Genomic DNA, 57,671 nt, shown 5'->3' on the forward strand with positions numbered 1-57,671 from the left:
AGTCGGCGAGCAGCTTGCCGAGGATCGCGCCGAGCGCGATGAGCACGCCGACGCCCGCGACGGTGGTGCCGAGTCCCTTCGTGAAGGACTCGATGGTCTTGTCGAGCGGGGCTCCGGCGAAGGCACCCAGCGCCAGTGAGCCGATCGTCAGGGACAGAAAGGCGTGGAGCTTGAACTTCGTGATGAGCACGACGATGACGGCGATGCCCGCGAGGACCGCGATGCCGAGCTGTGCGTTGCCTGCCGAGGTGATCGGTTCGGTGGCGTCCGCTGCCAGCATCCCGACGCTGAGACTGGTCACGCTGATTCCTTAGTTCTCGAGCCGGCGCAGTGCGGCGACGGCACGCTCGGTGATTTCTTCGGGGGAGCCGGAGACGTCGACGGGAACGCCCGGCTCGTCCTCCTGAAGCGGCTGCAGGGTGGCGAACTGGGAGTCGAGCAGCGTGGTGGGCATGAAGTGCCCCTTGCGCTCGGCCATCCGCTGTTCGATCAGCGCGCGGTCGCCGGTGAGGTGGAGGAAGACGGCATCCGGGGCGGCCGCCCGAAGCCGGTCGCGGTACTTCCGCTTGAGCGCGGAGCTGGAGACCACACCGCCGAGTCCTGCCCGGCCGTGTGCCCACTGCCCGATCGCGTCGAGCCAGGGCTCACGGTCCGCGTCGTCCAGCGGGACACCGGCGGTCATCTTGGCGATGTTGTCCGCGGGATGGAAGTCGTCGCCCTCGGCGTACGGGACGCCCATTGCCTCCGCGAGCAGGGGGCCGATCGTGGTCTTGCCGGTTCCTGCCACGCCCATCACGACAACCACGTGGGGGGTGCTCATTGGTGCCTCGCTGTCCTCATCGACATCGGTCCGACGCCGTCGACATCGGTGCGACGTCGAGCCGTCGCGATACTGAAACGCATTAGGTACGACGTATTCAAGAGGGTGAGACATAAACGTCATACTTTTTGTTCCCGAACCGTGCCCCGTAGTCTTGCTCCATGAGCACAGAGGGCCACGGGCTGCACACACACGTCCTCGACAGCCTCGGCCTGGCGATCACCGCGGGCGAGTACGCGCCTGGCAGCGTGCTCCGCACCGATGAGCTGGCCCAGCGCTTCGACGTCTCGCGCACCGTCGTGCGCGAGGTGGTCCGCGTCCTGGAGTCGATGCAACTCGTCGAGTCCCGCCGCCGCGTGGGCGTGACCGTGCGCCCGACCCCGGAGTGGAACGTCTACGACCCGCGCGTCATCCGCTGGCGACTGGCCGGCGCCGACCGCCCCCGCCAGCTGCGCTCCCTGACCGTGCTGCGCTCCGCGATCGAGCCCGTGGCCGCCGCGCTCGCCGCCCGCAACGCGACGCCCGAGCAGTGCGCCGGCCTCACGGAGTGCGCCCTCGGCATGGTCGCCACCTCCCGAGGCCACCAGCTGGAGGGCTATCTGAAGCACGACATCGCCTTCCACCGGATCGTGCTCAACGCCTCCGGCAACGAGATGTTCGCCCGGCTCGGCGATGTCGTCGCCGAGGTCCTCACCGGTCGTACGCACCACCAGGTGATGTTCGAGGACCCCGACCCGGCCGCCGTCACCCTCCATGTGCAGGTCGCCGAAGCCGTTCGCGAAGGCGACGCCGACCGGGCCGAGCAACTCACGAGGGAGATCGCCGTCGGCGCCCTCCAGGAGCTCGACGTCCTCGCGCCCTGAGGGCCGCATGCGCACACTCTGAGTAATCTTGTGGGCGCGTCCTCCCCGGCGTGATGAACAAGGGCGGCGTGCCCTACGGGGGCATCCTGCTCACCGCGGGCTCCGGTGTCGTCGGCGTGTTCCTGAACTGCGTCATGCCGGGCGACGCCTTCGAACTGGTGCCGAACTTCGCCTCCATCGGCATCATCGGCACCTGGGGCATGATCATGGTCTGCTCGCTGCTGTTCTGGCACCGCTCCCGGGACGGCCGCGTCACCCGGCCGGGCTACCGGCTGCCCTGGGCTCCGTACACCCAGATCGTCACGCCGGCCTTCCTCGCCTCCGTCCCGGTCCTGATGTGGATGGACGACGGCATCAGCCGCACCACCGTGTACTTCCTGCCGCTGATCGCGCTCGCGCTGGTCGGTGGCTGGTACCTGGTCCGCAAGCGGGTTCGGACGGCCGCCACGGAGCGCCAGGACGCCTGACGCCCACGCCGTGGTACGACGAGGCCCCCGCCGGACACGTCCGGCGGGGGCCTCGCCCATTGCGTCCGGTCGCGGCATCGTGGTGCCGTACACCTGTCCCGAGGAAGGGAAGCACTGCGATGGCGCAGCAGGTCCAGGGGGTCGTCGCCCCCGGCAGGAACGAGCCCGTCCAGGTCATGGAGATCACCGTCCCCGATCCCGGACCCGGCGAGGCCGTGGTCAAGATCCAGGCGTGCGGGGTCTGCCACACCGATCTCCACTACAAGCAGGGCGCAATCAACGACGACTTCCCCTTCCTCCTGGGCCATGAGGCGGCGGGCGTCGTGGAGTCGACCGGCCCCGACGTCACCGATGTCGCCCCCGGCGACTTCGTCGTCCTCAACTGGAGAGCGGTCTGCGGCCGCTGCCGGGCCTGTCTGCGCGGCAGGCCGTGGTACTGCTTCGACACCCACAACGCCCGTCAGAAGATGACGACGAGTGGGGCTACCTCCCTGGCCGGAGGCTCAGGGGGAGGCACGGAACTCTCCCCGGCCCTCGGCATCGGCGCCTTCGCCGAGAAGACCCTGGTCGCCGCCGGCCAGTGCACCAAGGTCGACCCGTCCGTCTCCCCGGCCGTGGCGGGCCTGCTGGGCTGCGGGGTCATGGCGGGTATCGGCGCCGCCCTCAACACCGGCAACGTCGGCCGCGGCGACTCCGTCGCCGTCATCGGCTGCGGCGGAGTCGGCGACGCGGCCATCGTCGGCTCCCGGCTCGCCGGAGCCGCCCGGGTCATCGCCGTCGACATCGACGACCGCAAGCTGGAGACCGCCCGCACCATGGGCGCCACGCACACCGTGAACTCCCGCACCACCGACCCCGTCGAGGCGATCCGCGATCTGACCGGCGGCTTCGGCGCGGACGTGGTCATCGAGGCCGTCGGCCGCCCCGAGACGTACAAGCAGGCGTTCTACGCCCGCGACCTGGCCGGCACCGTCGTGCTCGTCGGCGTCCCGACGCCCGAGATGAAGCTCGAGCTCCCGTTCCTCGATGTCTTCGGCCGCGGCGGAGCGCTGAAATCGTCCTGGTACGGCGACTGTCTGCCGTCCCGCGACTTCCCCATGCTCATCGACCTCCACCAGCAGGGCCGCATCGATCTCGGCGCCTTCGTCACCGAGACCATCGGCCTCGGCGACATCGAGAAGGCCTTCGCCCGCATGCACGAGGGCGACGTCCTGCGCTCGGTGGTGGTGTTCTGAGTCACCACGAGGAGAGCCGCAGGCGGCTCTCGAAGCGGCACTCCCGGCCGGTGAGCGGATCGGTGAACTCCATGACCCGCGCGAGCAGTTGCAGCGGCCGCTCGTAGTCCGCCGGCTCGTCCTCGCGGACCACGGGGTACACCGGATCGTCGAGGATCGGCAGCCCGAGGCCGTTCATGTGCACCCGCAGCTGATGGGTACGGCCGGTGGCCGGCAGCAGCCGGTACCGGCCGAGCCCGTCCCTGTGCTCCAGCAGCTCGATCCGGCTCTCGCTGTTCGGCTCACCCGGCACCTCGCGGGCCGCGAGCACACCGCGCTCCTTCTCGATCCGGCTGCGTACCGTCACGGGGAGCGAGACGTCCAGGTCGTACGGGGCCACCGCCTCGTACTCCTTGCGCACCCGCCGGTCCCGGAACAGCGTCTGGTACGCGCCCCGGTCCTGCGGCCGTACGACGAACAGGGCGAGCCCGGCGGTCAGCCGGTCGAGCCGGTGCGCGGGCTGCAGCTCCGGAAGTCCCAGCTCACGGCGCAGCCGGGCCATTGCGGTCTCGGTGATGTGCCCGCCGCGCGGAGTCGTGGCGAGGAAGTGCGGCTTGTCGGCGACGACCAGACGCTCGTCCCGGTGCACGATCCCGACCTCGAACGGCACACGCTCCTCGGCCGCGAAGTCCCGGTGGAACCAGAGACACCGCCCCGGTGCGTACGGTTCGTCCGCGGCCACGGGCCCGTCCGTCCCGACGAACCGGCCCTCCCCGAGCATCGCCTCCACCCGCTCCACCCCGACCGCCGCGCCGAACCGGTCGACGAGGTGGTCCCGTACGGTGCGCCAGGCCCCGCCCGGATCGGCGGGCAGCCGTACGCGTACGGGATCGATGCCATCACGTTGCGGCAGCGGCGCCACGGGGGCAGCCCGTCGTCTGCGTCCCACCGCTCCCGCACCTCCACGCACACATCGCACCGGCACCAGCCACACAATGCAAAAAACCCCAGCTCAGCTGGGGTTCTCTGGTGGTGTCCGAGGGGGGACTTGAACCCCCACGCCCGATAAAGGGCACTAGCACCTCAAGCTAGCGCGTCTGCCATTCCGCCACCCGGACCAGGTGTCTGTCTTCCGGCCCTGGGCCGTTCCGACGTGGAAAACCATAGCAAACATTCGGAGGTGCTCGATCACGCCCCTGTCCCGGCCTCGGCGACGGGTGTGACGGTGACGGGCATGTGTCGGGCGGCGGGCGCCCTTGGGATGCGGGCAGGGCGCGGGGGAGGATGTGGGGGACCACCAGAGCGCCAGTGGGAGGAAACAACGTGAGCCAGTCGGACACCGGCCGGACGATCTCCGGCGAGGACGAGGTCGTCGATCTGTGCCGTGATCTGATCAGGATCGACACCAGCAACTACGGCGACCACTCGGGGCCGGGGGAGCGGGCGGCCGCGGAGTACGTGGCGGAGAAGCTCGCCGAGGTCGGCCTGGAGCCGAAGATCATCGAGTCCCACAAGGGCCGGGCCTCCACCGTGGCGCGGATCGAGGGCGAGGACCCCTCCCGGCCGGCGCTGCTCATCCACGGCCACACCGACGTCGTTCCGGCCAATGCCGACGACTGGACCCACCACCCGTTCTCCGGGGAGATCGCCGACGGCTGCGTCTGGGGCCGGGGCGCGGTGGACATGAAGGACATGGACGCGATGACCCTCGCGGTCGTACGGGACCGGCTCCGCAGCGGCCGCAAGCCCCCGCGCGACGTCGTCCTGGCCTTTCTCGCGGACGAGGAGGCGGGCGGCACGTACGGGGCCCGGTATCTCGTCGACAAGCACCCGGACCTCTTCGAGGGCGTCACGGAGGCGATCGGCGAGGTGGGCGGCTTCTCCTTCACCGTGAACGAGAACCTCCGGCTGTACCTCGTCGAGACGGCCCAGAAGGGCATGCACTGGATGCGCCTCACGGTCGAGGGCACCGCGGGGCACGGCTCGATGACCAACAACGACAACGCGATCACCGAGCTGTGCGAGGCGGTCGGCCGGCTGGGACGGCACACCTGGCCGGTGCGGGTCACCAAGACCGTGCGGTCCTTCCTGGACGAGCTGTCGGACGCGCTCGGCACCCCGCTCGACCCGGAGGACATGGAGGCGACCCTCGCCAAGCTCGGCGGCATCGCCAAGATGGTCGGGGCGACGCTGCGGAACTCGGCCGCCCCGACGATGCTCGGCGCGGGCTACAAGGTGAACGTGATCCCGGGCCAGGCCACCGCCCATGTCGACGGCCGCTTCCTGCCGGGGTACGAGCAGGAGTTCCTGGCCGATCTCGACCGGATCCTCGGCCCTCGGGTGAAGCGCGAGGACGTGCACGCGGACAAGGCGCTGGAGACGAGCTTCGACGGCGGTCTCGTGGACGCGATGCAGTCGGCGCTGCGGGCCGAGGACCCGATCGCACGGGCCGTCCCGTACATGCTCTCCGGCGGCACCGACGCCAAGTCCTTCGACGATCTCGGCATCCGCTGCTTCGGCTTCGCGCCGCTGCAGCTGCCGCCGGAGCTGGACTTCGCCGGAATGTTCCACGGGGTCGACGAGCGGGTGCCGGTGGACGGACTGACGTTCGGTGTGCGGGTGCTGGACCGTTTCCTCGATGCGAGCTGAATCCGCGGCCGGACGAACCACTCGATCTGCTGAAACGAAACTCCAAGTAATCGCCCACGCGTGCGCATTCGACTGAAAAGAGTGAATGGGACCATACGCTAGTAGCTCCATTACTCCCTCCTCGTTACAGGGTGTGCGGTCCGCGGCTGGGGCCGCATTGCCTACTAGGAGGAATAATGATCAAGAAGGTCGTCGCTGCTGCGGCTGCCACCGGTGGTCTGGTTCTCGCGGGTGCGGGGATGGCCGTCGCCGACTCGGGTGCCCAGGGTGCCGCCGTGCACTCCCCCGGTGTGCTCTCGGGCAACGTCATCCAGGCGCCCGTCCACATTCCGGTGAACGTCTGCGGCAACACGGTCTCCGTGATCGGCCTGCTGAACCCCGCCTTCGGCAACTACTGCCAGAACGCGTGACGTTGTGCCTCAACCCATGAGGGGCTGAGTCCGGCGGCCCCGGAGTGCGCGCCATGCACTCCGGGGCCGCTGACATTCCGCTCCCGGGCGACGGCGCGCGGGAGCATTCCGGAAGTCAGAAGGCAGGAAACCAGCTATGCGACAGGTCACGCGAAAAGGCCTGATCATCGTGGCGGCCGCGAGCGGCATGCTCGCACTCGGCGGCGGCTACGCCCACGCGCACGGGGGTGCGGGTGCCCATGGCGGCGCCTCGAATTCCCCGGGCGTGCTCTCCGGGAACACGGTTCAGGTTCCGGTGCACGTGCCGGTCAACGTCTGCGGCAACACCGTGAACGTCGTCGGGGTGCTGAACCCCGCGTTCGGAAACGGCTGCGCGAACACGTCCACGCCGAACCAGGGCGGGGGCGCCCACGCCGAGGGCGGTACGGCGAAGTCTCCCGGGGTCGGCTCCGGAAACACGATCCAGGTGCCCGTCGACGTACCCGTGAACGTGTGCGGGAACAGTGTGACGATCGGAGGCCTGGGCAACGCCGCGGTCGGCAACGGCTGTGCCAACGGGCCGGACGGGAACAACCCGGGTGAACCCGGTGAGCCCGGTGAGCCCGGTGAGCCGGGTGAGCCGGGAGAGCCTGGGGAACCCGGTGAGCCTGGAGAGCCGGGAGAGCCTGGGGAACCCGGTGAGCCTGGAGAGCCCGGTGAGCCGGGAGAGCCTGGGGAACCCGGTGAGCCCGGTACGCCCGTGGAGCCGGGGACGCCGATCGAGCCGTCGGTCCCGAACACCCCGGACACCGACACCGTCACCCCGTCCGAGGGTACGGACGAACTCGCGCAGACCGGTGCCGGTCAGCTCGGGCTCGTGATCCCCGCGGCCGCCGGCCTGCTGCTCGGCGGTGCGGTCCTCTACCGCAGGGCCCGCGCCTCCGCGTGATCGTGCCGTGACGCAACGGAACGGGCCCGCAACAGCGGGCCCGTTCCGTCCTTCGTGCAGCAGGCACTCACCACGTGGCGCGAACCTGACGGATGATGCGTCGGCGCAGCCGGATCCTGCGGCTGCCGTCCCGGCGGAGACTCAGTCGGTCCAACTCCCAGTGTCCGTACTCGGCATGGTCGGTCAGCAGGCGGGTCGCCTCCCTGCGGGAGACGCCGCGTGGCACGTACACGTCGACAAATTCGTATTCCGGCATCGCATCTATTGTGCGGGCAGAGCCCCAGTACGGATAGCGTCTGCTCTATGTCTGATGCATCCGCTCCTGCGCAGCCCACAGCTGCCGAGGTTCGCGCCGCCGCCGAGGCGGTCAAAGCCGCGCTGGACCGTCACCTCGAAGCGGTCGAACGCCGCACGGGAGAGGACGACCCGGCGGTCTACGACGCCTTCAATGCTCTCGCCGCCGCGGCCGAGGCGTACGACGAGCGCCTCTACGACCGCTACGACGAGGTCACGCCCTTCGAGATCCCCGGAGCGGACGACTCTCTTCCGCCCTACGCCGGTCCCGACGAGCCGAACGCCCTGAGCGTCCTCATCCGCCGCGACTACGCCGTCGTCGAACCGCAGCGGCTGCTCGCCCAGGCCCAGCGCATCGCCGACGTGGACCGGGACGAGGCAGCGGACCGGACGTCGGCGGCAGTGGTCGGCACGAGCGTGCACGCAGCGCTGGGTGTGCTCTTCGGCGAGTACGAACCGGATGAAATCGCCTCCCGGCACAAGGAATTCGGCCTCGAGGAGGGCGACTCCACGCTCTGGGTGTCCGCGGCGGACGAACTCCCGGAGCCGGGGGAGTGGCTGAGCACCCCGTTCGACCAGGCCGACCCGGAACGGATCGTGTGCCGCTTCGACGTCAGCTCGGTCTTCGACGAGGACGACGTGGACGAGGACCTGGACGACCTCGACACCGCCGGTACGACAGGCCTTCCCGGGCGCTGACGCCCCGCGAGCCCCCCCGCCGCCGTCCCGGCCACCCGGCCCGTCCGGCGGCGGGGGCGCGTTTTCGAGCCCACCGGGCTGCCGGATCGTGTGACGGTGGGCGGCGCGTGGTGAGCCCACTCGGCGCCTGCGGGCGAAGGAACCCCGGGCCGCCCGGGGAGAGCATCGCGCACGACGCGGCGGCGCTCACCTCCCCGGGGCGGGCCGCCTACTCGCCCGGGGCGACCAGCAGTCCCTCCAGCAGCGTGCGCAGGCGCGTCGTCCGCTCCTGGGCGGGGACCTCTGCCACCGCCCGCGGCAGGGCCTGCTCCACGCCGTGGACGACGGACAGATGGCGCTCGCCGCGGCTGAAGGCGGTGTAGACCCAGGGGCGGCTCAGGCCCTGCGCCGCGTCGCCCGGCAGCACGACGACCACCGCGGGCCAGCGCATCCCGGCCGCCTGGTGCGCGGTGAGCGCCCAGCCGTGCCGGACCGTGGAGTCGACCCGCTCCTTCGGTACGACGACCTGCGTGCCGTCGCAGTCGAGCCGCAGGCCCTCCGCGGCGGCCGAGACCACTGTGCCGGACACGGTCCGCCCGGCCGACGGGACGTATGCGATCCGGTCGCCCGGGTCGAAACCGCCGAAACGGCCGGGGCCGTCGTTGAGCCGCTGCTTGAGCGCCGCGTTGAGCGCCCGGGTCCCGGCCGAGCCCCCGTGGCCGACCGTGATCACCTGGGTCTCGCCGGCCGGTACGCCGATCGCCCGCGGCACCGAGTCCGCGACCAGCTGGACCGTACGGTGCACGGCCTCGCCCGCGTCACGGACGGGGACGATCACGACCTCCTTGCCGGGCGCCGCCACGGCGCTCAGCTCGCCGACGCCGATGCCGGAGACCAGCTCCCCGATCGGCCCCGGGTCGGGCGTGCGGGACGCGATCTGCGGGCACACACGGGCCGCCAGCACATCGGCGAACACCCGCCCCGCACCCGCCGACCACAGCACCCCGGGGTCGCCGCTGAGCAGCAGCCTGCTGCCGTCGGGCATCGACTCCACGAGCATCGCGGCGGCCTCGACGTCCAGCTGCGGTGCGTCGAGGACCGCGAGCAGATCGAGGGCCAGCGTGCCGTCCTCGTCGCGGCCGGGGCCCTGGGTTCCGGAAAGCAGCCCGTGCACGGTGACCGCCTCGGCGCCGAGCCTGCGGCGGCCGTTCTCACTGTGGGTCGCGATCACCGCGCGCAGGCCGAGCGCACGGGCCGTCTCGACCACGGCTGCCGGCTCGGCCCGCGCCGCCTCGCCGCCTGTGTGCAGCACGAGCCCGTGGCCACCGACGGCCCGGACCAGTTCCGGCCCGTCCCAGCTCTCGTCGGGCCCCGTCTTCACGAGCCGGGCCAGACCGTCCGCGAGGCTCTCCTCCGCGAGTGCGTACCGGTCGAGCCCCAGCAGCACGGGCACGGCCGACTGCTCCTGCTCCTGTCCCTGTCCCTGCTCCTGCTTCTGTCCCTGCTCCGGCTCCTCGGTGCCCTCGCCCTCCTCCAGCCCGTCCTGGAACACCAGGACGGCGCCCTCGGAGATCGCGTGCTCGAGCGCCTCGTCCGGGTCGGGCACCGCACGCCCGTCGAGCGCCTTGCGCACGACCGACGACTCCAGGGCCGTGTGTCCCTGCAGCGCGGCCTGTTCCAGCAGCCAGGTCACCAGAGCTGCCGCCCGCCGCTCGTCGCCCGGTCCGCACCCCTCACCGAGCAGGGCCCTGGCGAACCCGTCGGCCTGCTCAGGCCGCACACCCGGCACACCCAGCAGCCGCCACGGGTCCTCGCGCAGCGCCTCCGCGGCCTGTTCGCCGAGCACACCTGCGACACGCGCCGCGAGCTCCCCGGGTGCCCCGCCCGCCACCAGGACCTCCAGCACGGCCGCAACGGCGTCCGGGTCGGCCTGCCGCGGGGCGGACTCCTGCTCCGGCACCCTCGACCGCGCCGGCGGCGGCACCGAGGACGCCGCGGGCCGCCGAGGCGCGGTGGGGGCTTCGAAGAACGTGCCCCCCGACTTCTCGCCGCTCTCCACGGCCCGCACGGCTGCCAGCAGATCGGCGGCCGTCCCGCTCAGCTTCGTGCCGGCCTCGATCGGACCGCTCTTCTCGGCCTTCCGCTGCTCGATCCGCGCCCGCAGCTCCCGCTGCGCCGCCAGCTCGGCCTCGGCCTCGGAGACGTCGCCGGCCTCGCCGCCGCTCTCCGACGCGCGGGTGCCGCCCTCGTCAGGACCGGGCTCCGCGACCGTCCCGGGATCACCGTCCGCGGCCGTCTCGGGCTCACCGTCCGCGGGCGCGGGCCCGGACGACGTGGCAGCGTCCTCCATGCCCTCCGCGGGGACGTCGGCCGGGGATCCGGGGGTCGCCCCGGGAAGCGCAGTCACAGCGTGCTCCAGTCCTGGTCGGGATAGCGGTGCACGGGCGCCGACACGTCGTCGAGCGCCTGGCAGATCTCGTCAGGAAGACTAAGGGTCTCCACCGACAACGCCGCCGTGAGCTGCTGTGCGGTGCGCGCGCCGACGACGGGGGCCACCACGCCCGGACGGTCGCGGACCCACGCCAGCGCGACCTCCAGCGGAGTCGTCGCGAGGCCGTCCGCCGCCGTCGCCACCGCATCCACGATGCGGCTCGCCGTCTCGTCCAGATACGGCTCCACGAAGGCGGCCATCAGCTCCGACGCCCCGCGCGAATCCCCCGGCGTCCCCGTCCGGTACTTGCCGGTGAGCACTCCGCGGCCCAGGGGCGAGGAAGGCAGCAGCCCCACACCGAGGTCGAGCGCCGCGGGCAGCACCTCCCGCTCCAGGCCGCGCTGCAGTAGTGAGTACTCCATCTGCGTGCTCGCCAGGCGTGTCCGTATACCCGGGGCGGCCAGCTGCCAGGTCGCCGCCTTCGCCAGCTGCCAGCCGCAGAAGTTCGACACCCCCGCGTACCGCGCGCGACCGCTGCTCACCGCGAGGTCCAGGGCCTGGAGCGTCTCCTCGAGCGGCGTCAGCGGGTCGAACGCGTGGATCTGCCAGAGGTCGACGTAGTCCGTCCCGAGCCGGTCCAGGGACGCGTCCAGCGCGGCGAGCAGGTGGGCGCGCGAGCCGTCGAAGCGGCGGTCCGCCTCGAGGACGCTGCCCGCCTTCGTCGCGATGACCAGATCGCGCCTCGGAACGAGCCGCTCCACGAGCCGCCCCAGCAGATACTCGGCCTCGCCGCCGCCGTACACATCAGCCGTGTCGACCAGCGTGCCGCCCGCCTCCCAGAAGACCTTCAACTGGTCGGCCGCGTCGTGCTCGTCGGTGTCCCGCCCCCACGTGAGGGTGCCGAGCCCGATCCGGGACACGCGCAGGCCGGTACGGCCGAGATGCCTCTGCTCCATGGCGCGAGATTACTGGCCACGGCCCCACCCGGAGCGACCCTGTGGACAACTCGCCCCTGACGGATCCCGGAGACGCGCGCTAGAGTCCCGCGACAAGGACGTTACTCACTGGTAAGGGGAGCGGTATGCGGCTCGGCATCAATCTCGGCTACTGGGGCGCGGGGATGGACAGCGACAATCTCGCCGTCGCCCAGGAGGCGGACCGCCTCGGCTACGACGTCTGCTGGGCCGCCGAGGCGTACGGCTCCGACGCCCCGACCGTGCTCGCCTGGGTCGCAGCCCAGACCGAGAGCATCGACGTCGGCTCCGCGATCCTCCAGATCCCCGCCCGCCAGCCCGCGATGACCGCGATGACCGCGGCCACCCTGGACTCGCTCTCCGGCGGACGCTTCCGGCTCGGCCTGGGCGTGTCGGGCCCGCAGGTCTCCGAGGGCTGGTACGGCGTCAAGTTCGACAAGCCCCTCTCCCGCACCCGTGAGTACGTCGAGATCGTCCGCAAGGCGATGACCCGCGAGCGCCTCTCGTACGAAGGCGAGCACTGGACCCTCCCGCTGCCCGGCGGCCCCGGCAAGCCGATCAAGCTCACCGTCCACCCCCAGCGCGAGCACATCCCGCTGTACATCGCCGCGATCGGCCCCAAGAACCTGGAGCAGACCGGCGAGATCGCCGACGGCGCCCTGCTGATCTTCCCCTCGGCGGACCACCTGGAGGACACCGCTGTCCGCCACATCCGCGCGGGCCGCGAGAAGGCCGGGAAGACCATGGAGGGCTTCGACGTCTGCCCGACCGTCCCGCTCGCCGTCGGTGACGACGTCAACGGACTGGCCGACATGTTCCGCCCGTACACCGCGCTGTACGTGGGCGGCATGGGCAGCCGTAAGCAGAACTTCTACAACCAGCTCGCCCAGCGCATGGGTTACGAGAAGGAAGCCGCGGAGATCCAGGACAAGTACCTGTCCGGGGACAAGGCCGGGGCCGCGGCGGCCGTGCCGCACTCGCTGATCGACTCGACGACGCTGCTCGGTTCCGTCGAGCGGATCGCCGAGAAGATGCAGGCGTACGCCGCTGCGGGGGTCACGACCCTCACGCTCGCGCCCGCCGGCTTCACGCTCGAGGAACGCCTCGCGGCGCTGCGGGCCGGCACGGACGCCCTGGAGCGCTCCGGACTCGTGTGAGCGAGCCTGCGGCCGTGGTGGGGGCTCGGGGTCATCCCCGCCACGGCCGTCACGACACCTAACGCGCCACGGCCCGCCGGGTCACGCCCCTTGCACGCACCGGGCGGGCTCTTCCCGAACCGGGGCGCAAGCCCTCAGCCCCCGATGACGTGACCGGTACCGTCCGGTGGGCCCGGGCGGCCGTGCTCGAGCGCCGGACGGGCTCGATGTGTGCCCGTACCGTCCGGTGGCCGGCGGTGGCGCCGGACGGGCTCGATGTGTGCCCGTACCGTCCGGTGGCCGGCGGTGTCCGTCCTCGAGGGATCCCCGTGCCCCACGCCCGGCCGGGCGTGGGGCACGGGGATCCGAGCCTCGCGCGGCGCCCCGCAGGCGGCCCGGAAGACGCGTGCCGCTCGCGCCGTCGCCGCTCGCGCGCTCCTTCTTTCGGTGGAGTTCGCCCGCGCACCTGTTGCCGGGACGGCTCGTCGGCATTTGACTCGTTCTTTGCGGACACCTGACCGGAGGTGGCAGTGATGCTCTCGGCCCGAAGCCTGTTCCAGGAAATCCTCGACCACGACGACTCCTACCAGCTGTTCTGTTCGATCGCGGCCAGCGGCGAGGCCCAGGGAGGCTGGGAGAACGGCCGGATCGCGGCCCTCGTGCCCGAGGCGATGCACGAGCTCGCCCCGAAGATCACCCGGCACGGCGCCGACGAGGACAAGCACGGCCGGATCTTCAACGCCCTGCTGAAGAAGCGCGGCCTCGAGCCGGTCGACGTACCGCCCGATACCGACTACACGATGCTGCTGGAGAAGCACGGCATCGGCCTCGCCCACGACAAGCTGCGCCGCGACGAGCGGCTCACCGAGAACGACATCGTCGTCTACCTCTCGCACAGCCGCGTCACCGAGCAGCGCGCCGCCGACCAGATGGACATGCTGGTCAAGTACTTCGGGGGACACCCGGAGGTCGGCAAGGCCATCAGGCAGATCTGCAACGACGAGGACAACCACCTGGCGTACTGCCACGAGGAGTTGCTCCGCCTCGCGTACGCGGGCCACGGCCGCACCATCCAGCGCACCCTCCGCGAGTGCGCCCTCACCGAGATCGCGGTCTACCGGGACGTCAGCCTCGCCGTGATGTTTCACATGGGCAGGCTCCTGAATTGGCCGAAGCCCAAGTCCGCGGCGCTCGCCGCCGGCATCCGGGCGATGTACGTGTACGAGCGCGCCGGCGGCTGGCGGCGCATGGTCAGCCTGACGATGCCCGAGCGGCGCGACGCCCTCGGCGGCCCGGCCACGGCGGCCCCCGCCTTCTGACCGCAGCCGAGGGCTCTCACAGCCAGCCCCGCCGCTTGAACAGCCGGAAGAGTCCGAATTCCAGGGCGACCATGAACAGGATGAGTACGGGATACCCCCAGACCCACCGCAGCTCGGGCATGAACTCGAAGTTCATTCCGTAGATCCCCGCCACCAACGTGGGCACCGCGGCCATCGCCGCCCACGAGGAGATCTTGCGCATGTCGTCGTTCTGCCGCACGCCCATCTGCGCGAGATGTGCGTACAGGATGTCCGAGAGCAGCCGGTCGAGCCCTTCCAGCTGCTCGCTGGCGCGCGTCAGATGGTCGCTGACGTCCCTGAAGAACGGCTGCGAGTGCTGGTGCACGAAGGGCACGGTCCCGCCCGCCAGCCGGGTCATCGGCGCCGCCAGCGGCGCGGTGGCCCGGCGGAACTCCAGCACCTGCCGCTTGAAGTTGTAGATCTTGGCCGCGGTGTGCCGGGACGTGTCCACCCGGATGGGCGTGAAGACCTCCGTCTCCATCTCTTCGAGGTCCACCTGGAGCTCGGCCGCGACCTCGATGTAGTGGTCGACGATGTAGTCGCACACCGCGTACAGCACCGCCGTCGGACCGTGCTTCAGGACGTGCGGATCGGCCTCCAGCCGCAGCCGTACGGCATGCAACGGCGCGCTCTCCCCGTGCCGGACGGTCACCACGAACGAGTCACCGACGAAGACCATCACCTCGTCGGTGGAGACGGTGTCGGTCTCGGCGTCGTACCTCACCGGCTTGAGGACCATGAACAGCGAGTCGTCGTACACTTCGAGCTTGGGACGCTGGTGGGCGGAGAGCGCGTCCTCGACGGCCAGCGGATGCAGCCCGAACTCGCTGCTGACGAGGTCGAACTCGTCCTTCGTCGGCTCGTACAGCCCGATCCACAGGAAGTCGTCCCCGGTCGCGCGCGCCTCGGTGAGCGCGTCGGAGAAGTCGTCGGGGCCCTTGGTGCGGCACCCGTTCCGGTAGAGGGCGTAATCGACGATCACGCGCGCATTCTTCCGCGCCAGGGGCGCCCTCGCACCTCCACGGCGGCGTACAGGCTCGCCGGGACACCGCTTAGGCTGGCCGTCATGGCCACGTTGATCCTCGTACGCCACGGACGCTCCACCGCCAACACCGCAGCGGTGCTCGCGGGCTGGACACCCGGTGTCGCCCTCGACGAGCGCGGCGCCGCGCAGGCCGCGGCGCTGCCCGGGCGGCTCGCAGGGGTGGAGCTCGCCGCGGTCGTCACCAGTCCCCTCCAGCGCTGTCTGGAGACCCTGCAGCCGCTGCTCGACGAGCGTCCCGGGCTGCCGCTGCACACCGACGAACGGATCGGTGAGTGCCACTACGGCGACTGGTCCGGCCGCAAGCTCGCCGAACTCGCCGACGAACCCCTGATGGAGGTCGTGCAGCGGCACCCCTCCGCGGCGGCCTTCCCCGGGGGCGAGTCGATGCGCGCGATGCAGGCGCGGGCCGTCGACGCCGTACGCGAGTGGAACGCGCGGATCGAGGAGGAGCACGGCGAGGACGCGGTCTACCTGATGTGCTCGCACGGCGACATCATCAAGTCCCTGGTGGCGGACGCGCTCGGGATGCATCTCGACCTCTTCCAGCGGATCCACGTCGAACCGTGTTCCGTGACGGCGGTCCGCTACACCCGGGTGCGGCCGTTCCTGCTGCGGCTCGGGGACACGGGGGACTTCGGGGTGCTCAAGCCGGTGCCGAAGCCGCAGGAGGAGGGCGCCGACGGGTCCGCCGTGATCGGGGGCGGTGCGGGCGCACCGTGATCGGATCGCGCAGTAGGGTGGACGGGCCGAAAGCCCGCTGAATCTCGAGTCTCAAGGGAGACAGGACGTGTCCCGTCAGGTGTTCCTCTACGACCCACCGGAGCGCTTCGTGGCCGGTACGGTCGGGCTGCCTGGACGTCGTACGTTCTTCCTCCAGGCTTCCGCAGGGGGGCGCGTGACGAGCGTCGCCCTGGAGAAGACCCAGGTCGCCGCGCTCGCCGAGCGCATCGACGAGCTGCTGGACGAGGTGGTGCGGCGCACCGGGGGCAATGCCCCGGTGCCGGCCGTGGCACCGACGGACGTCGCCGACACCGCGCCGCTCGACGCGCCGGTGGAGGAGGAGTTCCGGGTCGGGACGATGGCGCTGGCCTGGGACGGCGAGGAACAGCGCATGATCGTGGAGGCGCAGGCGCTCGTCGAGCTGGACGTCGACTCCGAGGAGGACCTCGCGGAGGCCGAGGAACGGCTGCTGCAGGACGAGGAGAACGGTCCGCCGATGCTGCGCGTCCGGCTGAGCGGGGCGCAGGCGAGGGCCTTCGCCAAGCGCGCCCTGGACGTCGTGAACGCGGGGCGGCCGCCGTGCCCGCTGTGCAGCCTGCCGCTCGACCCGGAGGGACATGTATGTCCGCGCCAGAACGGATACCGTCGCGGAGCGTGACGATCAACGCGAACATGCACGCGACGGCTCTCGAGCTGCTCACCAAGGGTGAGCTGACGGTGAGGGGGCGGATCCGTGAGGCGTCCAACGCGGTGCTGTACTGCTCCGTCTCGTACGACGGCGAGGAGGCGCACTGCGTCTACAAGCCGATCGCGGGCGAGCGCCCGCTCTGGGACTTCCCGGACGGCAATCTGGCGCAGCGCGAAGTGGCGGCGTACGAGCTCTCCGAGGCGACCGGATGGGGGCTCGTCCCGCCGACTGTGCTGCGCGACGGGCCGTACGGCGAGGGCATGGTCCAGCTCTGGATAGAGGGGGACGCGTCCGCCGGGCTGCTCGCCCTCGTCGAGGACGAGGAGCCGGGAGACGGCTGGAAGGCGGTCGGTTTCGCGGACGTGGGGGAGGGGCGGACGGCGCTCCTCGTACACGCCGACGATCAGCGGCTGCGGAGGCTGGCCGTCCTGGACGCGGTGATCAACAACGGGGACCGCAAGGGCGGGCATCTGCTGCCGACGCCGGACGGACGGCTGTACGCGATCGACCACGGCGTCACCTTCAACGTCGACGACAAGCTCCGCACCCTGCTCTGGGGCTGGGCGGGCGAGCCCCTCACGACGGAGGCGGTCGAGGTGCTCCGCACCCTGATGGCCTCCCTCGCCGACGGCGGCGCCCTGGCGGTGCGCCTCGGGGAGCTGCTCACTGAGGCGGAGGTGGCCGCAGTGCGCTCCCGTGTGGCCGCCCTGCTGGCCTCCCTGAGCCACCCGGAGCCCTCGGGCGAGTGGCCCGCGATCCCGTGGCCCCCGGTGTAGGACCCCGGCGCAGCCCCCGTTCCAGGTCCCGCTCTCCGCTCCAGGGCCTGCTCCATACCTCCAGGTCATCGCCCGCGCAAGAGTGCCGAACCGGCCAAGAGGAGGCATCCGGTTCGTATCCGGAACCGGCATCCGGTTACGCTCATGGCATGCATGCCTGGCCCGCTTCTGAGGTCCCCGCCCTGCCCGGCACGGGCCGCGACCTCCAGATCCACGACACCGCGACCGGGGATTCCGTCTCCCTCGACCCCGGTCCCGTCGCCCGTATCTACGTCTGCGGAATCACTCCGTACGACGCGACCCATCTGGGTCACGCGGCGACCTACAACGCGTTCGACCTCGTTCAGCGCGTGTGGCTCGACACCAAGCGGCAGGTTCACTACGTCCAGAACATCACGGACGTCGACGATCCCCTCCTCGAGCGCGCCAAGCGCGACGGTGAGGACTGGGTCGCGCTGGCCGAGCGGGAGACCGCGCTCTTCCGCGAGGACATGACCGCCCTGCGGATGCTGCCCCCGAAGCACTACATCGGCGTCGTCGAGGCCATACCGGGAATCGTCCCCCTCGTCGAGCGGCTGCGCGACGCCGGAGCCGCGTACGAACTCGACGGCGACGTCTACTTCTCCGTGGAAGCCGACCCGCACTTCGGCGAGGTGTCGAACTACGGCGCCGACAAGATGCGGGCCCTCTCCGCCGAGCGCGGCGGCGACCCCGAGCGTCCCGGTAAGAAGCATCCGCTCGACCCGATGCTGTGGACGGCCGCCCGCGACGGCGAGCCCAGCTGGGACGGCGGCAGTCTCGGCCACGGCCGGCCCGGCTGGCACATCGAGTGCGTCGCCATCGCCCTCGACCACCTCGGCATGGGCTTCGACGTCCAGGGCGGCGGATCCGATCTCGCCTTCCCGCACCACGAGATGGGCGCCTCGCAGGCCCAGGCGCTCACCGGCGAGCACCCGTACGCCAAGGCGTACGTCCACGCGGGGATGGTCGCGCTGCACGGCGAGAAGATGTCGAAGTCCAAGGGCAATCTGGTCTTCGTCTCCACGCTTCGCCGCGAGGGCGTCGACCCCGCCGCCATCCGGCTCGCCCTGCTCGCGCACCACTACCGCGCCGACTGGGAGTGGACCGACCAGGTGCTCCAGGAGGCCGTGGCCCGCCTCGGCCGCTGGCGCGCCGCCGTGTCGCGTCCCGACGGGCCGCCCGCGGAGGCACTCCTGGAGGAGATCCGCGAAGCCCTGGCGAACGACCTCGACGCCCCCGCCGCGCTCGCCGCCGTCGACCGCTGGGCGGAACTCCAGCGCACCGAAGGAGGTACGGACGAGAGCGCGCCCGGTCTCGTGTCCCGTGCTGTGGACGCGCTGTTGGGCGTCGCTCTGTAAATCCGCACGTCGTCGGCACATACCCGCTCGCCGCCCCTGGACTTCTCTGCGGAGTCCGGGGGCGGTTCTGTTTTGTCCATGGCATCGTGCTTGTTTCTGCGCTAAATACGCTGCATGCAATCAACAAAACGCATCAGGTGCGTCGGATCGGCGGTGGCCGGAGCCCTGCTCGGTCTCATCGCGGTGCTCGCGGGACCGGGAAGCGCCCAGGCCGAACCGTCCCCCACCACCGTCGGGGAGGTCACCGGCTTCACCGCCGACGGCCCCGTCTACCGCCTCACCGCCGGGCAGGCCGTGGCCCGCGTCGGCTTCGTCTCCCAGGAGACCTTCCGCATCGAACTCGCCCCCGACGGTGCCTTCAGCGACCCGACGGGCGCCGACATCGTCCTCCCGCAGGGCAGTCCGCCCGCCACGCGCTGGAGGGACAAGGGCGACCGCTACGAGCTCAGCACGTCGAAGGTGACCCTGCACGCCTACAAGTCACCACTGCGCTTCGCCCTGTACCGGGCCGACGGCAGGCGGCTCTGGGCCGAGACGCAGGGCCTGACGTGGACTCAGGACCGCATGACCCAGACACTCGCGCGCGGCGGCGACGAGCAGTTCTATGGCGCCGGCATGCAGAACGGCCGTGGCAACACCTCCCACCGCGGCAGGACGGTCGAGGTCGGCGTCGACTACAACTGGAACGACGGCGGCCACCCCAACTCCGTCCCGTTCTACCTCTCCTCGGCGGGCTACGGCGTCTACCGCAACACGTACGCCCCCAACACGTACGTCTTCGGCGAGCCCGTCACCACCACGGCCCAGGAACAGCGCTTCGACGCCTACTACTTCGCGGGACCCGGTGCCAAGGACGTCATCGGGCAGTACACGAAGCTCACCGGCAAGCCCTTCATGCCGCCCGTCTACGGGCTGGAGATCGGCGACGCCGACTGCTACCTGCACAACGCCAACCGCGGCGAGAGGCACACCCTCGACGCGCTCAAGGTCGCCGACGGCTATGTCGAGAACGACATGCCCAACGGCTGGATGCTCGTCAACGACGGCTACGGCTGCGGCTACGAGAACCTCGCCGAGACCGCCCAGGGCCTCCAGCAGCGCAAGATGCAGCTCGGCCTGTGGACCGAGGACGGTCTCGACAAGCTCGCCGACCAGGTCAAGGCCGGCCAGCGGGTCGCCAAGCTCGACGTCGCCTGGGTCGGCGCGGGCTACAAGTTCGCCCTCGACGGCTGCAAGGACGCGTACGCCGGCATCGAGGCGAACAGCACCGCCCGCGGCTTCACCTGGGCGCCCGAGAGCTGGTCCGGCGCGCAGCGCTGCGGCGTCCAGTGGTCCGGCGACCAGTCCGGCACCTGGGAGTACATCCGCTGGCAGATCCCGACCTACGCGGGTGCCTCCATGTCCGGCCTCGCGTACACGACGGGCGACGTCGACGGCATCTTCGGCGGCAGCCCCAAGACGTACACCCGTGATCTGCAGTGGAAGATGTTCCTGCCGGTCACGATGACGATGGACGGCTGGGCCGCGAGCGACAAGCAGCCCTTCCGGTACGGCGAGCCGTACACGTCCATCAATCGCGACTACCTCAAGCTGCACGAGGCACTGCTGCCCTACATCTACACGCACGCGCACGAGGCCACGAAGACCGGCATCGGGCTCGCCCGCCCGCTCGTGCTCGAGTACCCCGACGACGCCAGGGCCGCGACGGACGCGGCCAAGTACGAGTTCCTGAGCGGGGAGGACTTCCTCGTCGCGCCCGTCCACCGGGACGCGACGCAGCGCGGCGGCATCTACCTGCCGAAGGGCACCTGGATCGACTACTGGAGCGGGCGGACCCACGAGGGCCCGGTCACCGTCGACGACTACAGCGCCCCGCTCGACACGCTCCCGCTCTTCGTCCGCGCCGGTGCCACGGTGCCCATGTGGCCGGGCGGCATCCGGTCCTACGCCGACCGCACCGCGGAGTCCCCGCTGGCCTGGGACATCTACCCCCAGGGCAGGTCCTCCTTCACGTTGTACGAGGACGACGGGGTGACGCGCGAGCACCGCGCCGGCAAGTACGCCTCCCAGCGCGCCGACGTCGAGGCGCCGCGGCGCGGTGCGGGCGATGTGACCGTACGGATCGGCACGAGCAAGGGCTCCTTCACCGGCAAGCAGACCGCCAGGCCGTACCGGTTCACCGTGCACACCGGCGACGCGCCGAGCGCGGTCGAGCTCGATGACCGCACACTGCCCCGGCTCACCTCGAAGGCGGCGTACGAGGCGGCGGCGCAGGGCTGGTTCTACGACCGCGACGACCGCGGCGGTGTGGTCGAGGTCAAGACCCGCACCCTGCGGACCGACCGGGCCTTCGCCCTGGAGCTGGAGGACACCGCGGCGGTCGGCGGCGCGGTGCCGGGCGCGGCCGCGGTGGTCGCCGTGCCCGCGGGTCAGGAGCCCGGTGCCGGGGCGCCCGGGAAGATCGCGGTCGACGTCACGGCGGGCAGCCGCGACGCCACCGGGGTCTCCGTCTCGCTGGCGGCCCCTGCGGGCTGGCAGGTGACGCCCGCGGCGACGGTGGACCGTGTTCCGGCGGGCACGACGCGGCGTGTGGAGGTCGGCGTCACCCCCGCGAAGGACGCCGAACCGGGCGAGGAGACACTGACCGCGACCGTACGGTACGCGGCGGCGGGCCAGGACCGTACCGCCGCACAGCGGTTCGCCGTCGGGGTGATGCCGGAGCCGCCGGCCGCCGACGCCTGGGCGAGCGATCTGGTGTGGCTCACGTCCACCAACGGCTGGGGCCCGCCCGAACGGGACCGCAGCAACGGCGAGTCGGGCGCGGGCGACGGACACACGCTCACGCTCGCCGGAACGACCTACGAGAAGGGGATCGGAGCGCACGCCGACTCCGGCATCGAGGTCTACCTCGGCGGCCGCTGCACCGCGTTCACGGCCGACGTCGGCATCGACGACGAGATCGACGGCTACGGCGAAGTGGCCTTCTCGGTCGAGGCGGACGGCAAGGTGCTGTGGACCTCGCCGAAGCTCAGCGGCGCGTCGGCGACCGTGCCGGCGGAGGTCGACGTGACCGGCGCACGCCACGTCCGTCTGCGGATCACCGACACCAATGGCTCCAAGACCGGTGACCACGGCGACTGGGCGGCGGCACGCTTCCGCTGCGGCTGACGGCTCGCAGGACCCGATGCGGGAGCGGGGTGGTGCCGGTCCGGCACCACCCCGCTGTCGCTGCTCGCTCAGTCCTCGGACGTGTCCGTGGAGCCCGGGCCCGAGTCCGAACCCGCGTCGCCCTCGGCCTCGCTCTCGTCCTCGCGCTCCGGCCCCGGCTTCGGCGGCTTGGGCGGCTTCGTACGGCCGCCGGTCGCAGTGTCGCGCAGGTACGTGCCCGCGTCGCCGCTCTCCGTCGCGTGCCCGCCCGAAGCCTGGCCGGGGCCCGGACCGCCGTCCCGGCGCCGCAGATAGCGCTCGAACTCGCGCGCGATGGCCTCGCCGGACGCCTCCGGAAGCTCGGCGGTGTCCCGCGCCTCCTCCAGTGTCTGCACGTACTCGGCCACTTCGCTGTCCTCGGAGGCCAGTTGGTCGACGCCGAGCTGCCAGGCCCGTGCGTCCTCCGGCAGTTCACCGAGCGGGATCCGGAGGTCGATGAGATCCTCCAGCCGGTTCAGCAGGGCCAGAGTCGCCTTCGGGTTCGGCGGCTGCGAGACGTAGTGGGGCACTGCCGCCCACAGCGACACGGCCGGTACCCCGGCGTGCGTGCAGGCCTCCTGGAGGATGCCCACGATGCCCGTCGGGCCCTCGTACCGCGTCTCTTCCAGGTCCATCGAGCTGGCCAGGTCCGGGTCCGACGTGACTCCGCTGACCGGTACCGGACGCGTGTGCGGGGTGTCGCCCAGGAGTGCGCCCAGGATCACCACCATCTCGACGCCCAGTTCATGGGCGAAGCCGAGCAGCTCGTTGCAGAAGGAGCGCCAGCGCATGGACGGCTCGATTCCGCGGACCAGCACCAGGTCGCGGGGCTTGTCGCCGCCGACCCTGACCACGGAGAGCCGGGTGGTGGGCCAGGTGACCTTCCGTACCCCGCCGTCCAGCCACACCGTGGGCCGGTTGACCTGGAAGTCGTAGTAGTCCTCGGCGTCGAGCGCCGCGAACACCTCGCCCTTCCATTCCCGGTCCAGGTGTGCGACCGCGGTGGAGGCGGCGTCGCCGGCGTCGTTCCAGCCCTCGAACGCGGCCACCATGACCGGGTCGATCAGCTCGGGAACCCCCTCGAGCTCGATCACCCAGTGCCTCCTTTCGGCGTTTTCTTGCGTACGGACCAACCTTACGGCTTCGCGAGGGCCCGCCCGAGCCTCTGCGCACGGCCGGGTGAAGTTCGATACGGCAGGGGGCATAGGTCACCGGAATACCGGATTCGCACGGACATTCATCCGAGCTGTCACTGGATTTCTTCCGTCCCGGCCCTGGACTCCACGGACGCGGCAGCGCTATACATCGGATGACCGAAGAGGTCCGATGTTCCAACGAGGGGCGTGCATGAGTCAGACCGTCACCGGGTTCGAGGTCCACGACGTCCGCTTCCCCACCTCGGAACAGCTCGACGGCTCCGACGCCATGAATCCCGACCCCGACTACTCGGCCGCCTATGTGGTGATCCGCACCGACGCGGGCGACGAAGGCCACGGCTTCTGCTTCACCATCGGACGCGGCAACGATGTCATCGCCGCCGCCATCGAGGCGCTGCGCCCCTACGTCGTCGGTCGCCCGGCCCCGCTCACGGCCGCCGCACTCGCCGCGCTCCACCGCGAACTCACCCATGACTCGCAGCTGCGCTGGCTCGGCCCCGAGAAGGGGGTGATGCACATGGCGGCCGGGGCGGTGATCAACGCCGCCTGGGACCTCGCGGCGACCCGGGCCGGGCAGCCCGTGTGGGAGTTCCTCGCCGGGATGACTCCCGAGGAGCTCGTGTCCCTCGTCGACTTCCGCTATCTCACCGACGCACTCACCCGGGACGAAGCGCTCGCGATCCTGCGCGCCGCCGAGCCCGGCCGGGCCGCGCGGGCCGAACGGCTGCGTGCCGAGGGCTATCCCGCGTACACGACCTCGCCCGGCTGGCTCGGCTACTCCGACACGAAGCTGGTCACGCTCGCCGAACAGGCCGTCGCCGACGGATTCGGCCAGATCAAGCTGAAGGTCGGCGCCGACATCGACGACGACGTACGGCGGCTGAAGCTCGCCCGCGCCGCGGTGGGACCCGCCGTGCGCATCGCGATCGACGCCAACCAGCGCTGGGACGTCGCCGACGCGCTGCGCTGGATGGAGGCCCTGGCGCCGTACGAGCCGCACTGGATCGAGGAACCCACCAGCCCCGACGACGTCCTCGGCCACGCGGCCGTACGCGCCGGACAGCCCGTCAAGGTCGCCACCGGCGAGCACGTCGCCAACCGGGTCGTCTTCAAGCAACTGCTCCAGGCCGGAGCCGTCGACTTCGTCCAGATCGACGCGGCCCGCGTCGCCGGCGTCAACGAGAACCTCGCGATCCTGCTGCTCGCCGCCAAGTTCGGTGTCCCTGTCTGCCCCCACGCGGGCGGGGTAGGACTGTGCGAACTGGTGCAGCACCTCGCGATGTTCGACTACGTCGCCGTCTCCCGCAGCAAGGAGGACCGGGTCATCGAGTACGTCGACCACCTCCACGAACACTTCACCGACCCGGCCGTCGTCGAGCACGGCCACTACGTCGCACCGAGCGCTCCCGGCTTCTCCGCCCGGATGCACCCCGAGTCGCTCGCCGCCCACCGCTACCCCGAAGGGCCCGTCTGGCGGGCCCGCCGCACCGCCGCCGACGAGGAGGCCGACCAGTGAGCGTACGGGACTTCGGAGCCCGGGACTTCGAGGGGCTGGCCGCCCTGGTGACCGGCGGGGCCTCCGGCATCGGGGCCGCCGTCGCCACGCTGCTCCTCGCGCGCGGCGCCCGTGTCGCCGTGCTCGACCGAGACCCTGCGGGGGCGCCCGACGGCACTCTCGCCCTCAAGGCCGATGTCACCGACGACGATGCGGTCCGTGCGGCCGTCGACGCCGTCGCCCACGAGTTCGGCGGCCTCCACACGGTCGTCTCCAACGCGGGCGTCGGCGCCGTCGGCACCGTCGCCGACAACACCGACGACGAATGGCGCCGTGTCCTCGACATCAACGTCCTCGGCATGGTCCGCACCGCGCGGCACGCCCTGCCGCATCTCCGCGCGGCCGCCGTCGAGCGCCCCGGCCGTGTCTCCCTCACCCACACCTGCTCGATCGCCGCCACCGCAGGACTGCCCCAGCGCGCCCTCTACAGCGCCTCCAAGGGAGCCGTCCTCTCCCTCACCCTCGCCATGGCCGCCGACCACGTGCGCGAGGGCATCCGCGTCAACTGCGTCAACCCCGGCACGGCCGACACCCCCTGGATCGGCCGGCTCCTCGACCGGGCCGCCGACCCCGCGGCCGAACGGGCCGCACTCGAAGCCCGTCAGCCCACCGGACGACTGGTCGCCGCCGACGAGGTCGCGGCCGCCGTCGTCTATCTCGCCAGTCCCGCCGCGGCCGCCGTCACGGGTACCGCTCTCGCGGTCGACGGCGGAATGCAGGGACTGCGCCTGCGCCCCGCCACCTGAGCCGACAACCGTGGAAGGACAGGACCATGAGAGTGCGTACGACAAGTACCGCAGCCTGTGCCGTACTTCTGGCCGTGACGGCCCTCGCGGGCTGCAACCGCGACCAGAGCGGCGGGTCAGGCTCCGCGGGCAAGGTGGGCATCGATCTGCCGCGCAGCGACAGCGACTTCTGGAACTCGTACCAGCAGTACATCGAGAAGGGCGTCAAGGACGGCGAGGTCGACGCGCTCTCGCTGACCAACTCGCAGAACGACATCGGAAAGCTCGTCTCCAACGTCCAGGTCTTCACCGACCAGGGTGCCAAGGCCGTCGTCATGGCCCCGCAGGACACGGGCGCGATAGCCGAGACCCTGCAGACCCTGGAGGAGAAGGACATCCCGGTCGTCTCCGTCGACACCCGCCCCGACAAGGGCAGCGTCTACATGGTCGTACGGGCCGACAACCGCGCGTACGGCGACAAGGCCTGCCAGTACCTCGGCGAGCAACTGAAGGGCAAGGGCAAGGTCGTCGAGTTCCAGGGCGACCTGTCGTCCATCAACGGGCGGGACCGCTCCGAGGCGTTCAAGTCCTGCATGGACAAGAACTTCCCCGGCATCCGGGTCTTCGAGCTGGCAACCGACTGGAAGGGCGACGTCGCGTCGGCCAAGCTCCAGTCCACCCTCGCCGCGCACCCCGACATCAACGGCATCTACATGCAGGCCGGCGGTGTCTTCCTGCAGCCCACCCTCGCCCTCCTGGAGCAGAAGAAGCTGCTCAAGGCGCCAGGGACGCCCGGTCACATCACGATCATCTCCAACGACGGCATCCCGGAGGAACTGGCCGCCATCCGGGAGGGCAAGATCGACGCTACCGTCTCCCAGCCCGCCGACCTCTATGCCAAGTACGCGCTGTTCTACGCCAAGGCCGCGCTGGAGGGGAAGGCCTTCAAGGAGGGCGCGACCGATCACGGGTCCACCATCATCAAGATCCCGAACGGCTTCGAGGACCAGCTCCCGGCGCCGCTCGTGACCAAGGAGAACGTGGACGACCCCAAGCTGTGGGCCAACCAGCTGGAGAAGTAGCAGATGGTCATGCCAGCAGTGCACGCGGAAGGCATCGTCAAGCGCTTCGGTCCGACCGTCGCGCTCGACGGCGTCCGTCTCACCGTCGCGCCCGGCGAGTCCCACGCGCTCGTCGGGCGCAACGGCGCCGGAAAGTCCACGCTCGTCAGCGTCCTCACCGGACTGCACCGACCCGACGCGGGCACGGTGGCCTTCGGCGGGGAGCCGGCCCCCGCCTTCGGCGACACGGCGGCCTGGCAGTCCAAGGTCGCCTGCGTCTACCAGAAGTCCATGGTGGTCCCCGATCTCACCGTGGCCGAGAACCTCTTCCTGGGCCGCTTCGAGGCCGGTCGCCGCACGATCAGCTGGCGCAGGCTCCGGCAGCGGGCGGCGGAGCTGCTCGCCGAGTACGGGGTGAACGTCGACCCCACCGCACGCGTGAAGGATCTCGCCGTCGAGCAGCGGCAGTTCGTCGAGATCGCGCGGGCGCTGTCCTTCGGCGCCCGGTTGATCATCCTCGACGAGCCGACCGCGCAGCTCGACGCCCGGGGCATCCGGCGGCTGTTCGCGAAACTCCGAGAACTGCAGGGCCAGGGCGTCGCGTTCCTCTTCATCTCCCATCATCTGCAGGAGGTGTACGAACTGTGCACCGCCGTCACCGTCTACCGCGACGCCCGCCACGTGATCACCGCCCCCGTCGCCGAGCTCGCCAAGGACGACCTGGTCGCCGCCATGACGGGCGAGGCGAGCGGCGGCGCCTCCGGCCGGCTCGCCCCGGCGAGCACCGCACGGAGCGCCGAACCGGTCCTGCGCACCGAAGGGCTCGCGCTGGACGGCCAGTTCGAGCCGCTCGACCTGGAGGTGCGGGCGGGCGAGGTGCTCGGACTCGCGGGCGCCGCCGCCAGCGGCACCACGGCACTCGGCGAGACCCTCGCCGGGCTGCGCAGGGCGACCGCGGGGCGGATCACCGTACGCGGCACGACCGTCCGGCCGGGCAGCGTGCCGCACGCACTCGACGCCGGGATCGGCTACATCCCCGAGGACCGGCACATCCAGGGGCTCGTCCCCGACCGCAGCGTCGCCGAGAACGCCACGCTGACCGTCGCCGACCAGCTCGGCCCGTGGGGGACCGTGCTGCCCTCTCGTACAAGGGAGTTCGCCCGGTCCATGATCAGATCACTCGACATCAAGACCCAGGGGCCGCAAGCGAAGGTCTCCGGGCTCTCGGGAGGCAACCAGCAGAAGGTCGTGGTCGCCCGCGCCCTGGCCCGCAGGCCCAGCGCGCTGGTCGCGGTCCGGCCCACCGCCGGAGTCGACGTCAAGTCCAAGGACGCGCTGCTCGGCGTGGTCCGCAGGGTGGCCGAGGAAGGCAGCGCGGCCGTCATCATCTCGGACGAGCTGGACGATCTGCGGGTGTGCGACCGGGTGCTCGCCCTCTTCCACGGACGGGTCGTCGCGCGCTTCGGGACCGGGTGGACCGACCGGGAGCTGGTGGCCGCCATGGAAGGAGTGGGCGCCATGGGGGAGGAGCGGGAATGACCGACACGATACGGCCCGTGACGGCCGATGACCTCACGGCCGACAGGCCGCTGAACCGGCTGCGGCTCATCCGGTGGAGCGACTTCTCGCTCGTGCCGGTGATCCTGGTGCTGATGGTGATCGGCTTCATCGTCTCGCCGGTCTTCCTCACCTCCAACAACCTCATCAGCGTCGTCCAGCAGTCGTCCGAGCTGAGCCTGCTGGTGCTGGGCCAGGCACTCATCCTCATCTGCGGCCGGATGGACCTCTCACTGGAGTCGACGATCGGCATCGCTCCGGTCGTCGCCATGTGGCTGATCCTGCCGGCCGAGGGCGGCCGCTTCGCCGGCCTCGAACTCCTCCCGGTCTGGACGGCCATCCCGGTCTGCCTGCTGGCCGGACTCGCCATCGGCGCGGTCAACGGTTTCCTGATGCTGAAGCTGCGTGTCAACGGCTTCATCGCCACGCTCGGCATGCTGACGATGCTGCGGGGACTCCACATCGGCATCACCGAGGGCAAGTCGATCACCGATGTGCCGGAGTCCTTCCGCTACCTCGGCAAGACCGACTGGCTGGGCGCGCCCGCCGCCGTCTGGATCTGCCTGGCGCTCTTCGCGATCGGCGGCGCGGCACTGGCGTATCTGCGCCACGGGCGTGCGCTGTACGCGATCGGCGGGAACCCGGAGGCGGCCCGGGCCGCCGGTATCCGCGTCGACCGCATCACCTGGATCGTCCTCGCGGTCGGCGGGCTGCTGGCGGCGTTCGCCGGCATTCTCTACACCGGCCACTACGGGTCGGTGGCGGCCACCCAGGGCAACGGCTGGATCTTCCAGGTCTTCGCGGCGGCCGTGATCGGCGGCATCAGCCTCAAGGGGGGCCGCGGCACGCTCTTCGGCGCGCTGACCGGCGTGCTGACGCTCCAGCTTGTCGTCAACGTGATGACGCTGGGCGGGGTGCCGGCGCTGTGGAACCAGTTCCTGAACGGCGCGATCATCATCGTGGCGCTGGTGATCTCGCGGTTCGCGAGCGGCGAGAAGCAGGACTAGCGTCTGCGGCGGGCCCGGACGGCGGAACCGTACGGGCCCGCCGCGTCAGAGCGTCGACCGGAGCCACTGCTCCACGCTTGCGATGTGCACCGTCGCCCACGAGCGCGCCGCCTCGGCGTCACGGTCCCGGAGCGCCGCCAGGATCGCCCGGTGCTCGTGGAGCGTGCGGCTGACCGCGTCCTCCTGGGTGAGCCCGCGCCACACGCGGGCCCGCGTGGTCGGCCCCGACAGCCCGTCGAGCAGGGAGCAGAGCACCGAGTTGCCGGATGTCTGGACGATGCCCCGGTGGAACTCCAGGTCCGTGGCGACCAGTTCCTCCACCGAGGGCGCCGGGCCCAGCGCGTCCAGCTGGGAGCTCAGCGCGTCAAGCTCGGCCTCGCTGATCCGGGACGCGGCCATCGCCGTTGCCGCGGGCTCCAGGATTCGGCGTACGGCCAGGAACTCCAGGACCGTGTCGTCCCGGTGGAAGTCCACGACGAAGCTCAGCGCCTCCAGCAGCAGCTGCGGGTCCAGGCTGGTGACGTACGTGCCGTCGCCCTGCCGTACGTCGAGGATCCGGATCAGGGACAGCGCGCGCACCGCCTCGCGCAGCGAATTCCGGGACAGGCCCAGCTCGGCGGCGAGTTCGCTCTCCTTGGGGAGCCGGTCACCGGGCCGCAACGCACCCGAGACGATCATTCCCTTGATCTTCTCGATGGCCTCGTCCGTGACAGCCATGACGTCCCCCTCGCACTCGTTACTCGAGTCATCCGATGTCTGAGCGTACAACGGGGGCGGCTCCCCGAGGAGCCGCCCCCGTCGACGGAAGAACGCCCTGCCGTCAGGCCTTTTCGCCCAGCAGACCCTCGACCTTGCCACGGATCTCGTCCGTCGCCAGGCCCCGGATCGTCAGCGTCGTGCGGCGGCGCAGCACGTCGTCCGCGGTCTCGGCCCACTCGTGATCCCGGGCGTACACCACCTGCGCCCAGATCTCCGGGGCGTCCGGGTGGATGCGCTCGGCGAGCCCCGGGCTGTCGTTGGCCAGGCGCGCGATGTCGAAGGACAGCGAGCCGTAGTGCGTGGCCAGGTGGCGCGCGGTGTCGGCGGCCATGCGCGGGCCGGGCGCCGGGGAGTCGACCAGCAGACGGTGGGCGACGGCGCGGGGGTTGGCGATGCCCGGCAGCGGGAGCTTCCTCGGCAGGTGCGCGATCGGCTCCATGTCGTCGGCGAGCGGTCGGCCCGGCAGCTCGGCCAGCTTGTTCATCACCGTGCGGCCGATGTGGCGGAAGGTCGTCCACTTGCCGCCGGCCACCGACAGCATTCCGCCGCGGCCCTCGGTGACGACCGTCTCGCGCTTGGCCTTCGAGGTGTCGCCGGGCCCGCCCGGCAGCACCCGCAGACCGGCGAAGGAGTAGGTGATCAGATCGCGCGACAGCTGCTGGTCGCGGATGGAGAACGCGGCCTCGTCGAGGATCTGGGCGATGTCCTTCTCGTTGACCGCGACGTCCGCCGGGTCGCCCTCGTACGCCTCGTCGGTCGTACCGAGCAGCAGCATGTCCTCCCAGGGGAGGGCGAAGGTGATGCGGTACTTGTCGATCGGGGTGGCCAGGGCAGCCTTCCACGGGGAGGTGCGCTTCAGCACCAGGTGCGCGCCCTTGGAGAGACGGATGGAGGGCGCCGCGTTCGGGTCCTCCATCTTCCGCAGGTGATCCACCCACGGGCCGGTCGCGTTCAGCACGAGGCGGGCGGTGACGCCGAACTCGGTGCCGTCCGTACGGTCCCTGAGCTCGGCGCCCGTGACCCGGCCCCGGGTGAAGCGCAGCCCGGTGACCTCGGCGTGGTTGAGGACGACCGTGCCCGCCTCGACGGCCGCGCGGACCGTCATCAGCGCCATCCGGGCGTCGTTCATCTGGTCGTCGCCGTAGACGGCGACGGCCCTCAGGTTCTCCGTACGCAGCTCGGGAACGTCGCGCTGTGCCTTGGCCGGGGATATGACGTGGCCGACGCCGTCACCGAACGCCGACAGCGCCGAGTAGGCGAAGACGCCCGCGCCGAGCTTGGCGGCGCCGTGCGGGCCGCCCTTGTAGACCGGCAGATAGAAGGTGAGCGGGTTGGACAGGTGCGGGGCCACCTCGCGGGAGACCGCGCGCCGCTCGAAGTGGTTCTCCGCGACCAGCTTCACCGCGCCGGTCTGCAGATAGCGCAGACCGCCGTGGAGCAGCTTGGAGGAGGCGGAGGAGGTGGCGCCGGCGAAGTCGCCGGCGTCCACCAGCGCCACCCGCAGCCCGGCCTGCGCGGCATGCCAGGCGGTGGAGATGCCCAGGATGCCGCCGCCGATCACCAGGAGGTCGTACGTCGCCTTGGCAAGCTGCTCCCGGGTCTTGGCGCGGCTCGGCAGGGAACCGGAGGCCGGGTGCGTCCCCAGGGCGGGGACGCTCTGCAGGGTGGTCATGATCGATGGCTCCTCGTCAGCTCTCGTCGTGCTCGATCCAGCCCATGGTCCGTTCGACGGCCTTGAGCCACTGCTTGTACTCGCGGTCGCGCTCGGCCGCGTCCATACGGGGTGTCCACTCGGCGGCCCGGCGCCAGTTGGCGCGGAGGGCGTCGGTGTCCGGCCAGAAGCCGACGGCCAGGCCGGCGGCGTAGGCGGCGCCGAGGCAGGTCGTCTCGGCGACCATCGGACGCACCACGGGGGCGTCCAGGACATCCGCGAGGGTTTGCATCAGCAGGTTGTTGGAGGTCATTCCGCCGTCGACCTTGAGCGCGGTCAGCTCGACGCCCGAGTCCTTGGTCATGGCATCGGTGATCTCGCGGGTCTGCCAGGCGGTGGCCTCGAGAACGGCCCGGGCGATGTGCGCCTTGGTGACGTACCGGGTCAGTCCCGCGATCACACCGCGGGCGTCGGAGCGCCAGTACGGGGCGAAGAGGCCGGAGAAGGCAGGGACGAAGTAGGCACCGCCGTTGTCCTCGACACTCGATGCGAGGGTCTCGATCTCGGCGGCGGAGTTGATCAGGCCCATCTGGTCACGCATCCACTGGACGAGCGCGCCGGTGACGGCGATGGAGCCCTCCAGCGAATAGACCGGCTCCTGGTCGCCGATCTTGTAGCCGACGGTGGTGATCAGCCCGGAGTAAGAGTTGATGATCTTGTTGCCGGTGTTCAGAAGAAGGAACGTGCCGGTGCCGTACGTCGACTTCGCCTCGCCCTCGGAGAAGCACGTCTGGCCGAACAGGGCGGCCTGCTGGTCGCCGAGCGCCGAGGCGACCGGGATGCCGTCCAGGACGCCGCCCTTGACGTGGCCGTACACCTCGGCGGAGGAACGGATCTCCGGCAGCACGGCCAGGGGGACCTCCATGGACTGGGCGATCTTCTCGTCCCACTCCATGGTGTGGAGGTTCATCAGCATCGTCCGGGAGGCGTTGGTGACGTCGGTGACGTGGTGTCCGCCGTCGACTCCGCCGGTGAGGTTCCAGATCACCCAGGAATCCATGGTGCCGAAGAGGATCTCGCCGCGATCGGCGCGCTCGCGCAGGCCCTCGACGTTGTCCAGCAGCCAGCGGACCTTGGGGCCGGAGAAGTAGCTCGCGAGCGGCAGACCGGTCTCGCGGCGGAAGCGGTCCTGGCCGACGTTGCGGCCGAGCTCCCTGCAGAGCTCGTCGGTGCGGGTGTCCTGCCAGACGATGGCGTTGTGGACGGGCTCACCGGTGTTCTTGTCCCAGAGCAGCGTGGTCTCGCGCTGGTTGGTGATGCCGATGGCCTTGACGTCTGCGGCGGTGATGCCGCCCTTCTCAAGGGCGCCGGCCACGACTTCCTGGACGTTGGTCCAGATCTCTGCGGCGTTGTGCTCCACCCAGCCCGGCTTCGGGAAGATCTGCTCGTGCTCCTTCTGGTCGACCGAGACGATCCGGCCGTCCTTGTCGAAGACGATGCAGCGGGAGGAGGTGGTGCCCTGGTCGATGGCCGCGATGAACGGGCCGGCGGTGTGTGCGTCGGTCACGGTGTGCTCCTGAAAGTCTGAGGGAAGGACATACGGCTCACGCGAACGCGATCTGGTAGATACCCGCGGCGAGGGCTCCACCGATCAGCGGTCCCACGACGGGGACCCAGGCGTACCCCCAGTCGGAGCCGCCCTTGTTCGGCATCGGGAGCAGGGCGTGCACGATGCGCGGCCCCAGGTCACGGGCCGGGTTGACGGCGTAACCGGTCGGACCGCCGAGCGAGAAGCCGATGCTGACGACGACGAAGGCGACGATGAGTCCGCCGAGCGTGCCGAGGCCCTTGCCGCTGTCGTTCAGGCCCATGGTGAGTACGGCCAGGACGAGCACGGTCGTGCCGATGATCTCGGTGGCGAGGTTCTGCCAGACGACCCGGATCTCGGGGCCGGTGGAGAAGATGCCGAGCACCGGACCGGCCTTCGGGGCGGCCGCCTCGGTGACCAGGCCCTCCTCGTGGGGCGGCGCGGCGATGATCTCCGGGTCGGTGAGGTGGGCCTTGAACTGGCCGTAGTAGGTGACCCAGGCCAGGAAGGCACCGAGCATGGCGCCGAGCAGCTGGCCGGCGAAGTAGACGGGGACGTTGCTCCAGTCCCCGCTCGTGATCGCGATACCGAGCGTGACCGCCGGGTTCAGGTGCGCACCGGACATGGGGCCCGATATGTAGACCGCCGTCATGACCGCGAAGCCCCACCCGAAGGCGATGGCGACCCAGCCGGCGTTCTGCGCCTTGGAGCGCTTGAGCACGACGGCGGCGACAACGCCGGCGCCGAGCAGGATGAGTACGGCGGTACCAATGATCTCGCCGATGAAGATGTCGGAGCTGGACACCCGCGACTCCTTTGTCCTTCGTCCAGGGGAAGGCGAACCGACGGGTCCCTCCGTGGTTCGCGCCCTCGGGGGATGAGAGCGATACCGGCCCTTGGCGTTGCCACACTCTAGCGCGTATCGCCGGTAGGTGTTCGACAATGCCGACCGATGGACGGCAGTTTTGCCCCCTGGTGAACACGACGTCAAGGGTTGTGTGGCCGATAACCCGATCGTTATCGATGATGCGCCCGAACGGCTGGAATCGCCTGGCGTGCCGGGGGCGGCGGCCCGTCGGCGCAGGTCAGCCGTGTGGCCGCGGGACGTAGGTTGCGGGCACGCGTTCGGCACCAAGGCGCAAGGACCTGCGGCGCGGTGCCGGAACCGCCCGGGTGCGGGCGCAGGGGCGGTTGCCGGAACGCCCCGGGCGGGGACGCATGGGGCGCGGTGACCTGTGGGGCGCGGTTCAGGGCCGCCCGGCGTCCGGAAGCGCCCGAGCGCTCAGAACCTTCCGGCGCCCAGGTCGCGGGAGACCGCGCGCGCACAGTCCCGTACTGCCGCCACCAGTTCCGAGCGCAGCTCCTGGCCGTCGCAGACCCGCTCCACCGCACCCGTGATCGCCACGGCGCCGACGGGCATCCGGCGCCGGTCGTGAATGGGCGCGGCCACCGCGGCGACGCCCTCCCAGGTCTCCTCGACGTCGTCGGCCCAGCCCCGTGCCCGCGTCAGGTCGAGCACACCCTCGAAGCCCTTCAGGTCGCAGACGGTCCGCGCGGTGAACGCCTTGCGCTCGAGCTCCAGGACCTCACTGTGCGCCACCGGGTCGTACGCCGACAGCACCTTGCCCAGGGCGGTGGAGTGCAGCGGCTGCATCGCGCCGACCTCCAGCACCTGCCGGCTGTCGTCGGGGCGGAAGACGTGGTGGACGATGAGCACGCCGCGCTGGTGCAGCACCCCCAGGTGCACGCTCTCACCGCTGGAACGCGCCAGGTCGTCCGTCCAGACCAGCGCGCGGGCCCGCAACTCGTGGACATCCAGATAGCTGTTGCCGAGCCGCAGCAGCTCGGCCCCCAGCTGGTAGCGGCCGGACGCCGCGTCCTGCTCGACGAAGCCCTCCGCCTGCAGCGTGCGCAGAATGCCGTGCGCCGTTCCCTTGGCCAGGTCCAGTGACGAAGCGATGTCGGACAGCCCGAGCCGGCGTTCGCCGCCCGCGAGCAGCCGCAGCATTGCCGCCGCCCGTTCGAGCGACTGGATGTTCTTCGCCATCGCCTGGCCCCTTCTCACCATGGTTCGACAATGCTGAACATTATCTGCCCATGCCGAATTGCTGTTACCGCCAGGACAGTCTGTCAAGACCGACCGGATCGAGACATCATCGAGTCATCACCCGGTCGCCGGGGAGAGCATGCCGTCCACCGGCTGGGACGGGACGCCGCACTCCGGAACGCCCGGCTACTCTGGCCGGGTGCGTCTTCCGCAGAGGAGCCGCAAAGCCGACAGCCGTCGCATCCCAGGGAGCACTTCCATGGCCTCGTTGCCGACCCCTTCCGCCGACAGCCGGATTTCCGCCGACAGCAGGACCCGAGCCGCCGCTCTACGCGAGGCCCTGGCCACCCGTGTGGTGGTGGCCGACGGTGCCATGGGCACGATGCTCCAGGCGCAGGACCCCACCCTCGACGACTTCCAGGACCTCGAGGGCTGCAACGAGATCCTCAATGTGACGCGCCCCGACATCGTCCGCTCTGTCCACTCCGCGTACTTCGAGGTCGGCGTCGACTGCGTCGAGACGAACACCTTCGGGGCGAACTTCGCGGCGCTGGGGGAGTACGACATCGCCGAGCGGGTGTACGAGCTCTCCGAGGCGGGTGCCCGCATCGCCCGCGAGGCCGCCGACGAGTACACGGTCTCCTCGGGGCAGCAGCGGTGGGTGCTGGGCTCGATGGGCCCGGGCACGAAGCTGCCCACGCTGGGCCACGCCTCGTACACCGTGCTGCGCGACGCGTACCAGCAGAACGCAGAGGGGATGATCGTGGGCGGCGCCGACGCGCTCCTCGTCGAGACCACCCAGGACCTCCTCCAGACGAAGGCCGCCGTGCTCGGCGCCCGCCGGGCCCTGGAGGCCACCGGCACCGACCTGCCGCTGATCGTGTCGGTGACCGTCGAGACCACGGGCACGATGCTGCTGGGTTCGGAGATCGGTGCGGCGCTCACGGCGCTGGAGCCGCTGGGCATCGACATGATCGGTCTGAACTGTGCGACCGGCCCGGCCGAGATGAGCGAGCACCTGCGCTACCTCGCCCGCCACTCCCGTATCCCGCTGTCCTGCATGCCCAACGCCGGTCTGCCCGTCCTCGGCAAGGACGGCGCCCACTACCCGCTGAGCGCGCCCGAGCTCGCCGACGCGCAGGAGACCTTCGTCCGCGAGTACGGGCTCTCCCTGGTCGGTGGTTGCTGCGGTACGACGCCGGAACATCTGCGCCAGGTCGTCGAGCGGGTCCGCGACCTCGCCCCGCCCCCCCGCCGGCCGCGCCCCGAGCCCGGCGCCGCCTCCCTCTACCAGACGGTCCCCTTCCGGCAGGACACCTCGTACCTGGCCATCGGCGAGCGGACGAACGCCAACGGGTCGAAGAAGTTCCGTGAGGCGATGCTGGCCGGCCGCTGGGACGACTGCGTGGAGATGGCGCGCGACCAGATCCGCGAGGGCGCGCACATGCTGGACCTGTGCGTCGACTACGTCGGGCGCGACGGTGTCGCGGACATGGAGGAGCTGGCCGGCCGTTTCGCCACCGCCTCCACGCTCCCGATCGTGCTGGACTCCACCGAGGTGGAGGTCATCCGCGCCGGGCTGGAGAAGCTCGGCGGCCGGGCGGTGATCAACTCGGTGAACTACGAGGACGGCGACGGCCCGGACTCGCGGTTCGCGAAGGTCACCCGGCTGGCACAGGAGCACGGTGCGGCCCTGATCGCGCTCACCATCGACGAGGAGGGCCAGGCCCGCACCGCCGAGAAGAAGGTCGAGATCGCCGAGCGGCTCATCGCGGACCTCACCGGGAACTGGGGCATCAACGAGTCGGACATCCTGATCGACACGCTCACCTTCACGATCTGCACCGGTCAGGAGGAGTCCCGCAAGGACGGTGTCGCGACGATCGAGTCGATCCGCGAGCTCAAGCGGCGCCACCCGGACGTTCAGACCACCCTCGGTCTGTCGAACATCTCCTTCGGCCTGAACCCGGCCGCCCGGATCCTGCTCAACTCGGTCTTCCTCGACGAGTGCGTGAAGGCGGGCCTGGACTCGGCGATCGTCCACGCGAGCAAGATCCTGCCGATCGCCCGCTTCGACGAGGAGCAGGTCACCACGGCCCTCGACCTGATCCACGACCGGCGCAGCGAGGGCTACGACCCGCTGCAGAAGCTGATGGCTCTGTTCGAGGGCGTCGACACCAAGTCGATGAAGGCCGGCAAGGCCGAGGAACTGCTCGCGCTGCCGCTGGAGGAGCGCCTCAAGCGCCGCATCATCGACGGTGAGAAGAACGGCCTGGAGGCCGATCTCGCCGAGGCCCTCGGGGAGCGCCCCGCCCTCGACATCGTCAACGACACCCTGCTGGACGGCATGAAGGTCGTCGGTGAGCTGTTCGGCTCCGGCCAGATGCAGCTGCCGTTCGTCCTGCAGTCCGCCGAGGTCATGAAGTCTGCGGTGGCCTATCTGGAGCCGCACATGGAGAAGTCGGACGCGGAGGGCAAGGGCACCATCGTGCTCGCGACCGTCCGCGGCGACGTCCACGACATCGGCAAGAACCTCGTGGACATCATCCTGTCCAACAACGGCTACAACGTGGTCAACCTCGGCATCAAGCAGCCCGTCTCCGCGATCCTCGAGGCCGCCGAGGAGCACCGGGCCGATGTCATCGGCATGTCCGGCCTCCTCGTGAAGTCCACCGTGATCATGAAGGAGAACCTGGAGGAGCTAAACCAGCGCAAGCTGGCGGCCGAGTACCCGGTGATCCTCGGCGGGGCCGCGCTGACGCGTGCGTACGTCGAGCAGGACCTGCACGAGATCTACGAGGGCGAGGTCCGCTACGCCCGCGACGCGTTCGAGGGCCTGCGCCTGATGGACGCCCTGATCGCGGTCAAGCGCGGCGTACCCGGCGCCGCCCTTCCCGAGCTCAAGCAGCGCCGGGTCCGGGCCACCACGGCCGCCGTCGAGGAGGACCGGGCCGACGAAGGTGCCGTGCGCTCCGACGTCGCCACCGACAACCGCGTCCCCGAACCGCCCTTCTGGGGCACCCGCGTCGTCAAGGGCATCCAGCTCAAGGAGTACGCGTCCTGGCTGGACGAGGGCGCGCTCTTCAAGGGCCAGTGGGGCCTCAAGCAGGCCCGCACCGGTGACGGCCCGACGTACGAGGAGCTCGTCGAGACCGAGGGCCGCCCGCGGTTGCGCGGCTGGCTGGACCAGCTGCACACGCAGAACATGCTGGAGGCGGCCGTCGTCCACGGCTACTTCCCCTGTGTGTCCAAGGGCGACGACCTGATCCTGCTGAACGAGGACGGCTCCGAACGCACCCGCTTCACCTTCCCGCGCCAGCGCCGCGGGCGGCGCCTGTGCCTGGCCGACTTCTTCCGTCCGGAGGAGTCCGGCGAGACGGACGTGGTCGGCCTCCAGGTCGTCACCGTGGGCTCGAGGATCGGCGATGCCACGGCGAAGCTCTTCGAGTCCGACTCGTACCGCGACTACCTCGAACTGCACGGCCTGTCCGTCCAGTTGGCCGAGGCCCTCGCCGAGTACTGGCACGCCCGCGTCCGCAGCGAGCTCGGCTTCGGCGGCGAGGACCCGGCGGACATCGAGGACATGTTCGCGCTCAGGTACCGGGGAGCACGCTTCTCGCTCGGCTACGGAGCGTGCCCGGATCTGGAGGACCGGGCGAAGATCGCGGAGCTGCTCGAGCCCGAGCGCATCGGCGTCAAGCTCTCCGAGGAGTTCCAGCTCCACCCCGAGCAGTCCACGGACGCGATCGTGATCCACCACCCCGAGGCGAAGTACTTCAACGCTCGGTGACCACAACCCAGGGTCAACAAGACACACGGTAAGCAATCCACGCACTTCTGCCGCAGGAGTCGTACACTTATCGGTCCAGTGCAGGCCGGTCGCCCTCCCTCACCGGGAGGGCGGCCGGCCTTCTCGTCCCTCCCGGAGGTGTGCCGATGACCAGCACGGTCCCCGCGTCCTTGTCCCGCACCGCGGGCGGCTCTGCCCTGCAGGCCGTCTTCCTGGACATGGACGGCACCCTGGTGGACACCGAGGGCTTCTGGTGGGAAGCCGAGGTGGAGGTCTTCGCCGGCCTCGGGCACGACCTGGACGAGGCATGGCGGGACGTCGTGGTCGGCGGTCCGATGACCCGCAGCGCGGGCTATCTCATCCAGGCGACCGGCGCGGACATCAGCCTCGCGGAGCTCACCGTGCTGCTGAACGAACGCTTCGAGGACCGGATCGCCCGCGGTGTGCCGCTGATGCCGGGCGCCGAGCGGCTGCTCGCCGAGCTCGCCGAGCACAACATCCCCACGGCCCTCGTCTCCGCGTCCCACCGGCGCATCATCGACCGTGTGCTGGCCTCCCTCGGCCGCGACCGCTTCGCGCTCACCGTTGCGGGCGACGAGGTGGCGCGGACCAAGCCGCACCCGGATCCGTATCTCTTCGCCGCCCGCGGCCTGGGCGCCGAGCCCCCGCGCTGCGCCGTCATCGAGGACACCGCCACCGGTGTCGCCTCGGCCGAGGCCGCGGGCTGCATGGTCGTCGCGGTCCCGTCCGTCGCCCCGATCGCGCCCGGTGACGGTCGTGTGGTCGTGGGTTCGCTCGAGGAAGTCGACCTGTCCTTCCTCCGCACGTTCATCACCCGAATGAACTAAGGCGCGTACCGAGTGTGTCCTTCAATTCCGGTGGAAACTCAGGGCATCTGGCCGTGTATTTTCTGTAACCCCATTCTGGCGTGACGTTCGTCACTCGAAGTTACGTCCGAATTCGCGATTCCTGCGGTCCAGGTCCGGTCTGCGGTGTTTCGGGTGTGCCCTTGTGTCCGGATTGATGGAGTGGTGTACGAATCATCCGGCCGCATGGATATCGATGCGCCGTCATTTCTGATCACCGGGCCGTGACGGCCCAACTCACGCCCGGTCCAGGACTCGTGGCTCTCGCACTAATCTCGACGCGAGAACTTCGCCGCACCCACCATGTGCCCCGGACGCCAATCACGTCGCCGTGGGCACAGGCCCGATCGCTCGCAATCCCGGCCCGATCGCACCGCCCCGACCGGGCGGCCGCGGCGGAGTGTCCCGTACGCCGCTGTATCCCAGTGAGGGATGAGGGAGAAACGTCCACGATGAACCGCAAGACACTGGTGCTGCCGGCCCTGGTGGGCCTGCTCGCCCCCGTACTCGCCGCCTGCGGTACTTCGGGCAGCGGGTCCGACGGTGGCGACGCCATTGTCGTGGGCACCACGGACCAGTTCGTCGCCAACAGTGACGCCCCTGCCCCCTTCGACCCGGCCTACGCGTACGACACCGGCGCCTGGAACGTCCTCCGGCAGACCGTGCAGACGCTGATGCACGTCCCGCGCGGTGGCGGCCAGCCCGTGCCCGAGGCTGCGTCCCGCTGCACCTTCACGGACACCGAGAGCGAGAGCTACCGCTGCACGCTCCGCGACGGCCTGAAGTTCTCCGACGGCAAGCCCGTGACCGCCGAGGACGTGAAGTTCTCCATCGAGCGGGTCCTGAACATCAAGTCGGACAACGGTGCGGCCGGTCTGCTGGCGAACATCGACACCATCGAGGTCAAGGACGACAAGGAGCTCGTCTTCCACCTCAGCACGCCCGACGCCACGTTCCCGTACAAGCTTTCCACGCCCGTCGCCGGCATCCTCAGCCGCGACGCGTACGACGGCAAGAAGCTGCGCGAGGGCTTCGAGGTGAACGGCTCGGGCCCGTACACCCTGAAGGCCGAGACCGAGGGCGACAAACTCGTCAGCGCCGTGTTCACCAAGAACCCCGACTACAAGGGCGACCTGAAGCTGCGCAACGACAAGGTCGAGCTGCGCTCCTTCCCGGACGCCGCGACCATGGGCAGGGCCCTGGAGTCCGGCGAGATCGACATGATGGCCCGCGCCATGTCGCCCGAGCAGATCAAGGCGCTCTCCGAGAGCCCCAAGGAGGGCATCGAACTCAAGGAGATGCCCGGCCTGGAGATCCGCTACCTGGCCTTCAACACCAAGGACCCGGCGGTGAAGGACAAGGCGGTGCGCCAGGCGATGGCGAGCGTCGTCGACCGGGGCCGGATCGCGGGCAAGGTGTACGGCGCGACCGCCGAGCCGCTCTACTCGCTGATCCCGTCGAGCATCACCGGGCACACCAACTCGTTCTTCAACAAGTACGGCGAGCCGAGCCGCAAGAAGGCCGCCGACCTCCTCGGTGACGCCGGGATCGACACCCCGGTCAAGCTGACCCTGCACTACACGACCGACCACTACGGCCCCGGCACGGCCAAGGAGTTCGCGGAGCTGCGCGACCAGCTCAACGCCACCAAGCTCTTCGACGTCACCGTCCAGGGCACCGAGTGGTCGAAGTTCCGTCCCGCCCAGAAGCGCGGCGACTACGCCGTCTTCGGTCTCGGCTGGTTCCCCGACTTCCCGGACCCGGACAACTACATCGCCCCGTTCCTGGACGCGGACAACTTCCTCAACTCTCCCTACGTGAGCACGGTCGCACGCAACGAGCTCATCCCCGAGTCCCGCCGCCAGGCGGACCGCACCGCCGCGGCGGTGCCCTTCAACAAGCTGCAGGACATCGTCGCCACCGATGTGCCGGTGCTGCCGCTGTGGCAGGGCAAGCAGTACGTCGCCGCCCGGTCGGACATCACCGGCGTCGAGTGGACCCTCAACTCCTCCTCCGACCTGCAGTTGTGGGAGCTGGCCCGCGGCACCGCCTGATCCGCGGCACCACCCGACCTTCAGTACCCGGCCGTGAACGTCGCGGCCTGTCACGAGAGCAAGAGGCAAGGTTCTGTGAAGGCAAGAGTCAAGACATGGACGGTCCCCCTCGCCGCGGGGCTTTCCGCCGCTCTGCTGGCGGGCTGCGGCGCCGACAAGGGCGACGATCAGTCCGGCGACAACGCCAGAGTGGTCGTCGGCATGTCCGACGAGGTCCTGGCCACGGACCCGGCGGACGGCTACGACCCCGGCTCGTGGCTGCTGTTCAACAACGTCTTCCAGTCCCTGATGAGCTTCCCCAAGGGCGGCTCGACCCCGCAGCCCGAGGCCGCCGAGAAGTGCTCATTCGAGAGCGGCGGCAGCACGGTCTACCGCTGCACGCTGCGCGAGGGCCTGAAGTTCAGCAACGGCAACGCGCTCACCTCGGAGGACGTCAAGTTCTCCTTCGAGCGCGCGCTGAAGATCGACAGTGACTCCGGCCCGGTCCCGCTGCTGTCCACCATCGACCGCATCGAGACCCCCGACGAGCGGACGGTCGTCTTCCACCTCACGGTGCCCGACGCCACCTTCCCCAGCAAGATCGCTTCGGGTGCGGGCTCCATCGTCGACCACCGCGAGTACGAGGCCGGCTCGCTGCGCACCGACGGCAAGGCGGTCGGCTCGGGTCCGTACAAGCTCGACTCGTTCAGCGACACGGAGGCCGTCTTCTCGGTCAACCCCGAGTACAACGGCACCGCCGAGGTGAAGAACGGTGGCGTCACGCTCACCCTCTTCCACGGCGACCAGAAGAGGCTCGGCTCCGCTCTCAAGCAGGGTGACGTCGACGTCGCCTACCGAGGACTCACCGCCCCGGACATCGCCGAGCTCCAGGCCTCCCTCTCCGCCGACGACGAGCAGATCCAGGTCGTCGAGGGCAGCAGCGCCGAGGTCCAGCACCTCGTCTTCAACATGAAGGACCCGGTCGCGGGCAAGCGGGCGGTGCGCGAGGCCTTCGCGTACATCGTCGACCGGGACGCCCTCGTCCGTGACGTCTACGAGGCCACCGCGACGCCGCTGTACTCGATCGTCCCGGCCGGCATCGGCACCCACAACACCGCCTTCTTCGACCGCTACGGCGGCAGCCCTCAGCCCGACGAGGCCCGCAAGGCGCTGCGGTCGGCGGGCATCACCGACAAGGTGGAGCTCACCCTCTGGTCCACTCCGAGCCGCTACGGTCCGGCGACCGACCAGGAACTGAACGCGATCGCCAAGCAGCTCAACGACAGCGGGCTGTTCGAGGCCACCGTCAAGTCCGTCGAGTTCGGGCAGTACGAGAAGGACGTCCAGGCCGGGAAGTACGGCGTCTATGTGAAGGGCTGGGTTCCCGACTACCCGGACCCCGACAACTTCACGGCGCCGTTCTTCGGTCCCGACAACGTCCTGGGCAACAACTACGAGAACAAGAAGATCACCGGGCAGATCATCCCGGAGACCTCGGCCATGACCGACCGCGCGGCGACCGAGGAGAAGTTCGCGCAGCTCCAGGACGTCGTCGCCGAGGACGTTCCCATCCTGCCGCTGTGGCAGGGCAAGCAGTACGCCGTCGCCCACGGCAATGTCACGGGCCTCGAGTGGACGCTCGACGCCTCGACGGTCTTCCGCTTCTGGGAGATCAAGAAGGGCTGAGGCAGTCTGTGAGCAAAGGGCCCGGTGCGCATTGCGGACCGGGCCTTCTCGCTGTGCTCGTGCACGGCCGCGCTCACCGCACGGCGTTCATCGGGTCGCCGCCGCTCACTCACTGCGCGCCGGGGCGCACCAGACCGCTCTCGTACGCGTACACCGCGGCCTGCACCCGGTCCCGCAGGCCGAGCTTCGTCAGCACATGGCCGACATGCGTCTTGACCGTCGTTTCGCTGACGAACAGATCCGCGGCGATCTCCGCGTTCGACAGGCCCCGGGCGACCAGCTTGAGCACCTCGACCTCGCGCTCGGTCAGCGTGTGCAGCGCGTCCGGGACCGACTCCTCGCCGGACGGCAGATGGTCCGCGTACTTGTCGAGCAACCGACGCGTGATGCTCGGGGCGAGCATCGCCTCACCGGCCGCGACCACACGGATCGCCTGGACCAGCTCGTTCGCGGGCGCGTCTTTGAGGAGGAAGCCGCTGGCGCCCGCCTTGAGCGCCTCCACGACGTACTCGTCGAGGTCGAAGGTGGTCAGCACCAGCACCTTCGCCGGGCCGTCCCGCCCCGGGCCGGTGATCTGCCGGGTCGCCTCCACGCCGTCCATCCGCGGCATGCGGATGTCCATCAGCACCACGTCGGGCTGCAGCGCCCGCACCTGGTCCAGCGCCTGAAGGCCGTCCCCGGCCTCACCGACCACCGCGAGGTCCTGCTCCGCCTCCAGGATCATCCGGAAGCCGGTGCGCAACAGCGGTTGATCGTCGACCAGTAGGACGCGGATAGCCACAGGTTCTCCTTCGCTTGACCACTCCCCATTCTGCCTCTGGTTCGCGGGCGGTCGTTCCGCCGGGGCGGACCGAGCGGCAGACACAGGCCCACGGTCCACGACGACCGTCACACCGGGGGCCCCACCGGGACCACCGGCAAGGGGTACACCGGAGGCGTCCCGCCGAACTCCGGGCACACCGACTGGTGATCGCACCACCCGCACAGCTTCGTCGGCCGCGGCCGCCAGTCCCCCGTCTCCGTCGACCGCATGATCGCGTCCCACAGCGCCAGCAGCTTGCGCTCCACCCGCTCGAGATCGGCCGTGACCGGGTCGTAGGTCAGCACCTCGCCGCTGCCCAGGTACACCAGCTGCAGCCGACGGGGCACGACGCCCTTCAGCCGCCAGACGACGAGCGCGTAGAACTTCATCTGGAACAGGGCGCCCTCGCTGTACTCCGGCCGGGGCGCCTTGCCCGTCTTGTAGTCGACGATCCGCACCTCACCCGTCGGCGCGACATCGACCCGGTCGATCACTCCGCGCAGCCTGAGCCCCGACTCCAGCTCCGTCTCCACGAACATCTCGCGCTCGGCGGGCTCCAGTCGCGTCGGGTCCTCCAGCGTGAACCAGCGCTCCACCAGCTGCTCCGCCTCCGACATCCAGCGTGCCAGCCGCTCGCCGTCCGCGTCCTCCGCGAACAGCTGACCCAGCTCGGGCCTCGACTCCAGGAGCCGGTCCCACTGCCCGGGAATCAGCGACTTCGCGCGCGGAGGCGTGCGCTCCGCGGCGGGCGCGTCGAAGAGCCGCTCCAGCACGGCGTGCACGAGCGTGCCCCGGGTCGCCGCCTCGCTCGGCTTCTCCGGCAGCTTGTCGATCACCCGGAAGCGGTAGAGCAGGGGGCACTGCATGAAATCGCTTGCCCGTGAGGGGGACAGCGACATCGGCGGCCTGCCCTCCGGCGCGGACGGCGGACCCTCCGGCGGGGAGGGATGGCCGTCAGCCGCCGACGGCCGGTCCTCCAGGACAGGCGGGCGGCCCTCCGCAGCGGGCGCGGGTACGCGCGCGTCAGGCGCCGGCCCCTCCGATGCGGGCGTGCGGCCCTCCGATGCGGGCGGCTGACTCGTACTCATGACGACGACCCTACGGCCCGCGACTGACAGCGAGCGGAATACCATCGACGTCAGACCCTCTCGCACCGCGAGATCGAGTGAGCGACATGATCGAGCGAGGCGCATCTCGCAACGAAGGGAATCCGTGAAAAAGGACGAGGAGAGCGGCGAGCAGACGCGCCCGGGGTCCGGCACGGGGGGCGTGGACCCCGACAGCGGCAGGCAGCAGCGCTCCGAAGAGCCCGGAGGCGGCATCCTCATGGGCCGCCCCTTCGGTGTGCCCGTGTACGTCGCCCCCAGCTGGTTCCTCGTCGCCGCTCTCATCACGTGGGTCTTCGGCGGACAGCTCGAGCGGGTACTGCCCGAACTCGGCGGCGCCCGCTATCTCGTGTCGCTCTTCTTCGCCGTCGCCTTCTACGCCTCCGTGCTCGTCCACGAGCTGGCCCACACCATCGCCGCGCTCCGCTTCAAGCTGCCGGTGCGCCGCATCCAGCTCCAGTTCTTCGGCGGTGTCTCGGAGATCGAGAAGGAGGCCGAGACGCCCGGCCGCGAGTTCGTCCTCGCCTTCGTCGGACCGCTGCTCTCACTCGTCCTGGCCGGGGTCTTCTACCTCGGCATGCAGGCCGTCGAGCCCGGCACCGTCCCCGGCGTCCTGCTCGCCGGACTGATGATCTCCAACCTGATCGTCGCCGCCTTCAACCTGCTGCCCGGACTGCCGTTGGACGGCGGCCGGATGCTCCGCGCCGTCGTCTGGAAGATCACGGGCAAGCCGATGAGCGGCACCGTTGCCGCGGCCTGGATCGGCCGCGCGCTCGCCGTCGCGGTCCTGATCGGCCTCCCGCTGCTCACCCACACCGGCGTCCTCGGCAACGCCACCGAGGACATCGGCGGCATGGACACCGTCACCGACGCGCTGCTCGCCGCGATCCTCGCGGCCATCATCTGGACCGGTGCCGGCAACAGCCTGCGCATGGCCCGGTTGCGCGAGCACCTTCCCGAACTGCGCGCCCGCACCCTCACCAGGCGCGCCGTCCCCGTCGAGTCCGACACGCCCCTCTCCGAGGCGCTGCGCCGTGCCAACGAGGCGGGGGCCCGAGCCCTCGTCGTCGTCGACGGCCATGGCGACCCGACCGCTCTGGTCCGTGAGTCGTCCATCGTCGGCGTCCCCGAGCACCGCCGCCCCTGGGTCGCCGTCAGCGGCCTCGCTCAGGACCTCACCGACGGTATGAAGGTCCCCGCCGAACTCGCCGGCGAAGCCCTCCTCGACCGGCTCCGGGCCACACCCGCCACGGAGTACCTGGTCGTCGAGGAGACCGGCGAGATCTACGGTGTGCTGTCTACGGCGGACGTCGAGCGCGCCTTCGTCAAGGCCATGGCAAGACCGCCCGCTTAACCCCGGTACTCTGGTCACATGTCCGAACCGACCGGTGCCGCCCGCCGTCGCGGGCCCTTCAAGGTCGGGGACCAGGTCCAGCTCACCGACCCCAAGGGACGCCACTACACGTTCACGCTCGAGGCCGGGAAGAACTTCCACACCCACAAGGGTTCCTTCCCGCACGACGAGCTGATCGGTGCTCCCGAGGGCAGTGTTGTCCGTACCACGGGAAACGTCGCCTACCTCGCGCTGCGCCCCCTGCTCCCCGACTACGTCCTGTCCATGCCCCGCGGCGCCGCCGTGGTCTACCCCAAGGACGCGGGGCAGATCCTTGCCTTCGCGGACATCTTCCCCGGCGCGCGCGTCGTCGAGGCAGGGGTCGGCTCCGGCTCGCTGAGCAGCTTCCTGCTCCGGGCCATCGGCGACGAGGGGATGCTGCACTCGTACGAGCGCCGCGAGGACTTCGCGGAGATTGCCAAGGGCAACGTCGAGCGTTACTTCGGCGGACCGCACCCCGCATGGACGCTCACCGTCGGTGACCTCCAGGACAATCTCTCTGACGCCGACGTCGACCGCGTCATTCTGGACATGCTCGCCCCCTGGGAGTGCCTGGAGGCCGTCTCCAAGGCGCTCGTCCCGGGCGGCATCCTCTGCTGCTACGTGGCCACCACCACCCAGCTCGCCCGGACCGTCGAGTCCATCCGCGAGATCGGGTGCTACGCCGAGCCCCAGCCCTGGGAGTCCATGATCCGCAACTGGCACGTCGAGGGTCTGGCCGTCCGCCCGGACCACCGGATGATCGGACACACCGGCTTCCTCGTCACCGCCCGCCGTCTCGCGGACGGCGTGGAGCCCCCGATGCGTCGCCGCCGCCCCGCGAAGGGCGCCTACGGCGAGGACTACGAGGGCCCCAACAAGGGCTGACCGCCCATCAGGGCCCGCGCCCTGAACAACGCAGTGGTGCCGCCGTCGAGTTCCCGGGACGTGCCCGGGAACTCGACGGCGGCACCTTTACGTTGGCATTGCCCACCCCCCTGTTCCCGCTTCCTGTGACGTGTGGCACGATGCCTCCCACCCCCACCGGCACTGCCCTCACAGGAGACACCCCGCGTGCAGACCTCCGCGACGCTTCCGGACCTCGCGCACACGCACACCCGCCCGGTGCACTGGCTGGCCACCGCGACGGCGATGGCCGCGGTCGTCGCCGGTGCGGGACTTCTCCAGCCGGACGCCGCGAAAGCGGACCAGTCGGGCTCCGGGATCGCCGCGGCGGCAGCGCCCGCGCCGGACGCCGCAGCCGTGGAACTGCCCCTCGAGTGCGGCGCAGCCGGTACGACGGTCGTGAAGAGGGCCTCGGGGGACCTGGACGGGGACGGCGGGGCCGAGACGGCCGTGGTGGCCCGCTGCGAGGCCGGCTCGGGCACTCCGCCCAGCGGCATCTACGTCATCGCGCGGTCGTCCGCAGGGCAGCCGCGCATCGTGGCGACCCTGGTCGAACCGTCCGAGCGTCTCAGCGTCACCGACTTCGCCGTCCGTGACGGCGCGGTCACGGCAACGCTCCTCGGCTACTCCTCGCCCGACGTCCCGCGCTGCTGCCCGGACGAACGGGAGAAGGTCAAGTGGCAGTGGAGCGGCGGGAAGTTCGTGGAGTCCGTCGAGGCAGATTCCGCCACGGACAGTGTGTGATCCGTCACCCTGCGTCTACTCCGCGTCGGGTCCGTACACCTCGACCCTGTCCGAAACGCGACGTACATGAATGCAGTCGCCGGGGCACTCCTTGGCCGAGTCGATGACATCGGTCAGCAGGGGAAGCGGCACCGGCGTTGTGGCGCCCGGCTGCTGCAACAGCGCGTCGTCCGCGCTCTTCACATAGGCCAGGCCGTCGATGTCCAGCTCGAAGACCTCGGGTGCGTACTGGGCGCAGATACCGTCGCCGGTGCAGAGGTCCTGGTCGATCCAGACTTCGAGAGCCTCGTTCATGTCGCCTGCCGTTCCTGCGCGGTGTGCATCAATAGGTGCCAGCCCTGACGGGTGTTGACCGTTCCGACGATACAACCGCCCGCTTTCCGATGTTGATGGGTGGGTATTCCCCTGGCGTGAGGGGCAGCGCAAGGGTGAAGATCGGACACACCCCTTCCGTCTTTGTGATCTAGGGGTTTCAATCACCACCCACCCAGGTAGGGTCAGGAAGCGTCCAGCTCCCCTTGGAGGAGGTGAGGACCGTGGCAGCCCACGACGACGACAACAACCGCGGCTTCCGGCCGGGACGGGGGTCTGAAGACCCTGCCGGTCAGGTTGCCTATCTTGAGCAGGAGATCGCCGTCCTGCGCCGCAAGCTCGCCGACTCTCCGCGTCATACGAGGATTCTCGAGGAGCGGATCGTCGAGCTGCAGACAAACCTGGCCGGCGTGTCCGCTCAGAACGAACGACTGGCGAACACGCTCCGTGAGGCCCGCGACCAGATCGTGGCCCTCAAGGAAGAGGTCGACCGGCTCGCACAGCCGCCGGCCGGCTTCGGTGTCTTCCTGCAGGCGAACGATGACGGCACCGCCGACATCTTCACCGGGGGCCGCAAGCTCCGGGTGAACGTCAGCCCCAGCGTCGAGCTCGACGAGCTCAGGCGCGGCCAGGAACTCATGCTCAACGAGGCGCTCAACGTGGTCGAGGCCATGGAGTTCGAGCGCACCGGGGACATCGTCACCCTCAAGGAGATCCTCGAGGACGGCGAGCGCGCCCTGGTGATCGGGCACACCGACGAGGAACGGGTGGTGCGGCTCGCGGACACGCTGCTGGACACCACCGTCCGCCCCGGCGACGCCCTGCTGCTCGAGCCCAGGTCCGGCTACGTCTACGAAGTGATCCCCAAGAGCGAGGTCGAGGAGCTCGTCCTCGAAGAGGTCCCGGACGTCGACTACGACAAGATCGGCGGTCTGGGCAACCAGATCGAGATGATCCGCGACGCGGTCGAGCTCCCGTACCTCCACCCGGACCTCTTCAAGGAGCACGAACTGCGGCCGCCGAAGGGCATCCTGCTCTACGGCCCGCCCGGTTGCGGAAAGACGCTGATCGCGAAGGCGGTCGCGAATTCCCTCGCCAAGAAGGTCGCCGAGGTGACCGGCCAGCCCGCGGGGAAGAGCTACTTCCTCAACATCAAGGGCCCCGAGCTCCTCAACAAGTACGTCGGTGAGACCGAGCGGCACATCCGCCTGGTCTTCCAGCGTGCCCGGGAGAAGGCGAGCGAGGGCACCCCCGTCATCGTCTTCTTCGACGAGATGGAATCCCTCTTCCGCACCCGCGGCTCCGGTGTCAGCTCGGACGTCGAGAACACGATCGTTCCGCAGCTGCTCGCCGAGATCGACGGTGTGGAGGGCCTCGAGAACGTGATCGTGATCGGCGCCTCCAACCGCGAGGACATGATCGACCCCGCGATCCTGAGGCCGGGCCGGCTGGACGTCAAGATCAAGATCGAGCGTCCTGACGCGGAGGCCGCGAGGGACATTTTCGCGAAGTACCTCAGGCCTTCGCTGCCGCTCCACTCGGACGATCTCGCCGAGCACACCGGCTCCAAGGACGCCGCGGTCCAGGGCATGATCCAGTCCGTTGTGGAGCAGATGTACGCCGAGTCCGAGGAGAACCGCTTCCTCGAGGTCACGTACGCCAACGGTGACAAGGAAGTCCTGTACTTCAAGGACTTCAATTCCGGCGCCATGATCCAGAACATCGTGGACCGGGCCAAGAAGATGGCCATCAAGGCCTTCCTCGACCACAACCAGAAGGGCCTCCGCGTCTCGCACCTGCTCCAGGCCTGCGTGGACGAATTCAAGGAGAACGAGGACCTGCCGAACACGACGAACCCGGACGACTGGGCCCGGATCTCCGGTAAGAAGGGTGAGCGGATCGTCTTCATCCGCACCCTTGTCACCGGAAAGCAGGGCGCGGACACCGGCCGCTCCATCGACACGGTGGCGAACACCGGCCAGTACCTGTAGATCGCAGTCCGGCTGCGGATGTCCTGGGGGTCCCCCCGCCGGAGGTCAGGGGGGAGGACATCCGCAGCCGCCTGCTTTCCACCGGCCCCGGACGGGTAATCGCACCAGACAGAGCAATGACGGAATTGATCTCCCCACCAGCGCAGAGGCGTTCTAGGCTCTTCCGTACCGCCGTGTCGCGCAGTGCGGGGACGGGCACCGCACACGCACCGGAGACCGAGCGGTACTTGAGCGCCGCACCCAGACGGGAGCGCCGCCGGGCAAGGAGGGCCGCATGACCGTACGGCGAGTAATGGGTATCGAGACGGAGTACGGCATCTCCGTCCCGGGCCACCCGAACGCCAATGCCATGCTCACCTCGTCCCAGATCGTCAACGCCTACGCGGCGGCGATGCACCGGGCGCGGCGCGCCCGCTGGGACTTCGAGGAGGAGAATCCGCTGCGGGACGCCCGCGGCTTCGACCTCGCCCGCGAGGCCGCCGACTCCAGTCAGCTCACGGACGAGGACATCGGTCTGGCCAATGTGATCCTCACCAACGGGGCCAGGCTCTACGTCGACCACGCCCACCCCGAGTACAGCGCCCCCGAGGTCACCAACCCGCGTGACGCCGTCCTGTGGGACAAGGCCGGCGAGCGGATCATGGCCGAGGCCGCCGAGCGGGCCGCCCAGCTGCCCGGCGCCCAGCCGATCCACCTGTACAAGAACAACACCGACAACAAGGGCGCGTCCTACGGAACGCACGAGAACTACCTGATGAAGCGGGAGACCCCGTTCTCGGACATCGTGCGCCATCTGACGCCGTTCTTCGTGTCCCGGCAGGTCGTCACCGGTGCCGGCCGCGTGGGCATCGGCCAGGACGGCCATGAGCACGGCTTCCAGATCAGCCAGCGCGCCGACTACTTCGAGGTCGAGGTCGGCCTGGAGACCACCCTCAAGCGCCCCATCATCAACACCAGGGACGAGCCGCACGCCGACGCCGAGAAGTACCGCCGCCTCCATGTGATCATCGGCGACGCGAACCTCTCGGAGATCTCGACGTACCTCAAGCTCGGTACGACCGCGCTGGTCCTCTCCATGATCGAGGACGGCTTCATCAACGTCGACCTGGCCGTCGACCAGCCGGTCCGCACGCTGCACCAGGTCTCGCACGACCCCACGCTGCGACGACTGGTCACTCTCCGCAGCGGCCGGACGCTCACCGCCGTCCAGCTGCAGATGGAGTACTTCGAGCTCGCCCGCAAGTACGTCGAGGAGCGCTTCGGCGTCGATGCGGACGAGCAGACCAAGGACGTCCTGACCCGCTGGGAGGACACCCTCAACCGGCTCGAGAACGACCCGATGAGCCTGTCCGGGGAGCTCGACTGGATCGCCAAACGGGAGATCCTCGAGGGCTACCGGCGCCGGGACACCCTGGACTGGGACGCAGCCCGGCTGCACCTCGTGGACCTGCAGTACGCGGACGTACGCCCCGAGAAGGGCCTGTACAACCGTCTGGTGGCCCGCGGGAAGATGAAACGGCTTCTGGACGAGTCCGACGTCGAGCGGGCCGAGAGCAAGCCCCCTGAGGACACCAGGGCGTATTTCCGCGGTCGCTGCCTGGAGCAGTACGCGGACGACGTCGCCGCGGCCTCCTGGGACTCGGTGATCTTCGACCTGCCAGGTCGTGACTCTCTGCAACGAGTGCCCACGCTGGAGCCTCTGCGCGGCACCCGCAATCACGTCAAGGAGCTGCTGGACCGGTGCCGCACCGCGGAGGACCTGGTCCGGGTCCTGTCCGGAGGCTGAAATGGTCCGCGTACGGGAATCATCGAGGTGACCCCCGGACGTTGTGGAAAGTGCGGGGCCGATGTCAGACCCTGCTTGTAGGGTCTGATCTTGAGTGGGCCGAACCAAACGGGCAAACCGAGCGGGGTGAGGGATATGGCGACCAAGGACACCGGCGGCGGGCAGCAGCGTGCTCAACGCTCCACCGAGGAGGTCGAGGAGCAGGCGCAGGACGCGCAGGCCTCCGAAGACCTCAAGGAGCGCCAGGAGAAGCTGTCGGACGACGTCGACTCCGTACTCGACGAGATCGACGACGTCCTCGAGGAGAACGCCGAGGACTTCGTGCGTTCCTTCGTTCAAAAGGGCGGAGAGTAACTCCTCGTAATTGCGACAGGGGTACTCCCGTTGTCCGTCCCGGTGCAGCCGGCCGAAGGGCCGTCGGCATCGGGACGGATGACCGGTGACGGCACGGGTAAGGTCCGTGCAGTGCATGCAAGATCGGCCCGGCCCAGGTGGCGGGCCGCCGTCCATTCGGAAGGAATCGCGTGGAAGCCAACCCTCGTAGCACCGGGCGTCTGCCGGCGGCCTTCCTGACGCCCGGCTCGTCCTCGTTCATGGACTTCCTGGGCGAGCACTCCCCGGACCTGCTGCCGGGCAAGCGCGTGCTCCCGCCCCTGCAAGGAGCCATCGAAGCACCGCACGGCACGACGATCGTCGCCACGTCCTTCCCGGGCGGCGTGGTCCTCGCCGGTGACCGGCGGGCGACCATGGGCAACATGATCGCCCAGCGCGACATCGAGAAGGTCTTCCCGGCGGACGAGTACTCGGCGGTGGGCATCGCCGGCACGGCCGGTCTCGCGGTCGAGATGGTCAAGCTCTTCCAGCTGGAGCTCGAGCACTTCGAGAAGGTCGAAGGCGCCCAGCTCTCCCTGGAGGGCAAGGCGAACCGTCTCTCCACGATGATCCGGGGCAACCTCGGCATGGCGATGCAGGGCCTCGCCGTGGTCCCGCTCTTCGCCGGCTGGGACGTCGACCGCGAGAAGGGCCGGATCTTCTCGTACGACGTCACGGGCGGCCGCTCCGAGGAGCACGGCTTCGCGGCCACCGGCTCCGGTTCGATCTTCGCTCGCGGAGCGATGAAGAAGCTCTACCGCGAGGACCTGACGGAGCAGCAGGCCATCACCCTCGTCGTCCAGGCGCTGTACGACGCGGCCGACGACGACTCCGCGACCGGCGGCCCGGACGTGGCCCGCCGGATCTACCCGATCGTGACCGTGATCACCGACGAGGGCTTCCGAAAGCTGACCGAGGTCGAGTCCTCCGAGATTGCCCGGTCGATCCTGGAGCGCCGCCTCGAACAGCCCGACGGCCCGCGCGCCGCGCTGCTCTGATACCCCTCTTCTGGCTCTTCTGGAACCGACATGCCACTGACAGAAAGGGACGGATAGCCGGTGTCGACGCCGTTCTATGTCTCACCCCAGCAGGCCATGGCCGACCGGGCGGAGTACGCCCGCAAGGGCATCGCCCGCGGCCGCAGCCTGGTTGTGCTGCAGTACGCCGACGGCATCGTCTTCGTCGGTGAGAACCCGTCCCGTGCGCTGCACAAGTTCAGCGAGATCTACGACCGGATCGGCTTCGCCGCGGCCGGCAAGTACAACGAGTACGAGAACCTGCGGATCGGCGGCGTGCGCTACGCGGACCTGCGGGGCTACACGTACGACCGTGACGATGTGACGGCCCGTGGGCTCGCCAACGTCTACGCGCAGACGCTGGGCACGATCTTCTCCAGCGCGGGCGAGAAGCCGTACGAGGTGGAACTGGTCGTCGCCGAGGTCGGCGCGTCGCCCGAGGGGGACCAGATCTACCGGCTGCCGCACGACGGCTCGATCGTGGACGAGCACGGCTCGGTCGCGGTCGGCGGCAACGCCGAGCAGATCAGCAGCTTCCTCGACCAGCGGCACCGGGACGGGATGACGCTCGCCGAGGCGCTGAAGCTGGCGGTGCAGGCGCTGTCCCGCGACACCAACGGCACGGAGCGGGAGATCCCCGCGGAGCGGCTGGAGGTGGCGATCCTGGACCGCACGCGGCCGCAGCAGCGGAAGTTCAAGCGCATCGTGGGGCGGCAGCTGTCGCGTCTGCTGCAGGCGGACGATGCGGCGTCCGCGCCCACGGAGGTGCCGTCGGACACGGAGGATTCCGAGGATTCCGCCGGGGAGGCGTAGCAGCCTCACCCAGGGCCCACGCCCCCGTCCCGGTCGCACACGCGGCCGGGGCGGGGGCGTGGCGTTTTCGGGCCTCCCTGGGGCGGTGCGGAGTTGGCCGATGCCGTGGCGGCGTCCGGTGTGTGCCCGTCCGGGGCTCCCTCTGCGCCCTGCGGCGAGGCCCCGGGCGGGCTCCCTCTGCGGCGTGGGGTCGCGGGCGGGCTCGTGGTGCGCCGGTGGGTGGTGGGGCGGTGGCCCTCGGGGGTCGTCTCCTCGAAATCGGGTACGGCGTCATCCGGTACGGGGAGCCGATTTCTGCGGGGGCGACCCTGCACGGCCCCGCCCCGGCCGCCCCCCGGGTGCGGGTCGTGGGCCGCTCCCCGGTGGTTGTGGGCAGTCGTCCCACTGAGCCCCCAGTGGAAGGTCCCGGGGGGTGGGGGTACGTACCTCCCCGTACCTGGGGGTACCTCCCGAACCGGAAGGGCCATGGGCACAATCTGGTCCGCACTTGGCCGGCTCAGGGCGGTCAGGCCGCGGGCGGGCTCGTGGAGCCGCGGGGGACGAGGGTGACCGGGAGGTCACCCGGTGTCGGGGTGTCGCCCCGCAGGACCGCGAGCAGCGCGGACATGCCCGCCTCGCCCACGCGCTCCGCGGGGAGGTGGACCGTCGTGAGCTCCGGCTCCAGGGCCGTCGCGAGGGCCAGGTCGTCGAAGCCGGTCACCGAGACATCCTCCGGCACCCGTAGACCGAGCCGCCGGACCGCCTTGCACGCGCCCGCCGCCAGTATGTCGTCGTCGCAGATCAGCGCCGTGGGACGCGGCCCGGAGCCGGCCAGAGCACGTTCGGCCGCCTCCCGCGCCCCGCTCACGTCCAGGGGCGCGGCGACGGTCCGTATCGACGCTCCCGGCGCCGCCCGCAGCGCCGCGCCCAGCGCCCGGGCCCGTACTTCGAAGGTCCAGGACGGCACGGCAGACGCCAGATGGACGAAGCGGCGGTGGCCGAGGCCGAGCAGATGGTCCGTCACCTGGCGCATACCGTCCGCGATGTCCAGGTTCACCTGGGCCGCCGATGCCGGATCCGACGGATCGCTGTCGAGCATCACCAGCGGCAGATCGGTGCCCCGGATCGCGTCCAGCGCCTTCGCGGCCATCGACGAGGCGATCACCCCGTCGAGCGCGGCCCGGGCCGACGGGAAGGGATCCTTCGCGGGTTCGACCCCCTCCGGGGAGGGGTAGAGCACCACGCCGAAGTCGTGCTCGGAGGCGACGGCCGCCGCACCCGCGTACACGCGTGCGAAGAACTCGTTGGTGAGAGCGGGCACCACCAGGAGCACCGTCCGCGTGCGGCCCAGCCGCAGATTCCGGGCCGCCAGATTCGGGCGGTAGCCGAGGTCCCCGGCCGTCTGCCGGACCAGGTCCGCGGTGCGCTCGGAGACCCGGCCCCGCCACTTGCCGGCGAGCACGAGAGAGACCGTGGCCTGGGACACACCGGCCGCCCGGGCCACGTCCTTGCTGGTCGGCCGCGCGCCGCCGACGGGCTCCCGCGTCTGCACACTCGCCTCCGCGCGTGGTGTCGTCCGCCACGAGGGGTGGACTCGCGGCCTGCGCACATGATACGTATGACCTGCGACGTTATACGTAAAACTTCACCTCGGGAGCGGGGTCGACCGAAAAGGCGGGACATGGCCGCGGGAGCGTCCGGGTACGCAGACATCCTCAAGGCGCCGCACGCCGCGCGCCTGCTCGCGGGCACCCTCGTCGGCCGCCTGCCGAACGCCACCGCGCATGTCGCGATCGTGCTGTTCACCCGCGCCGAGGGCGGCAGCTACACCCTCGCGGGCGCCCTCGCCGCGGTCTACGGGCTCGCCACGGCCGTCGGCCAGCCGCTGCTCGGCCGCCTCGTCGACCTGCACGGCCAGCCACGCGTCCAGTTGCCCGCCGCCGTCGTCTCGGCGCTCGGCATGGCGCTGTTCGCCGTGGTCGGCACCACCCCGCTGCCGTCGGCGTACGCGGCCGTCACCGTCGCCGGGCTCTTCACCCCGCCGCTCGAAGGCGGTCTGCGGGCCCTCTGGCCGGACGTTCTCGGCCGTCGCGAGGACCGCGTCCACCGTGCCTACGCCATGGACGCGATCGCCCAGGAAGTCATGTTCACCGTCGGTCCGTTGCTGGTGACACTGCTCGTCTGGCTGTTCTCGCCCGCCGCGGCGCTCCTGGTCATCAACGCCGTCGGAGTCGCCGGCGCGGTGTCCGTGGTGCTCTCCGAGCCGTCCAGGACCTGGCGCTCCGCACCCCGCGAGGCCCACTGGCTGGGCGCTCTGCGCTCGCCCGGGCTGCTCGCGCTGCTCGGCTCGTTCTTCTTCGTCGGCCTGGCCCTCGGCTCCATCACCGTCGCCGGTGTCGCGTACGCCGACGACCACGGCCGCGCCTCTGCGTACGGCTGGCTGATGGCCGCCCTCGGCCTCGGCGCCCTCGTCGGCGGCGCCGTCTACGGCGCCCGCCAGTGGGCAGGCGCCCCCGAGCGGCGGCTGCGGATCATCGTGGGCCTGCTCGCCATCGGCTATCTGCCGCTCGTGTTCACCCCCGGTGTCGCCGCGATGACCGCCCTCTGTGCCGTCGCCGGAGTGTTCCTGGCGCCCGCCATCGCATGCGCGTTCATCGTCGTCGACCGGCACGCCCCCCGGGGCACCGTCACCGAGGCGTTCTCCTGGCTCGTGACCACGTTCGGCGTCGGCGCGGCCGTGGGAACGGCCGCCGCGGGCCCCGCGGTGGAACTCGGCGGGACCGTCGCCGGTTTTGCCGTCGCGGGCGCCGGCGGGCTCGCCGCACTGCTCGTTCTGCTGGGCACCGGACGGGTCCTCGCAGCTCCCGGCCGCAGCGAACACATCGCGTCAGGGGATGAAAATGATCGAAGTGGTGCTGTCGAACCCGGTTTCAGCTCAGGCCATCAGGCGTAATGTTCAGTCATGGACCGCCGCATTTTCGGGCTGGAGAAC

The 57,671-nt window shown here is 70.3% G+C and carries 49 protein-coding genes, 1 tRNA gene and 1 pseudogene (2 of these 51 running past the window's edge); 33 read left to right on the forward strand and 18 right to left on the reverse strand.

What is annotated here, in order from left to right:
* Together ABT078_RS04890 and ABT078_RS04895 are read right to left on the reverse strand one after the other, a co-directional pair.
* A protein-coding gene (locus ABT078_RS04890) for a GntT/GntP/DsdX family permease (RefSeq protein WP_351223866.1) crosses the window boundary here: on the reverse strand, positions 1-301 show its start. 1,097 nt of this gene lie to the left of the window's left edge; the window shows 301 of its 1,398 coding nt (coding positions 1-301); its start codon is at positions 299-301; its stop codon lies off the left edge, out of view.
* 9 nt (positions 302-310) lie between these two features.
* Positions 311-820: a gluconokinase gene (locus tag ABT078_RS04895; RefSeq protein WP_351223868.1), complete on the reverse strand. Its 510-nt coding sequence runs from the start codon at positions 818-820 to the stop codon at positions 311-313.
* 161 nt (positions 821-981) lie between these two features.
* Here ABT078_RS04895 and ABT078_RS04900 point away from each other — a divergent pair, with 161 nt between their 5' ends.
* The 3 genes and pseudogenes from ABT078_RS04900 (at position 982) to ABT078_RS04910 (ending at position 3,385) form a co-directional block, all read left to right on the forward strand.
* A complete protein-coding gene (locus tag ABT078_RS04900; RefSeq protein WP_351223870.1) occupies positions 982-1,683 on the forward strand; it encodes a FadR/GntR family transcriptional regulator in 702 nt (233 codons plus the stop codon).
* 47 nt (positions 1,684-1,730) lie between these two features.
* Positions 1,731-2,150, forward strand: a pseudogene (locus ABT078_RS04905) (amino acid permease); the annotation flags it as partial.
* A gap of 119 nt (positions 2,151-2,269) precedes the next feature.
* Entirely contained in the window at positions 2,270-3,385 is a 1,116-nt protein-coding gene (locus tag ABT078_RS04910; protein WP_351223872.1) for an S-(hydroxymethyl)mycothiol dehydrogenase, read from the forward strand.
* A gap of 1 nt (position 3,386) precedes the next feature.
* Here ABT078_RS04910 and ABT078_RS04915 read toward each other — a convergent pair whose 3' ends face one another.
* Together ABT078_RS04915 and ABT078_RS04920 are read right to left on the reverse strand one after the other, a co-directional pair.
* Positions 3,387-4,313 carry a pseudouridine synthase gene (locus ABT078_RS04915; RefSeq protein WP_351223873.1) on the reverse strand — a complete coding sequence of 309 codons (927 nt, stop codon included), beginning with the start codon at positions 4,311-4,313 and terminating at the stop codon, positions 3,387-3,389.
* An 81-nt stretch (positions 4,314-4,394) separates the two neighbouring features.
* Positions 4,395-4,482 (reverse strand) — tRNA-Leu (locus ABT078_RS04920).
* A gap of 205 nt (positions 4,483-4,687) precedes the next feature.
* Here ABT078_RS04920 and ABT078_RS04925 point away from each other — a divergent pair.
* The 3 genes from ABT078_RS04925 (at position 4,688) to ABT078_RS04935 (ending at position 7,351) form a co-directional block, all read left to right on the forward strand.
* Positions 4,688-6,013, forward strand: coding sequence for a M20/M25/M40 family metallo-hydrolase (locus tag ABT078_RS04925; protein WP_351223875.1), 1,326 nt, complete (start codon positions 4,688-4,690; stop codon positions 6,011-6,013).
* 176 nt (positions 6,014-6,189) lie between these two features.
* Entirely contained in the window at positions 6,190-6,423 is a 234-nt protein-coding gene (gene chpH, locus ABT078_RS04930; protein ID WP_351223877.1) for a chaplin ChpH, read from the forward strand.
* A 136-nt stretch (positions 6,424-6,559) separates the two neighbouring features.
* Positions 6,560-7,351: a chaplin gene (locus tag ABT078_RS04935; protein WP_351223879.1), complete on the forward strand. Its 792-nt coding sequence runs from the start codon at positions 6,560-6,562 to the stop codon at positions 7,349-7,351.
* Between the two features lie 67 nt (positions 7,352-7,418).
* Here ABT078_RS04935 and ABT078_RS04940 read toward each other — a convergent pair whose 3' ends face one another.
* Positions 7,419-7,607: a DUF5703 family protein gene (locus ABT078_RS04940; RefSeq protein WP_351223881.1), complete on the reverse strand. Its 189-nt coding sequence runs from the start codon at positions 7,605-7,607 to the stop codon at positions 7,419-7,421.
* Between the two features lie 47 nt (positions 7,608-7,654).
* On the opposite strand from ABT078_RS04940, the gene ABT078_RS04945 reads away from it, so the two are divergent.
* Positions 7,655-8,344 carry a hypothetical protein gene (locus tag ABT078_RS04945; RefSeq protein WP_351223883.1) on the forward strand — a complete coding sequence of 230 codons (690 nt, stop codon included), beginning with the start codon at positions 7,655-7,657 and terminating at the stop codon, positions 8,342-8,344.
* A gap of 208 nt (positions 8,345-8,552) precedes the next feature.
* Here the strand turns inward: ABT078_RS04945 and ABT078_RS04950 are convergent, their stop codons facing one another.
* Together ABT078_RS04950 and ABT078_RS04955 are read right to left on the reverse strand one after the other, a co-directional pair.
* Positions 8,553-10,730, reverse strand: a complete 2,178-nt coding sequence (locus ABT078_RS04950) for a helix-hairpin-helix domain-containing protein (RefSeq protein WP_502981162.1) — start codon at positions 10,728-10,730, stop codon at positions 8,553-8,555.
* Positions 10,727-11,710 carry an aldo/keto reductase gene (locus ABT078_RS04955; RefSeq protein ID WP_351223884.1) on the reverse strand — a complete coding sequence of 328 codons (984 nt, stop codon included), beginning with the start codon at positions 11,708-11,710 and terminating at the stop codon, positions 10,727-10,729. Before ABT078_RS04955 ends, ABT078_RS04950 begins: the two co-directional genes overlap by 4 nt.
* Before the next feature lie 125 nt (positions 11,711-11,835).
* Here ABT078_RS04955 and ABT078_RS04960 point away from each other — a divergent pair, with 125 nt between their 5' ends.
* A complete protein-coding gene (locus ABT078_RS04960; RefSeq protein ID WP_351223886.1) occupies positions 11,836-12,885 on the forward strand; it encodes an LLM class F420-dependent oxidoreductase in 1,050 nt (349 codons plus the stop codon).
* 512 nt (positions 12,886-13,397) lie between these two features.
* A complete protein-coding gene (locus ABT078_RS04965) occupies positions 13,398-14,183 on the forward strand; it encodes an OTU domain-containing protein (RefSeq protein ID WP_351223888.1) in 786 nt (261 codons plus the stop codon).
* 16 nt (positions 14,184-14,199) lie between these two features.
* Here the strand turns inward: ABT078_RS04965 and corA are convergent, their stop codons facing one another.
* Entirely contained in the window at positions 14,200-15,186 is a 987-nt protein-coding gene (gene corA, locus ABT078_RS04970; protein ID WP_351223890.1) for a magnesium/cobalt transporter CorA, read from the reverse strand.
* Positions 15,187-15,270: 84 nt separating this feature from the next.
* On the opposite strand from corA, the gene ABT078_RS04975 reads away from it, so the two are divergent.
* From ABT078_RS04975 to ABT078_RS04995, 5 genes are all read left to right on the forward strand, one after another.
* On the forward strand, positions 15,271-15,969 hold the full coding sequence (locus ABT078_RS04975) for a histidine phosphatase family protein (protein ID WP_351223892.1): 699 nt from the start codon (positions 15,271-15,273) through the stop codon (positions 15,967-15,969).
* 67 nt (positions 15,970-16,036) lie between these two features.
* Positions 16,037-16,627 (forward strand): DUF3090 domain-containing protein, encoded by a 591-nt coding sequence (locus tag ABT078_RS04980; RefSeq protein WP_351223894.1) that lies wholly within the window; start codon positions 16,037-16,039, stop codon positions 16,625-16,627.
* Positions 16,591-17,433, forward strand: a complete 843-nt coding sequence (locus ABT078_RS04985; RefSeq protein WP_351223896.1) for an SCO1664 family protein — start codon at positions 16,591-16,593, stop codon at positions 17,431-17,433. The genes ABT078_RS04980 and ABT078_RS04985 overlap by 37 nt, the downstream gene beginning before the upstream one ends.
* Before the next feature lie 149 nt (positions 17,434-17,582).
* Positions 17,583-18,812 (forward strand): cysteine--1-D-myo-inosityl 2-amino-2-deoxy-alpha-D-glucopyranoside ligase, encoded by a 1,230-nt coding sequence (mshC, locus tag ABT078_RS04990; protein ID WP_351223898.1) that lies wholly within the window; start codon positions 17,583-17,585, stop codon positions 18,810-18,812.
* Positions 18,813-18,926: 114 nt separating this feature from the next.
* Positions 18,927-21,980 carry an NPCBM/NEW2 domain-containing protein gene (locus tag ABT078_RS04995; protein ID WP_351223900.1) on the forward strand — a complete coding sequence of 1,018 codons (3,054 nt, stop codon included), beginning with the start codon at positions 18,927-18,929 and terminating at the stop codon, positions 21,978-21,980.
* A gap of 68 nt (positions 21,981-22,048) precedes the next feature.
* Here the strand turns inward: ABT078_RS04995 and ABT078_RS05000 are convergent, their stop codons facing one another.
* Positions 22,049-23,092: a PAC2 family protein gene (locus tag ABT078_RS05000; protein ID WP_351223902.1), complete on the reverse strand. Its 1,044-nt coding sequence runs from the start codon at positions 23,090-23,092 to the stop codon at positions 22,049-22,051.
* 253 nt (positions 23,093-23,345) lie between these two features.
* Here ABT078_RS05000 and ABT078_RS05005 point away from each other — a divergent pair, with 253 nt between their 5' ends.
* Genes ABT078_RS05005 through ABT078_RS05025 form a run of 5 tightly spaced genes read left to right on the forward strand, consistent with a single transcriptional unit; the run spans position 23,346 to position 29,060 of the window.
* Positions 23,346-24,671, forward strand: a complete 1,326-nt coding sequence (locus ABT078_RS05005; protein WP_351223904.1) for an enolase C-terminal domain-like protein — start codon at positions 23,346-23,348, stop codon at positions 24,669-24,671.
* Entirely contained in the window at positions 24,668-25,456 is a 789-nt protein-coding gene (locus ABT078_RS05010) for an SDR family NAD(P)-dependent oxidoreductase (RefSeq protein WP_351223906.1), read from the forward strand. The genes ABT078_RS05005 and ABT078_RS05010 overlap by 4 nt, the downstream gene beginning before the upstream one ends.
* 26 nt (positions 25,457-25,482) lie before the next feature.
* Entirely contained in the window at positions 25,483-26,517 is a 1,035-nt protein-coding gene (locus tag ABT078_RS05015; RefSeq protein WP_351223908.1) for a sugar ABC transporter substrate-binding protein, read from the forward strand.
* A 3-nt stretch (positions 26,518-26,520) separates the two neighbouring features.
* Positions 26,521-28,035 (forward strand): sugar ABC transporter ATP-binding protein, encoded by a 1,515-nt coding sequence (locus tag ABT078_RS05020; protein ID WP_351223910.1) that lies wholly within the window; start codon positions 26,521-26,523, stop codon positions 28,033-28,035.
* The gene (locus tag ABT078_RS05025; protein WP_351223912.1) at positions 28,032-29,060 is read left to right on the forward strand and encodes an ABC transporter permease; all 1,029 of its coding nucleotides are present in this window, start codon (positions 28,032-28,034) and stop codon (positions 29,058-29,060) included. Before ABT078_RS05020 ends, ABT078_RS05025 begins: the two co-directional genes overlap by 4 nt.
* A 45-nt stretch (positions 29,061-29,105) precedes the next feature.
* Here the strand turns inward: ABT078_RS05025 and ABT078_RS05030 are convergent, their stop codons facing one another.
* The 5 genes from ABT078_RS05030 to ABT078_RS05050 form a co-directional block, all read right to left on the reverse strand.
* Positions 29,106-29,777, reverse strand: a complete 672-nt coding sequence (locus tag ABT078_RS05030; protein ID WP_351223914.1) for a FadR/GntR family transcriptional regulator — start codon at positions 29,775-29,777, stop codon at positions 29,106-29,108.
* 103 nt (positions 29,778-29,880) lie between these two features.
* Entirely contained in the window at positions 29,881-31,491 is a 1,611-nt protein-coding gene (locus ABT078_RS05035) for a glycerol-3-phosphate dehydrogenase/oxidase (protein ID WP_351223916.1), read from the reverse strand.
* Between the two features lie 16 nt (positions 31,492-31,507).
* A complete protein-coding gene (gene glpK / locus ABT078_RS05040; RefSeq protein ID WP_351223918.1) occupies positions 31,508-33,037 on the reverse strand; it encodes a glycerol kinase GlpK in 1,530 nt (509 codons plus the stop codon).
* Between the two features lie 37 nt (positions 33,038-33,074).
* A complete protein-coding gene (locus ABT078_RS05045) occupies positions 33,075-33,863 on the reverse strand; it encodes an MIP/aquaporin family protein (protein ID WP_351223919.1) in 789 nt (262 codons plus the stop codon).
* A 477-nt stretch (positions 33,864-34,340) separates the two neighbouring features.
* Positions 34,341-35,105 (reverse strand): IclR family transcriptional regulator, encoded by a 765-nt coding sequence (locus tag ABT078_RS05050; RefSeq protein ID WP_351223921.1) that lies wholly within the window; start codon positions 35,103-35,105, stop codon positions 34,341-34,343.
* A 259-nt stretch (positions 35,106-35,364) separates the two neighbouring features.
* Between ABT078_RS05050 and metH the strand changes: the two genes are divergently transcribed.
* The 4 genes from metH to ABT078_RS05070 all read left to right on the forward strand — a co-directional run bounded on the left by metH (position 35,365) and on the right by ABT078_RS05070 (position 43,480).
* Complete coding sequence (gene metH, locus ABT078_RS05055) at positions 35,365-38,895, forward strand: methionine synthase (protein WP_351223923.1); 3,531 nt, start codon at positions 35,365-35,367, stop codon at positions 38,893-38,895.
* A gap of 146 nt (positions 38,896-39,041) precedes the next feature.
* Positions 39,042-39,743: an HAD family hydrolase gene (locus ABT078_RS05060; RefSeq protein ID WP_351223925.1), complete on the forward strand. Its 702-nt coding sequence runs from the start codon at positions 39,042-39,044 to the stop codon at positions 39,741-39,743.
* Between the two features lie 470 nt (positions 39,744-40,213).
* On the forward strand, positions 40,214-41,815 hold the full coding sequence (locus tag ABT078_RS05065) for an ABC transporter substrate-binding protein (protein ID WP_351223927.1): 1,602 nt from the start codon (positions 40,214-40,216) through the stop codon (positions 41,813-41,815).
* A gap of 75 nt (positions 41,816-41,890) precedes the next feature.
* Entirely contained in the window at positions 41,891-43,480 is a 1,590-nt protein-coding gene (locus ABT078_RS05070; RefSeq protein WP_351223929.1) for an ABC transporter substrate-binding protein, read from the forward strand.
* A 109-nt stretch (positions 43,481-43,589) separates the two neighbouring features.
* Here the strand turns inward: ABT078_RS05070 and ABT078_RS05075 are convergent, their stop codons facing one another.
* A complete protein-coding gene (locus ABT078_RS05075; RefSeq protein WP_351223931.1) occupies positions 43,590-44,261 on the reverse strand; it encodes a response regulator in 672 nt (223 codons plus the stop codon).
* Between the two features lie 107 nt (positions 44,262-44,368).
* Positions 44,369-45,181 carry a RecB family exonuclease gene (locus ABT078_RS05080; protein ID WP_351224396.1) on the reverse strand — a complete coding sequence of 271 codons (813 nt, stop codon included), beginning with the start codon at positions 45,179-45,181 and terminating at the stop codon, positions 44,369-44,371.
* Positions 45,182-45,494: 313 nt separating this feature from the next.
* On the opposite strand from ABT078_RS05080, the gene ABT078_RS05085 reads away from it, so the two are divergent.
* The 3 genes from ABT078_RS05085 to ABT078_RS05095 all read left to right on the forward strand — a co-directional run bounded on the left by ABT078_RS05085 (position 45,495) and on the right by ABT078_RS05095 (position 48,410).
* Complete coding sequence (locus ABT078_RS05085; RefSeq protein ID WP_351223933.1) at positions 45,495-46,742, forward strand: site-2 protease family protein; 1,248 nt, start codon at positions 45,495-45,497, stop codon at positions 46,740-46,742.
* An 18-nt stretch (positions 46,743-46,760) separates the two neighbouring features.
* Positions 46,761-47,648 carry a tRNA (adenine-N1)-methyltransferase gene (locus ABT078_RS05090; protein ID WP_351223935.1) on the forward strand — a complete coding sequence of 296 codons (888 nt, stop codon included), beginning with the start codon at positions 46,761-46,763 and terminating at the stop codon, positions 47,646-47,648.
* 186 nt (positions 47,649-47,834) lie between these two features.
* Positions 47,835-48,410, forward strand: coding sequence for a hypothetical protein (locus ABT078_RS05095; protein WP_351223937.1), 576 nt, complete (start codon positions 47,835-47,837; stop codon positions 48,408-48,410).
* Between the two features lie 15 nt (positions 48,411-48,425).
* Here the strand turns inward: ABT078_RS05095 and ABT078_RS05100 are convergent, their stop codons facing one another.
* The gene (locus ABT078_RS05100) at positions 48,426-48,704 is read right to left on the reverse strand and encodes a ferredoxin (protein WP_351223939.1); all 279 of its coding nucleotides are present in this window, start codon (positions 48,702-48,704) and stop codon (positions 48,426-48,428) included.
* Between the two features lie 242 nt (positions 48,705-48,946).
* On the opposite strand from ABT078_RS05100, the gene arc reads away from it, so the two are divergent.
* From arc to prcA, 5 genes are all read left to right on the forward strand, one after another.
* Positions 48,947-50,713 (forward strand): proteasome ATPase, encoded by a 1,767-nt coding sequence (arc, locus tag ABT078_RS05105; RefSeq protein WP_351223941.1) that lies wholly within the window; start codon positions 48,947-48,949, stop codon positions 50,711-50,713.
* Between the two features lie 274 nt (positions 50,714-50,987).
* Entirely contained in the window at positions 50,988-52,499 is a 1,512-nt protein-coding gene (dop, locus tag ABT078_RS05110; RefSeq protein WP_351223943.1) for a depupylase/deamidase Dop, read from the forward strand.
* 135 nt (positions 52,500-52,634) lie between these two features.
* On the forward strand, positions 52,635-52,853 hold the full coding sequence (locus ABT078_RS05115; protein WP_242333213.1) for a ubiquitin-like protein Pup: 219 nt from the start codon (positions 52,635-52,637) through the stop codon (positions 52,851-52,853).
* 170 nt (positions 52,854-53,023) lie between these two features.
* Positions 53,024-53,869, forward strand: a complete 846-nt coding sequence (prcB, locus tag ABT078_RS05120) for a proteasome subunit beta (RefSeq protein ID WP_351223945.1) — start codon at positions 53,024-53,026, stop codon at positions 53,867-53,869.
* A gap of 60 nt (positions 53,870-53,929) precedes the next feature.
* Positions 53,930-54,700 carry a proteasome subunit alpha gene (gene prcA / locus ABT078_RS05125; RefSeq protein ID WP_351223947.1) on the forward strand — a complete coding sequence of 257 codons (771 nt, stop codon included), beginning with the start codon at positions 53,930-53,932 and terminating at the stop codon, positions 54,698-54,700.
* Positions 54,701-55,205: 505 nt separating this feature from the next.
* Here prcA and ABT078_RS05130 read toward each other — a convergent pair.
* Positions 55,206-56,231 (reverse strand): LacI family DNA-binding transcriptional regulator, encoded by a 1,026-nt coding sequence (locus ABT078_RS05130; RefSeq protein ID WP_351223949.1) that lies wholly within the window; start codon positions 56,229-56,231, stop codon positions 55,206-55,208.
* 129 nt (positions 56,232-56,360) lie between these two features.
* Between ABT078_RS05130 and ABT078_RS05135 the strand changes: the two genes are divergently transcribed.
* Positions 56,361-57,632 carry an MFS transporter gene (locus tag ABT078_RS05135; protein WP_351223951.1) on the forward strand — a complete coding sequence of 424 codons (1,272 nt, stop codon included), beginning with the start codon at positions 56,361-56,363 and terminating at the stop codon, positions 57,630-57,632.
* A 9-nt stretch (positions 57,633-57,641) separates the two neighbouring features.
* On the forward strand, positions 57,642-57,671 hold the 5' end (the start) of the coding sequence (gene pafA / locus ABT078_RS05140; protein WP_351223953.1) for a Pup--protein ligase. The gene runs 1,332 nt beyond the window's last position; 30 of the gene's 1,362 nt are visible here — the first part of the coding sequence; its start codon is at positions 57,642-57,644; its stop codon lies beyond the right edge, outside the window.

It is taken from the genome of Streptomyces sp. NPDC002133 (genome assembly GCF_040296405.1).
Taxonomy (GTDB): Bacteria; Actinomycetota; Actinomycetes; order Streptomycetales; family Streptomycetaceae; genus Streptomyces.

Excerpts from the sequence above, each read along its gene's own strand:
- ABT078_RS05050 (WP_351223921.1), bottom strand. The coding sequence starts at position 35,105 with ATGGCGAAGAACATCCAGTCGCTCGAACGGGCGGCGGCAATGCTGCGG.
- ABT078_RS04975 (WP_351223892.1), top strand. The coding sequence starts at position 15,271 with ATGGCCACGTTGATCCTCGTACGCCACGGACGCTCCACCGCCAACACC.
- ABT078_RS05060 (WP_351223925.1), top strand. The coding sequence starts at position 39,042 with ATGACCAGCACGGTCCCCGCGTCCTTGTCCCGCACCGCGGGCGGCTCT.
- ABT078_RS05035 (WP_351223916.1), bottom strand. The coding sequence starts at position 31,491 with ATGACCACCCTGCAGAGCGTCCCCGCCCTGGGGACGCACCCGGCCTCC.
- ABT078_RS05005 (WP_351223904.1), top strand. The coding sequence starts at position 23,346 with ATGAGTCAGACCGTCACCGGGTTCGAGGTCCACGACGTCCGCTTCCCC.
- ABT078_RS04900 (WP_351223870.1), top strand. The coding sequence starts at position 982 with ATGAGCACAGAGGGCCACGGGCTGCACACACACGTCCTCGACAGCCTC.
- ABT078_RS04960 (WP_351223886.1), top strand. The coding sequence starts at position 11,836 with ATGCGGCTCGGCATCAATCTCGGCTACTGGGGCGCGGGGATGGACAGC.
- ABT078_RS05025 (WP_351223912.1), top strand. The coding sequence starts at position 28,032 with ATGACCGACACGATACGGCCCGTGACGGCCGATGACCTCACGGCCGAC.
- ABT078_RS05100 (WP_351223939.1), bottom strand. The coding sequence starts at position 48,704 with ATGAACGAGGCTCTCGAAGTCTGGATCGACCAGGACCTCTGCACCGGC.
- ABT078_RS05090 (WP_351223935.1), top strand. The coding sequence starts at position 46,761 with ATGTCCGAACCGACCGGTGCCGCCCGCCGTCGCGGGCCCTTCAAGGTC.
- ABT078_RS05030 (WP_351223914.1), bottom strand. The coding sequence starts at position 29,777 with ATGGCTGTCACGGACGAGGCCATCGAGAAGATCAAGGGAATGATCGTC.
- ABT078_RS05080 (WP_351224396.1), bottom strand. The coding sequence starts at position 45,181 with ATGTCGCTGTCCCCCTCACGGGCAAGCGATTTCATGCAGTGCCCCCTG.
- ABT078_RS04985 (WP_351223896.1), top strand. The coding sequence starts at position 16,591 with ATGTCCGCGCCAGAACGGATACCGTCGCGGAGCGTGACGATCAACGCG.
- chpH (WP_351223877.1), top strand. The coding sequence starts at position 6,190 with ATGATCAAGAAGGTCGTCGCTGCTGCGGCTGCCACCGGTGGTCTGGTT.
- dop (WP_351223943.1), top strand. The coding sequence starts at position 50,988 with ATGACCGTACGGCGAGTAATGGGTATCGAGACGGAGTACGGCATCTCC.
- ABT078_RS04940 (WP_351223881.1), bottom strand. The coding sequence starts at position 7,607 with ATGCCGGAATACGAATTTGTCGACGTGTACGTGCCACGCGGCGTCTCC.
- ABT078_RS04945 (WP_351223883.1), top strand. The coding sequence starts at position 7,655 with ATGTCTGATGCATCCGCTCCTGCGCAGCCCACAGCTGCCGAGGTTCGC.
- ABT078_RS04935 (WP_351223879.1), top strand. The coding sequence starts at position 6,560 with ATGCGACAGGTCACGCGAAAAGGCCTGATCATCGTGGCGGCCGCGAGC.
- ABT078_RS04965 (WP_351223888.1), top strand. The coding sequence starts at position 13,398 with ATGCTCTCGGCCCGAAGCCTGTTCCAGGAAATCCTCGACCACGACGAC.
- ABT078_RS04955 (WP_351223884.1), bottom strand. The coding sequence starts at position 11,710 with ATGGAGCAGAGGCATCTCGGCCGTACCGGCCTGCGCGTGTCCCGGATC.
- ABT078_RS05015 (WP_351223908.1), top strand. The coding sequence starts at position 25,483 with ATGAGAGTGCGTACGACAAGTACCGCAGCCTGTGCCGTACTTCTGGCC.
- metH (WP_351223923.1), top strand. The coding sequence starts at position 35,365 with ATGGCCTCGTTGCCGACCCCTTCCGCCGACAGCCGGATTTCCGCCGAC.
- ABT078_RS05065 (WP_351223927.1), top strand. The coding sequence starts at position 40,214 with ATGAACCGCAAGACACTGGTGCTGCCGGCCCTGGTGGGCCTGCTCGCC.
- ABT078_RS05135 (WP_351223951.1), top strand. The coding sequence starts at position 56,361 with ATGGCCGCGGGAGCGTCCGGGTACGCAGACATCCTCAAGGCGCCGCAC.
- ABT078_RS04995 (WP_351223900.1), top strand. The coding sequence starts at position 18,927 with ATGCAATCAACAAAACGCATCAGGTGCGTCGGATCGGCGGTGGCCGGA.
- ABT078_RS04895 (WP_351223868.1), bottom strand. The coding sequence starts at position 820 with ATGAGCACCCCCCACGTGGTTGTCGTGATGGGCGTGGCAGGAACCGGC.
- mshC (WP_351223898.1), top strand. The coding sequence starts at position 17,583 with ATGCATGCCTGGCCCGCTTCTGAGGTCCCCGCCCTGCCCGGCACGGGC.
- ABT078_RS05115 (WP_242333213.1), top strand. The coding sequence starts at position 52,635 with ATGGCGACCAAGGACACCGGCGGCGGGCAGCAGCGTGCTCAACGCTCC.
- ABT078_RS04910 (WP_351223872.1), top strand. The coding sequence starts at position 2,270 with ATGGCGCAGCAGGTCCAGGGGGTCGTCGCCCCCGGCAGGAACGAGCCC.
- ABT078_RS05020 (WP_351223910.1), top strand. The coding sequence starts at position 26,521 with ATGGTCATGCCAGCAGTGCACGCGGAAGGCATCGTCAAGCGCTTCGGT.